The 54,519-nt window shown below is 69.8% G+C and carries 61 protein-coding genes and 9 pseudogenes (2 of these 70 cut by a window edge); 27 read left to right on the top strand and 43 right to left on the bottom strand.

Features of this window, described 5'->3' with window-relative positions:
• Both V9G19_RS02190 and V9G19_RS02185 read right to left on the bottom strand, forming a co-directional pair.
• A protein-coding gene (locus V9G19_RS02190) for an alpha/beta fold hydrolase (protein ID WP_462283845.1) crosses the window boundary here: on the bottom strand, window positions 1-954 show its start. Its footprint begins 1,185 nt before the window's first position; 954 of the gene's 2,139 nt are visible here — the first part of the coding sequence; the start codon lies at window positions 952-954; its stop codon lies beyond the left edge, outside the window.
• Window positions 951-2,021 (bottom strand): class I SAM-dependent methyltransferase, encoded by a 1,071-nt coding sequence (locus V9G19_RS02185; protein WP_462283844.1) that lies wholly within the window; start codon window positions 2,019-2,021, stop codon window positions 951-953. The genes V9G19_RS02190 and V9G19_RS02185 overlap by 4 nt, the downstream gene beginning before the upstream one ends.
• Before the next feature lie 258 nt (window positions 2,022-2,279).
• Between V9G19_RS02185 and V9G19_RS02180 the strand changes: the two genes are divergently transcribed.
• The 3 genes and pseudogenes from V9G19_RS02180 to V9G19_RS02170 form a co-directional block, all read left to right on the top strand.
• Window positions 2,280-5,009 (top strand): helix-turn-helix transcriptional regulator, encoded by a 2,730-nt coding sequence (locus V9G19_RS02180; protein WP_462283843.1) that lies wholly within the window; start codon window positions 2,280-2,282, stop codon window positions 5,007-5,009.
• Between the two features lie 377 nt (window positions 5,010-5,386).
• A complete protein-coding gene (locus V9G19_RS02175; RefSeq protein ID WP_462283842.1) occupies window positions 5,387-5,731 on the top strand; it encodes a hypothetical protein in 345 nt (114 codons plus the stop codon).
• A pseudogene (locus V9G19_RS02170) lies at window positions 5,728-6,306 on the top strand (methyltransferase domain-containing protein); the annotation flags it as partial. The gene V9G19_RS02175 and the pseudogene V9G19_RS02170, both read left to right, overlap by 4 nt.
• A 138-nt stretch (window positions 6,307-6,444) precedes the next feature.
• Here the strand turns inward: V9G19_RS02170 and V9G19_RS02165 are convergent.
• Window positions 6,445-6,702 carry a response regulator transcription factor gene (locus tag V9G19_RS02165; protein ID WP_462283887.1) on the bottom strand — a complete coding sequence of 86 codons (258 nt, stop codon included), beginning with the start codon at window positions 6,700-6,702 and terminating at the stop codon, window positions 6,445-6,447.
• Window positions 6,703-6,839: 137 nt separating this feature from the next.
• Between V9G19_RS02165 and V9G19_RS02160 the strand changes: the two genes are divergently transcribed.
• Complete coding sequence (locus V9G19_RS02160; protein WP_462283841.1) at window positions 6,840-7,022, top strand: hypothetical protein; 183 nt, start codon at window positions 6,840-6,842, stop codon at window positions 7,020-7,022.
• Window positions 7,023-7,027: 5 nt separating this feature from the next.
• Here the strand turns inward: V9G19_RS02160 and V9G19_RS02155 are convergent, their stop codons facing one another.
• From V9G19_RS02155 to V9G19_RS02145, 3 genes are read right to left on the bottom strand one after another with little or no spacing between them, the layout of a single operon-like run.
• A complete protein-coding gene (locus tag V9G19_RS02155) occupies window positions 7,028-7,675 on the bottom strand; it encodes a response regulator (RefSeq protein ID WP_462283840.1) in 648 nt (215 codons plus the stop codon).
• Window positions 7,672-8,808, bottom strand: coding sequence for a sensor histidine kinase (locus tag V9G19_RS02150; RefSeq protein WP_462283839.1), 1,137 nt, complete (start codon window positions 8,806-8,808; stop codon window positions 7,672-7,674). The genes V9G19_RS02155 and V9G19_RS02150 overlap by 4 nt, the downstream gene beginning before the upstream one ends.
• A complete protein-coding gene (locus V9G19_RS02145) occupies window positions 8,805-9,284 on the bottom strand; it encodes a DUF6326 family protein (protein WP_462283838.1) in 480 nt (159 codons plus the stop codon). The genes V9G19_RS02150 and V9G19_RS02145 overlap by 4 nt, the downstream gene beginning before the upstream one ends.
• A 312-nt stretch (window positions 9,285-9,596) precedes the next feature.
• Between V9G19_RS02145 and V9G19_RS02140 the strand changes: the two genes are divergently transcribed.
• The 4 genes from V9G19_RS02140 to V9G19_RS02125 all read left to right on the top strand — a co-directional run bounded on the left by V9G19_RS02140 (window position 9,597) and on the right by V9G19_RS02125 (window position 11,333).
• Window positions 9,597-9,731, top strand: coding sequence for a hypothetical protein (locus V9G19_RS02140; protein ID WP_462283837.1), 135 nt, complete (start codon window positions 9,597-9,599; stop codon window positions 9,729-9,731).
• Window positions 9,732-10,108: 377 nt separating this feature from the next.
• Window positions 10,109-10,318 (top strand): DUF2191 domain-containing protein, encoded by a 210-nt coding sequence (locus V9G19_RS02135; RefSeq protein ID WP_462283836.1) that lies wholly within the window; start codon window positions 10,109-10,111, stop codon window positions 10,316-10,318.
• Window positions 10,319-10,354: 36 nt separating this feature from the next.
• Window positions 10,355-10,732 (top strand): PIN domain-containing protein, encoded by a 378-nt coding sequence (locus V9G19_RS02130; RefSeq protein ID WP_462283835.1) that lies wholly within the window; start codon window positions 10,355-10,357, stop codon window positions 10,730-10,732.
• A 208-nt stretch (window positions 10,733-10,940) separates the two neighbouring features.
• On the top strand, window positions 10,941-11,333 hold the full coding sequence (locus V9G19_RS02125; RefSeq protein WP_462283834.1) for a nitroreductase family deazaflavin-dependent oxidoreductase: 393 nt from the start codon (window positions 10,941-10,943) through the stop codon (window positions 11,331-11,333).
• Between the two features lie 189 nt (window positions 11,334-11,522).
• On the opposite strand, the gene V9G19_RS02120 is transcribed toward V9G19_RS02125, so the two are convergent.
• A complete protein-coding gene (locus V9G19_RS02120) occupies window positions 11,523-12,302 on the bottom strand; it encodes a GNAT family N-acetyltransferase (RefSeq protein WP_462283833.1) in 780 nt (259 codons plus the stop codon).
• A 61-nt stretch (window positions 12,303-12,363) separates the two neighbouring features.
• Between V9G19_RS02120 and V9G19_RS02115 the strand changes: the two genes are divergently transcribed.
• Entirely contained in the window at window positions 12,364-12,594 is a 231-nt protein-coding gene (locus tag V9G19_RS02115) for a hypothetical protein (protein ID WP_462283832.1), read from the top strand.
• 36 nt (window positions 12,595-12,630) lie between these two features.
• Complete coding sequence (locus tag V9G19_RS02110; RefSeq protein ID WP_462283831.1) at window positions 12,631-13,026, top strand: hypothetical protein; 396 nt, start codon at window positions 12,631-12,633, stop codon at window positions 13,024-13,026.
• Here V9G19_RS02110 and V9G19_RS02105 read toward each other — a convergent pair.
• Together V9G19_RS02105 and V9G19_RS02100 are read right to left on the bottom strand one after the other, a co-directional pair.
• On the bottom strand, window positions 12,999-13,514 hold the full coding sequence (locus tag V9G19_RS02105; protein WP_462283830.1) for a GNAT family N-acetyltransferase: 516 nt from the start codon (window positions 13,512-13,514) through the stop codon (window positions 12,999-13,001). The genes V9G19_RS02110 and V9G19_RS02105 overlap by 28 nt on opposite strands.
• Before the next feature lie 292 nt (window positions 13,515-13,806).
• Window positions 13,807-14,130 (bottom strand): annotated as a pseudogene (locus tag V9G19_RS02100) (hemerythrin domain-containing protein); the annotation flags it as partial.
• A 398-nt stretch (window positions 14,131-14,528) separates the two neighbouring features.
• Here V9G19_RS02100 and V9G19_RS02095 point away from each other — a divergent pair.
• From V9G19_RS02095 to V9G19_RS02085, 3 genes are read left to right on the top strand one after another with little or no spacing between them, the layout of a single operon-like run.
• Window positions 14,529-15,569, top strand: a complete 1,041-nt coding sequence (locus V9G19_RS02095) for an AAA family ATPase (RefSeq protein WP_462283829.1) — start codon at window positions 14,529-14,531, stop codon at window positions 15,567-15,569.
• Window position 15,570: 1 nt separating this feature from the next.
• Entirely contained in the window at window positions 15,571-15,984 is a 414-nt protein-coding gene (locus V9G19_RS02090) for a hypothetical protein (RefSeq protein ID WP_462283828.1), read from the top strand.
• Window positions 15,960-17,255: a helix-turn-helix transcriptional regulator gene (locus tag V9G19_RS02085; RefSeq protein WP_462283827.1), complete on the top strand. Its 1,296-nt coding sequence runs from the start codon at window positions 15,960-15,962 to the stop codon at window positions 17,253-17,255. Before V9G19_RS02090 ends, V9G19_RS02085 begins: the two co-directional genes overlap by 25 nt.
• Here the strand turns inward: V9G19_RS02085 and V9G19_RS02080 are convergent.
• Together V9G19_RS02080 and V9G19_RS02075 are read right to left on the bottom strand one after the other, a co-directional pair.
• Window positions 17,243-17,809 (bottom strand): dihydrofolate reductase family protein, encoded by a 567-nt coding sequence (locus V9G19_RS02080; protein WP_462283826.1) that lies wholly within the window; start codon window positions 17,807-17,809, stop codon window positions 17,243-17,245. The genes V9G19_RS02085 and V9G19_RS02080 overlap by 13 nt on opposite strands.
• Window positions 17,810-17,843: 34 nt before the next feature.
• Window positions 17,844-18,308 carry a DUF3574 domain-containing protein gene (locus V9G19_RS02075; protein ID WP_462283825.1) on the bottom strand — a complete coding sequence of 155 codons (465 nt, stop codon included), beginning with the start codon at window positions 18,306-18,308 and terminating at the stop codon, window positions 17,844-17,846.
• A gap of 171 nt (window positions 18,309-18,479) precedes the next feature.
• On the opposite strand from V9G19_RS02075, the gene V9G19_RS02070 reads away from it, so the two are divergent.
• Window positions 18,480-19,166, top strand: a complete 687-nt coding sequence (locus tag V9G19_RS02070; RefSeq protein ID WP_462283824.1) for a helix-turn-helix transcriptional regulator — start codon at window positions 18,480-18,482, stop codon at window positions 19,164-19,166.
• 109 nt (window positions 19,167-19,275) lie between these two features.
• Complete coding sequence (locus tag V9G19_RS02065; RefSeq protein WP_462283823.1) at window positions 19,276-20,541, top strand: alpha/beta fold hydrolase; 1,266 nt, start codon at window positions 19,276-19,278, stop codon at window positions 20,539-20,541.
• A 184-nt stretch (window positions 20,542-20,725) separates the two neighbouring features.
• Here V9G19_RS02065 and V9G19_RS02060 read toward each other — a convergent pair.
• The 6 genes and pseudogenes from V9G19_RS02060 to V9G19_RS02035 all read right to left on the bottom strand — a co-directional run.
• Window positions 20,726-21,568: pseudogene (locus tag V9G19_RS02060) on the bottom strand (outer membrane protein assembly factor BamB family protein); the annotation flags it as partial.
• Window positions 21,569-21,750: 182 nt separating this feature from the next.
• Window positions 21,751-22,092, bottom strand: a pseudogene (locus V9G19_RS02055) (Ig domain-containing protein); the annotation flags it as partial.
• 184 nt (window positions 22,093-22,276) lie between these two features.
• Window positions 22,277-22,855 carry a hypothetical protein gene (locus V9G19_RS02050; RefSeq protein WP_462283822.1) on the bottom strand — a complete coding sequence of 193 codons (579 nt, stop codon included), beginning with the start codon at window positions 22,853-22,855 and terminating at the stop codon, window positions 22,277-22,279.
• 33 nt (window positions 22,856-22,888) lie between these two features.
• Entirely contained in the window at window positions 22,889-23,365 is a 477-nt protein-coding gene (locus tag V9G19_RS02045) for an Ig domain-containing protein (RefSeq protein ID WP_462283886.1), read from the bottom strand.
• Between the two features lie 43 nt (window positions 23,366-23,408).
• Window positions 23,409-23,594, bottom strand: a complete 186-nt coding sequence (locus V9G19_RS02040) for an Ig domain-containing protein (protein WP_462283885.1) — start codon at window positions 23,592-23,594, stop codon at window positions 23,409-23,411.
• A 33-nt stretch (window positions 23,595-23,627) separates the two neighbouring features.
• Window positions 23,628-24,161 carry a putative Ig domain-containing protein gene (locus V9G19_RS02035; protein WP_462283821.1) on the bottom strand — a complete coding sequence of 178 codons (534 nt, stop codon included), beginning with the start codon at window positions 24,159-24,161 and terminating at the stop codon, window positions 23,628-23,630.
• 35 nt (window positions 24,162-24,196) lie between these two features.
• On the opposite strand from V9G19_RS02035, the gene V9G19_RS02030 reads away from it, so the two are divergent.
• Window positions 24,197-24,415 carry a hypothetical protein gene (locus V9G19_RS02030; protein ID WP_462283820.1) on the top strand — a complete coding sequence of 73 codons (219 nt, stop codon included), beginning with the start codon at window positions 24,197-24,199 and terminating at the stop codon, window positions 24,413-24,415.
• Here the strand turns inward: V9G19_RS02030 and V9G19_RS02025 are convergent.
• Window positions 24,400-24,498, bottom strand: a pseudogene (locus V9G19_RS02025) (hypothetical protein); the annotation flags it as partial. The gene V9G19_RS02030 and the pseudogene V9G19_RS02025 sit on opposite strands and share 16 nt — an antisense overlap.
• Window positions 24,499-24,763: 265 nt before the next feature.
• On the opposite strand from V9G19_RS02025, the gene V9G19_RS02020 reads away from it, so the two are divergent.
• Window positions 24,764-25,324 carry a DNA-directed RNA polymerase subunit alpha C-terminal domain-containing protein gene (locus tag V9G19_RS02020; RefSeq protein ID WP_462283819.1) on the top strand — a complete coding sequence of 187 codons (561 nt, stop codon included), beginning with the start codon at window positions 24,764-24,766 and terminating at the stop codon, window positions 25,322-25,324.
• Window positions 25,325-25,334: 10 nt separating this feature from the next.
• Here V9G19_RS02020 and V9G19_RS02015 read toward each other — a convergent pair whose 3' ends face one another.
• The 3 genes from V9G19_RS02015 to V9G19_RS02005 form a co-directional block, all read right to left on the bottom strand.
• Complete coding sequence (locus V9G19_RS02015; RefSeq protein ID WP_462283818.1) at window positions 25,335-25,499, bottom strand: hypothetical protein; 165 nt, start codon at window positions 25,497-25,499, stop codon at window positions 25,335-25,337.
• Between the two features lie 280 nt (window positions 25,500-25,779).
• Window positions 25,780-26,913: an alpha/beta fold hydrolase gene (locus tag V9G19_RS02010; protein ID WP_462283817.1), complete on the bottom strand. Its 1,134-nt coding sequence runs from the start codon at window positions 26,911-26,913 to the stop codon at window positions 25,780-25,782.
• A gap of 71 nt (window positions 26,914-26,984) precedes the next feature.
• On the bottom strand, window positions 26,985-27,203 hold the full coding sequence (locus tag V9G19_RS02005; protein ID WP_462283816.1) for a hypothetical protein: 219 nt from the start codon (window positions 27,201-27,203) through the stop codon (window positions 26,985-26,987).
• A 206-nt stretch (window positions 27,204-27,409) separates the two neighbouring features.
• On the opposite strand from V9G19_RS02005, the gene V9G19_RS02000 reads away from it, so the two are divergent.
• Entirely contained in the window at window positions 27,410-27,610 is a 201-nt protein-coding gene (locus V9G19_RS02000; protein WP_462283815.1) for a hypothetical protein, read from the top strand.
• On the opposite strand, the gene V9G19_RS01995 is transcribed toward V9G19_RS02000, so the two are convergent.
• Complete coding sequence (locus tag V9G19_RS01995; protein WP_462283814.1) at window positions 27,594-28,127, bottom strand: TetR/AcrR family transcriptional regulator; 534 nt, start codon at window positions 28,125-28,127, stop codon at window positions 27,594-27,596. The two genes, V9G19_RS02000 and V9G19_RS01995, sit on opposite strands and share 17 nt — an antisense overlap.
• Window positions 28,128-28,366: 239 nt before the next feature.
• Between V9G19_RS01995 and V9G19_RS01990 the strand changes: the two genes are divergently transcribed.
• Window positions 28,367-28,810 (top strand): ester cyclase, encoded by a 444-nt coding sequence (locus tag V9G19_RS01990; protein WP_462283813.1) that lies wholly within the window; start codon window positions 28,367-28,369, stop codon window positions 28,808-28,810.
• A 27-nt stretch (window positions 28,811-28,837) separates the two neighbouring features.
• Here the strand turns inward: V9G19_RS01990 and V9G19_RS01985 are convergent, their stop codons facing one another.
• From V9G19_RS01985 to V9G19_RS01975, 3 genes are all read right to left on the bottom strand, one after another.
• A complete protein-coding gene (locus tag V9G19_RS01985) occupies window positions 28,838-29,104 on the bottom strand; it encodes a PIN domain-containing protein (RefSeq protein ID WP_462283812.1) in 267 nt (88 codons plus the stop codon).
• Complete coding sequence (locus tag V9G19_RS01980) at window positions 29,101-29,340, bottom strand: ribbon-helix-helix protein, CopG family (RefSeq protein WP_462283811.1); 240 nt, start codon at window positions 29,338-29,340, stop codon at window positions 29,101-29,103. The genes V9G19_RS01985 and V9G19_RS01980 overlap by 4 nt, the downstream gene beginning before the upstream one ends.
• A gap of 502 nt (window positions 29,341-29,842) precedes the next feature.
• Entirely contained in the window at window positions 29,843-30,571 is a 729-nt protein-coding gene (locus V9G19_RS01975) for a winged helix-turn-helix transcriptional regulator (protein ID WP_462283810.1), read from the bottom strand.
• A gap of 86 nt (window positions 30,572-30,657) precedes the next feature.
• Here V9G19_RS01975 and V9G19_RS01970 point away from each other — a divergent pair.
• A pseudogene (locus V9G19_RS01970) lies at window positions 30,658-31,107 on the top strand (class I SAM-dependent methyltransferase); the annotation flags it as partial.
• Between the two features lie 429 nt (window positions 31,108-31,536).
• On the opposite strand, the gene V9G19_RS01965 reads toward V9G19_RS01970, so the two are convergent.
• The 6 genes from V9G19_RS01965 to V9G19_RS01940 form a co-directional block, all read right to left on the bottom strand.
• Window positions 31,537-31,683: a hypothetical protein gene (locus V9G19_RS01965; RefSeq protein ID WP_462283884.1), complete on the bottom strand. Its 147-nt coding sequence runs from the start codon at window positions 31,681-31,683 to the stop codon at window positions 31,537-31,539.
• Window positions 31,680-32,204 carry a hypothetical protein gene (locus tag V9G19_RS01960; protein ID WP_462283809.1) on the bottom strand — a complete coding sequence of 175 codons (525 nt, stop codon included), beginning with the start codon at window positions 32,202-32,204 and terminating at the stop codon, window positions 31,680-31,682. Before V9G19_RS01960 ends, V9G19_RS01965 begins: the two co-directional genes overlap by 4 nt.
• Window positions 32,205-33,310: 1,106 nt before the next feature.
• Entirely contained in the window at window positions 33,311-34,102 is a 792-nt protein-coding gene (locus V9G19_RS01955; protein ID WP_462283808.1) for an ABC-2 family transporter protein, read from the bottom strand.
• On the bottom strand, window positions 34,015-34,920 hold the full coding sequence (locus tag V9G19_RS01950; protein WP_462283807.1) for an ABC transporter permease: 906 nt from the start codon (window positions 34,918-34,920) through the stop codon (window positions 34,015-34,017). Before V9G19_RS01950 ends, V9G19_RS01955 begins: the two co-directional genes overlap by 88 nt.
• The gene (locus tag V9G19_RS01945; RefSeq protein ID WP_462283806.1) at window positions 34,917-35,948 is read right to left on the bottom strand and encodes an ABC transporter ATP-binding protein; all 1,032 of its coding nucleotides are present in this window, start codon (window positions 35,946-35,948) and stop codon (window positions 34,917-34,919) included. The genes V9G19_RS01950 and V9G19_RS01945 overlap by 4 nt, the downstream gene beginning before the upstream one ends.
• 84 nt (window positions 35,949-36,032) lie before the next feature.
• Window positions 36,033-36,284: a hypothetical protein gene (locus V9G19_RS01940; protein ID WP_462283805.1), complete on the bottom strand. Its 252-nt coding sequence runs from the start codon at window positions 36,282-36,284 to the stop codon at window positions 36,033-36,035.
• 19 nt (window positions 36,285-36,303) lie between these two features.
• Here V9G19_RS01940 and V9G19_RS01935 point away from each other — a divergent pair, with 19 nt between their 5' ends.
• Entirely contained in the window at window positions 36,304-36,546 is a 243-nt protein-coding gene (locus tag V9G19_RS01935) for a hypothetical protein (protein WP_462283804.1), read from the top strand.
• Here the strand turns inward: V9G19_RS01935 and V9G19_RS01930 are convergent.
• The 3 genes and pseudogenes from V9G19_RS01930 to V9G19_RS01920 all read right to left on the bottom strand — a co-directional run.
• Window positions 36,454-36,954, bottom strand: a pseudogene (locus V9G19_RS01930) (NmrA family NAD(P)-binding protein); the annotation flags it as partial. The gene V9G19_RS01935 and the pseudogene V9G19_RS01930 overlap by 93 nt on opposite strands.
• A complete protein-coding gene (locus V9G19_RS01925) occupies window positions 36,951-38,393 on the bottom strand; it encodes an FAD-binding oxidoreductase (RefSeq protein ID WP_462283803.1) in 1,443 nt (480 codons plus the stop codon). The pseudogene V9G19_RS01930 and the gene V9G19_RS01925, both read right to left, overlap by 4 nt.
• On the bottom strand, window positions 38,390-38,677 hold the full coding sequence (locus V9G19_RS01920; protein ID WP_462283802.1) for a hypothetical protein: 288 nt from the start codon (window positions 38,675-38,677) through the stop codon (window positions 38,390-38,392). The genes V9G19_RS01925 and V9G19_RS01920 overlap by 4 nt, the downstream gene beginning before the upstream one ends.
• An 87-nt stretch (window positions 38,678-38,764) precedes the next feature.
• On the opposite strand from V9G19_RS01920, the gene V9G19_RS01915 reads away from it, so the two are divergent.
• The 3 genes from V9G19_RS01915 to V9G19_RS01905 all read left to right on the top strand — a co-directional run bounded on the left by V9G19_RS01915 (window position 38,765) and on the right by V9G19_RS01905 (window position 40,951).
• Window positions 38,765-39,415: a TetR/AcrR family transcriptional regulator gene (locus tag V9G19_RS01915; RefSeq protein ID WP_462283801.1), complete on the top strand. Its 651-nt coding sequence runs from the start codon at window positions 38,765-38,767 to the stop codon at window positions 39,413-39,415.
• 754 nt (window positions 39,416-40,169) lie between these two features.
• Window positions 40,170-40,307 (top strand): hypothetical protein, encoded by a 138-nt coding sequence (locus V9G19_RS01910; protein ID WP_462283800.1) that lies wholly within the window; start codon window positions 40,170-40,172, stop codon window positions 40,305-40,307.
• Window positions 40,308-40,438: 131 nt separating this feature from the next.
• Window positions 40,439-40,951: a hypothetical protein gene (locus V9G19_RS01905; RefSeq protein WP_462283799.1), complete on the top strand. Its 513-nt coding sequence runs from the start codon at window positions 40,439-40,441 to the stop codon at window positions 40,949-40,951.
• Window positions 40,952-41,021: 70 nt separating this feature from the next.
• Here the strand turns inward: V9G19_RS01905 and V9G19_RS01900 are convergent, their stop codons facing one another.
• Window positions 41,022-41,309, bottom strand: a complete 288-nt coding sequence (locus V9G19_RS01900; protein WP_462283798.1) for a hypothetical protein — start codon at window positions 41,307-41,309, stop codon at window positions 41,022-41,024.
• 127 nt (window positions 41,310-41,436) lie between these two features.
• Here V9G19_RS01900 and V9G19_RS01895 point away from each other — a divergent pair, with 127 nt between their 5' ends.
• Window positions 41,437-42,933 carry a tetratricopeptide repeat protein gene (locus V9G19_RS01895; RefSeq protein ID WP_462283797.1) on the top strand — a complete coding sequence of 499 codons (1,497 nt, stop codon included), beginning with the start codon at window positions 41,437-41,439 and terminating at the stop codon, window positions 42,931-42,933.
• A 125-nt stretch (window positions 42,934-43,058) separates the two neighbouring features.
• Window positions 43,059-44,762: a formate--tetrahydrofolate ligase gene (locus V9G19_RS01890; protein ID WP_462283796.1), complete on the top strand. Its 1,704-nt coding sequence runs from the start codon at window positions 43,059-43,061 to the stop codon at window positions 44,760-44,762.
• Between the two features lie 229 nt (window positions 44,763-44,991).
• Here the strand turns inward: V9G19_RS01890 and V9G19_RS01885 are convergent, their stop codons facing one another.
• Window positions 44,992-45,213, bottom strand: coding sequence for a hypothetical protein (locus V9G19_RS01885; protein WP_462283795.1), 222 nt, complete (start codon window positions 45,211-45,213; stop codon window positions 44,992-44,994).
• Between the two features lie 33 nt (window positions 45,214-45,246).
• On the bottom strand, window positions 45,247-46,281 hold the full coding sequence (locus tag V9G19_RS01880; RefSeq protein ID WP_462283794.1) for a phosphotransferase family protein: 1,035 nt from the start codon (window positions 46,279-46,281) through the stop codon (window positions 45,247-45,249).
• Between the two features lie 156 nt (window positions 46,282-46,437).
• On the opposite strand from V9G19_RS01880, the gene ppdK reads away from it, so the two are divergent.
• Window positions 46,438-49,146 carry a pyruvate, phosphate dikinase gene (gene ppdK / locus V9G19_RS01875; protein ID WP_462283793.1) on the top strand — a complete coding sequence of 903 codons (2,709 nt, stop codon included), beginning with the start codon at window positions 46,438-46,440 and terminating at the stop codon, window positions 49,144-49,146.
• Window positions 49,147-49,731: 585 nt separating this feature from the next.
• Here ppdK and V9G19_RS01870 read toward each other — a convergent pair.
• The 6 genes and pseudogenes from V9G19_RS01870 to V9G19_RS01845 form a co-directional block, all read right to left on the bottom strand.
• Window positions 49,732-50,286: pseudogene (locus V9G19_RS01870) on the bottom strand (pyridoxal-phosphate dependent enzyme); the annotation flags it as partial.
• Window positions 50,287-50,335: 49 nt separating this feature from the next.
• Window positions 50,336-50,866 (bottom strand): annotated as a pseudogene (locus V9G19_RS01865) (GntR family transcriptional regulator); the annotation flags it as partial.
• A gap of 278 nt (window positions 50,867-51,144) precedes the next feature.
• A complete protein-coding gene (locus V9G19_RS01860; protein WP_462283792.1) occupies window positions 51,145-52,152 on the bottom strand; it encodes an alcohol dehydrogenase catalytic domain-containing protein in 1,008 nt (335 codons plus the stop codon).
• Window positions 52,149-52,964 carry a carbohydrate ABC transporter permease gene (locus V9G19_RS01855; protein ID WP_462283791.1) on the bottom strand — a complete coding sequence of 272 codons (816 nt, stop codon included), beginning with the start codon at window positions 52,962-52,964 and terminating at the stop codon, window positions 52,149-52,151. Before V9G19_RS01855 ends, V9G19_RS01860 begins: the two co-directional genes overlap by 4 nt.
• The gene (locus V9G19_RS01850; protein WP_462283790.1) at window positions 52,961-53,758 is read right to left on the bottom strand and encodes a carbohydrate ABC transporter permease; all 798 of its coding nucleotides are present in this window, start codon (window positions 53,756-53,758) and stop codon (window positions 52,961-52,963) included. The genes V9G19_RS01855 and V9G19_RS01850 overlap by 4 nt, the downstream gene beginning before the upstream one ends.
• 131 nt (window positions 53,759-53,889) lie before the next feature.
• Window positions 53,890-54,519, bottom strand: the end of a protein-coding gene (locus V9G19_RS01845; protein ID WP_462283789.1) for an ABC transporter substrate-binding protein. Its footprint extends 732 nt past the window's final position; 630 of the gene's 1,362 nt are visible here — the last part of the coding sequence; its start codon lies off the right edge, out of view; the stop codon is at window positions 53,890-53,892.

The raw sequence follows: 54,519 nt of genomic DNA, 5'->3' as shown, positions 1-54,519 counted from the left end.
ATAGAGCACTCGCGGGCGCCGCCGCAGCGCGCGCGCCCAGGTCCGGGGCGTGCGCGGCAGCCGGTCGGCGAGAACCCGACCGGCGAACCGGTCGATCTCTCGATTGACGAGCACCGGGTCACGGGTCATCGGCCCGTGCCCACCCCCCTCGACCACGACCAGCTCGGCGGCCAAGTCCTCGGCGATCCGTCGGCCGTTGTCGAGCGGCCGCACCAGGTCCGCGCTGCCGTGGATGACCAGGGCCGGGCACCGGACGGCGTCGATGAGGGTCGACATGTCGACGAACGCCGCACCGTCGACGCCGAGGCGTCCCGCAGTGGCATCGACGAGGGTCTGCGGCGAGATCTCGTGCGCCCAGCGGGCACAGTCCTCGCGCTGCTTGGTCGAGTGCGGTTCCGGGAACATCTGGCCGAAGAAGAACTCGACGAACTCGTCGTAGCCGTCGCCGAGCCACACGTGCCGGTTGTAGAGCGACCACCCCTGCGGTTGACCCTCCGGAGGGTCGGCCCACACGGACACGTCCCGGTGCGCGTTCGGCTGCCACCCGGCATACGGCGCCCCGATGAGCACGAGCCCGGCCGCGCGCTCCGGGTGCTCGGCCGCGACCTGCATCGCCCACATCGCGCCGCTGGAGAGACCGACGAGGACGGCGCGGTCGGCCCCGGCCGCGTCCATGACGGCGAGCGTGTCGGCGGAATACGCGGCGTTCTCGTATGCCGCCGCACCGGCCGGTCGATCCGACCCGCCGCTGCCACGGCCGTCGAAGGTGATCACCCGGAACCGGCGCGCCAGATAGGGCACCTGCGCCTTCCAGAACTGCGAGTGGATGATCGACCACGTCGGCAGCAGAACGAGATTGGCCGGCCCGGACCCGTGGACGGCATACGCCAGGCGCACCCCATCACGCTCGGTGATCCCCTCGGTCACCGGACGGGTCCAGGCCGGCCACGTCACGGACGCACCTCGAAGACGTTGTTGAACGGCGTCGAGGCGGCGACGCGGAAGCCCGAGAAACCCGCCGCCTCCGTGACCGCCTTGATCCGCGCCGGCCCGGCCTGCGTGCCGAGGGCGGCCCCGACCGGCTGCGACAGCGAGGCGGGGGTGCACAGCAGCGTCGAGAACCCGTAGTAGGCGCGGCCGACGGGGTTGAAGTTGTCCTCCGGCCGGTCGCCGGCAATGGGTTCGACGAGCAGCCAGACCCCGTCGTCGGACAGGGTCGCGCGCACGTGCCGAGCCGCCCCAAGCGGGTCGCCCATGTCGTGCAGGGCGTCGAAGGTGGTGACCAGGTCGTAGCCCGAGCCGGAGTATGCCGTCGCCGGCGCGATCTCGAAGCTCACCCGGTCGGTGACGCCCGCCGCCGCCGCCCGCTCCCGGGCCACGTCGATGGAGTCCGCGTGGTAGTCGGAGCCGGCGAACCGAGATTGCGGGAACGCCTGCGCCATCAGGACAGTGGAGGCCCCGTGCCCGCACCCGATGTCGGCGACGCGGGCTCCAGCCGTGAGCTTCGCGACCAGGCCGTCGACGGCGGGCAGCCAGGTCGAAACGAGGTTGGCGTTGTATCCCGGCCGGAAGAACCGCTCGCACCCGTCGTGCACGTCGTGATGGTGTTCGTGCCACCCCAGGCCGCCGCCGTCGCGGGCGGCGAGCAGCACCCGGTCGGCGTCCCGGACCGTCCCGAGGGCGATCTGGAAGAAGCCGGGCAGGTATGCCGGGCTGTTCTCGTCGGTGAGCGCGACCACGTGCTCGGGCGGCAGACGGTAGGTGCCGGCCGGCGCGTCATACTCGACGAAACCGCCCGCGGCCTGTCCGTTGAGCCACTCACGGGCCAGGGGCGCAGCGGTGCCGGTGGCTTCGGCCAACTGGGCGGCCGTGATCCCCTCGCCGTCGGCCATGGCCCGGTAGTAGCCGAGCTGGTCGCCCATGACGACGAGCGCACAGTTCAAGGTCGCGCCGACCTCGTCGACGGCGCGGAAGACGAAGGACATGAGCTTGTCCATGTCGATCTCGGTGGTGATGGACATCGGGTGATCCTCTCGAGTCGGTCCGGGTCCCCACTGGCCCGGCATCGACCCACTCTCGGCGCGGCATCGTCCTCATCGCATCAGGGTGGCACCCTAGGAAAAGCGATGACGCACGCGCGTGCACGCTTCCGTCGGCCGTCGAGAGGAGGATTTCGGTACGCTCGGGGGGCCTCAGGCGTACCGAGTGTCTCCTCTCGATGTCGTGGGACCGTCACCGGCGATCAAACGGGCTCTTCCGTCCTCTTTACACTCGTGACGGTGTTGATCGGCCGCGGGCGGGAGCTGGCAGCGATCGCCGAGGTGACCGCCGCGGCGCGCCGCGGCCGGGCCGGCGCACTGCTGGTCATCGGCGAGCCGGGGGTCGGCAAGACGAGTCTGCTCGCCGAGATCGCCGACCGCGCCGGCGACGTCGCGCTCGCGCGGGTCGCAGCGGTCGAGCCGGAGCACGTCATCCCCTTCGCCGGCCTCTCGATGCTCCTGGCTCAGGCCGGGGTCGCCGCCCACGACCTGCCCGCGCCGCAGGAGGCCGCCCTCGCCGTCGCGCTGGCCCGCCGCGAGGGTGCCGCGCCGAGCCCCCTCGCCCTCGGGGCCGCCGTCCTCGGCGTGCTCGCCGCGTGGGCGAGTGCCGGACCCGCCCTCCTGCTCATCGACGACGCCCAGTGGCTCGACCCGCCGTCGGCGCGTGCGCTGGCCTTCGCCATCCGGCGCCTGGACACCGACCCGATCGCGGTGGTCGCCGCACTGCGGCCCGACACCGACAGCCCGCTCGTCGCCGCCGGCCTCCCCCACGTGCCGCTCGGCGGACTGGACGACACGGGCAGCCGGGATCTGGTGGCCACGCTCGGGATCCAGGCCTCCCCAGAGTGGGTCGCCACCGCCCGCGCCGCGACGGGCGGCAACCCGCTCGCCCTACGGGAGCTGCTCCGCGACCCCTCGGCGTGGGCCGCCGTCCAGCTGGGCGCGCCCGCCCCCATCCCCACCGCCCTCGCCACGGTGTATGCCGCGCGGGCCGCGGCCCTGGGCACCGACGCCCAGGCTTTGGTGTCCTTGGTCGCGATCGCCCCGCTGGACGCTCGCCTCCTGGCGCTGGTCCTGGCCCGGCTCGGCATCGACCCCTCATCAGTTGGGCGCGCCGAGGACGGTGGTTTGGTCCGCCGGGTCGGCGGGCGGCTCGAGCTGACGCACCCCCTGGTCGGCTCGGGTGCCTACGCCAGCCTGACCTCCGAGCGCCGTCGGGAACTGCATACGGCCGTCGCGAAGGCGCTGCCGCACACGGACGACTCCGGGCGGGCGCAGCACTTGGCCCTCTCCGCGCAGGGACCCGACGAGGAAATAGCCGGGGCAATCGAGGCGTGCACTCGATCGGCCGAACGCCGCGGCGCGCACATGTTGGCGGCGATCGGCCTCGACGCGGCGGCCGATCTCAGTCCTGATCCGGCGACCGGGGCCGGCCGGTTGCTGAGCGCGGCGGAAGCCGCGTGGCGCGGCGGTGACGGCGTCGCCGCAAAGACGTTGGCGGCCAAAGCTATTCACCTGGAGCCCCGGCCGTGGGAATCCTGGCGGGCATTGGCGGTGACCGGCCGGGTCGAGGCGCGAACCGGCTCCCCCGCCAGCGCCCGATCGGCCCTGCTGAGAGCGGCCTGCCGGGCCGCCCGGCTGCACGACCCGGCAACGACCATGCTTCTGGCCGAGGTCGTCAATGCCTGCTTCTACCTGGCCGACGACAGGGGTGCCGCGCGTGCCGCCACGCTGGTCCGCGCCCTGACCACCGCCGGAGAGATCGCGGCGGACGACCCGGTTGCCGATCTGACGGTGGCCATGGCGGACATCCTCGCCGGCCACCCGGCCGCCGACCTGCTGCGGAAGGCGGCCCGGTCCTTCCGAACGCGCAGAGCGCCAGGGACGACATCGAGCGATTCGTTTTGGGCGATGCTGGCCGAGATGTGGCTGCGCGAAGCGGATGTCTCCGCGTTCGTCGACGCAATCGTCGAGGAGGAGCGGGCGAGCCTCGCGTCCGGGACGCTGCCCCGGCTGTTGTTCCACCGGGCCAGGTATCGCGTCACCGCCGACCAGTGGTCAGCGGGCTTGGCGGACTACCTGGAGACGATCGACCTCGCGCGCCAGCTTGGCCAGGTCACCGAGGAGGCGACCGCGCTGGCCGGCGCGGCGGTGGTGGAGGCCCGGATGGGCCTGCGCGAGCACTGCCTCGAGCACGCGCGCGCCGCGACCGAACTGGCCGAACCCCGCGGGAACCGGATCGCGCAGGCATGGGCGAAGTCCGCGGTGGCCGAACTGGCCCTCGCCGAGGGCCGCATCGAGGAGGCGATCGAGGGGCTGAGCGAACTCGATAGGTGGCTGAGCCGCAACGGCATCCACGACGTGGATCTGGCCCCGGGCGCCGAACTCGCCGAAGCACTGGTGCTGGCGGGAGAGCCGCAGCGGGCCACGGCGGCCGTCGATGGGTATGACCGCCGGGCCGCGCTCAAGGGGCAGCCGTGGGCGCGGGCCCGGGCCGCCCGGGCCCGTGGCCTCTGCGCGGCGGACGCGGACATCGACGCGATCTTCGAGGCCGCGATCGCCCTGCACGAGCGGACCCCGGACTGCTACGAACTGGCCCGCACCCGACTGGCATACGGGCAGCGGCTGCGCCGGGTGCGGCGCCGCGTCGACGCCCGCGTGCAGCTGCGGGCCGCCCTGGCAGATTTCGAGCTTCTCGGCGCCACGCCGTGGGCGGATGCTGCGGACCGGGAGTTGAGTGCGACCGGTGAGCGGGCGGCCCGGCGCGATCTCTCCGCGAGCGCTACCCTCAGCCCGCGGGAGCGCCAGATCGCGACGATGGTCGCCGCCGGCCGGACCAACCGCGACACCGCGGCCGCGCTGTTCGTGAGCCCCAAAACCGTCGAGTACCACCTGCGCAAGGTCTACCAGCGCCTCGGTATCACGTCGCGAACCGAGCTGTCCGAGTTGCTCTCTCGGCCACCGGGGTGATCTACCAGCACGGGTTGCTGATGGAGCCTGACGCGACTTTTTGGACGCACGCGACGAGATGCGGGACTGTCTGGGGCGCAGCGGGATCTACGGCGCGTATGAGCGGGCGAACGTCGGCCCGCGGAGGTTGACATCGAGCGCAAGCTGGTCCCGGAGGACACCTTCGCCCCGCAGGACGACGGCCAGCGCCGGTTCGGCGGTCGGCTGGGTTGTCGCGCAGGCAGATTGAGGAGCACTCCCTGGTAGTCAAAGCCACCCGTCTGAGGTAGCCGCTGCCGATTTCTGAGTCGGCCTGACGATGTGCGCGTCGGCGCGCGGCGTCCATGGTGCTGGTGTTCCCCCGTCACCGGACCCAGCGGGCGAGAGAGGCCGCCGCCATGGACGACATTGCCGACGCGGCCGGAGCGGTCGCCACCGCGGTGTTCGCGCTTGGCTATCTGCCGATGATTGCGCGGGCGCTGCGCACCAGGGACCTCACGTCAAACAGCCGGGCCAATCTCGTGTTGACCAACACCGGCAACGCCCTGCAGACCTGCTACGTCGTCCTGAACTTGCCGCTCGGCCCGATCTGGCTGCTCAATGGCGTCAACGTCGCCGTCTGGGCGCTCATGCTCGGCTTGCACCTGCGCCACGGGTCGCCGCGTCCCGACGACGAGCTGTGTCGGGCCTCGACCGTCAACAAATCGATTGACGAGAGGCCGAAGGATCCTCGGGTGGTATGAGACCAGTGAGCGAGGATGATCGCGCGCACGGGCAGGCCTTTCAGGGTGTCGTGGCCGGCGGCTTCCAGGAGCGCCGGGCCCCGGAGCTTTCCGCGTCGGAGATTGCCGGATTGGTTGGCCTTCTTGACCTTCAGGAGGCGTTGCCGTCCGTCGCCAGGCTGCGAGAGTGGTCGTTGGATGTTCTGTCGCCGGCTCCCGGCGGGGTTGCCGTGGACGTGGGATGCGGCACCGACACTGAGCTACGTCGTCTCGCGGTGCGCGTTGGGCCGAAGGGTCGGGCCGTGGGGGTCGACATCAACCCCGCCCTGCTGCAGGTCGCAGCGGAGCGGACGCCCGCCGGGTCTGCAGCGGAATGGCTCCCTGGAACGGCGACCGCACTGCCGTTCGATGACCAGGCCGTCGACGTGTTGCGGTGCAAGCGGGTCTTACAGCACCTGACCGATCCGCAGTCCGCCGCCAGCGAGTTCGCCCGGGTGCTTCGTCCCGATGGCCGGGCGGTCGTCCTGGACTCGGACTGGGGCACCGCCATCACAGTGATCGACGAGGCGGATCTCGCTCGGAGAGTGCAGGAATGGGGATGGCAGACCCATCACCGCGGACGAAGGCGCGCGGATTTTCGCGGGCGTGGAATCGGCACGCGCTCGCGACGAGGCCTTCGTCTCGGTGACGATGTTCGCCGTGCTCGCCACCAAACGACCTGCGTGATAGACCGGTCAGCGCATCCCGACGCGATGCGCGATCCGGGCGGCCTCCTGGCGACCGGACACCTCGAGCTTGCGCAGGATGTGGCTGACGTGCACACTCGCCGTCTTGACGCTGATGTAGAGGTCAGCGGCGATCTCGCCGTTGGTGCGGCCGGCGGCGAGTTGTCCGAGCACCTCGAGTTCCCGCTCGGTGAGCTGGTATGCCGCGAGCGCGGCCGCAGAGGTCCCGGGCGGCGTGTCGGAGTCCGCGTGGCCTAGTGGCGCGATGAGGTCGATGCGGTGCCACCCGGCCAGTCGTTCGAGTTGCTAGCGCAACTGCAGACCGGCCCGGAGTCCCTGCTGACGCCACCGATCGTGTGGCGGGCACTCACCTCTCGGCTCGCTCCCAAGGCCGGAGAGCCCCCGTGGACGTGACCACCTGTCCCGAGTGCGGGGCAATCGCCCACGTGCAGTGGCGCGCGGTGCTGGAGAGCACCGACGGCCCGATCGAACACGCGAAGGTCGGCTGCCTGCACCGGCATTGGTTCCTGCTGCCGGTGGCCGCGCTCGGCCGCCCGCCACGCGTGGATTGCCTCCGATCCAGCTGACGCGGTCACGCGCGTCTGCTGTGGTAGGCCCACATCGCGATCTCGACCCGGTTGCGGACCGCGAGCTTGGCCATCAACGACGCGACGTGGGTCTTGACCGTGCTCAGGCTGATAAAGAGGTCAGCGGCGATCTCGGCATTGGTCCGGCCGCGGGCGACCAACAGCAGCACCTCCTCCTCGCGCTCGGTGAGTGGGTCGATCGGTTGGATCGCCACCTGCGGCGCCCGGTCGACGAAGGTTTCCAGCACCCGGCGCGTAACATTCGGAGCGATCAGGGCGTCCCCGGCCGCTGCGGCGTGGATGGCCTGGACGAGGAGATCCGGCCCGGCGTCCTTGAGCAGGAACCCGCGAGCCCCGGCGGACAGGGCGCCGAGGATGTACTCGTCGAGATCGAAGGTCGTGATGACGACGACCGCCATCGGATCCGGCACGTCCGGCCCGGCCAGCCGCCGCGTCACCTCCACGCCGTCGAGCCCGGGCATCCGGATGTCCGCCAGGAGGACATCGGGACGCAGCCGGGTCGCGGCCTCCAGCGCCCCGGGCCCGTCGGCCGCTTCCCCCACGACCTCGAGGCCGGGTTGTGCATTCAGGATCATCACTAGCCCCGTGCGGACCAGGTCCTGGTCGTCTGCCACGACAACGCGGATGGTCACGCGCGGACCTCCGCCGGGAGTTCTGCCTCGACGACCCAGCCACCCTCGGCCCCCGGCCCGGCAGCGAGGGATCCGCCGAGGAGGTGAGCGCGTTCGGTCATACCAGTCAGGCCGAAGCCGGGCTCGGGACCTGGGCCGGGATGGGGCAGTCCGTCATCGGCGATGCGCACCCTGACCACCTCGCCCACGCGGCATACGTCGATCCCGACGCGAGTGGCGCTGCGCGCATGCCGGATGGCGTTGGTCAGGGCCTCCTGCACCAAGCGGTAGATCGCGGCATCCACGGGAGCCGGCAATCGGGTCACGGCGCCGGCGAGCGAGATCTCGATCGCGGGGCTGGAGTCGGTGCGGGCCAGGCCGGCCAGGTCCGCGACGCCCAATCGCGGTGCGTAGGCGTCCCATTCGTCATCACGCAGCACCCGCACCATGGCCCGCATCTCCGCGAGGGTGCGCGACGCCTCCGACTCGATCGCGGCCAGGATCTGGGCCGCCTGCAGGGGCTGGCTGCTGGCCACCACGCCGCCGGCCTGCGCCTGCACGGCGATGGCCGAGATGTGGTGGGCCACGGTGTCGTGCAGTTCGCGGGCCAGGGCCAGTCGCTCCTGGTTGCGGATCTCGCGGTGCTGGCGCTGCCAGAGGGCGGCGCGATAGCGGAACACCGCCGCGAGGGCGGCGATCAGGAGCAGTAGCAGGCTCCCGCCGACGAGTTCTGCCCCGCCCGCCGAGGTGGCGGACATGCCGAGCGCGACGACCGCCGCGACGAACGGCATACCCAGCGCTATCTCTCGCCCGGCGCCCCACCGCACCAAGGAGTAGAGGAGGATCAAGATCGCCATCATCGAGTACAGGCCAAGATCGCCGCTGCGCGTGGACAACTGGATGACGGACAGCACACCGGCGACGCCGAAGCCGGCCACGCACGCCAGCAGCGGACGACTCCGGCGCCACAGCAGGGCCGGCATCAGCGCCATGGCCAGGACGGTCACGAAGGGCTGCCCGGCCAGGTCCGCACGGGCGAGGCCCTCGACCAGCGCGGCGGCGCCGAACCCGCCGACGAGAAGCCAGTCGAGTCGGCTCACGGGTGGGGCGCCCGCGGGCCGCGGCTCGCGCCAGATGGAGCGCCAGAGGATCACCGCCTCAGCGTAGGACCACGGCCGCGGGGTCGGAGGTCGATGCCGACGGCGTGCGACGCCAGGTCCAGGCGGAGTGCAGGATGCAGGCCGAGGCAGATCAACTCGACCGCGAGACCGAGACCGTAATAGGCCAGCCACTCCCCGCCGGCCAGGTTGAACGCCATGTAGGGGATGAGGAGGGTGGCCACGACGAGGTTCGTGGCGCGGTTCGCGCGGGCGGGCAGGGTCGTGGAAAGCAGGATCATCAGGGCCGGGATCGCCATGCCCGTGAGCGCAGCGATCGCAAAGGTCTGCGTGATGTCGAAGGTGAAGACCTTCCCGTTCAGGATGTCCCGCACCACGCCCGGCTTGTAGAGACCGAGCAGGTCGACGTAGACGTAGAGGAACATGAAGCTGGTCCACGCTGCAGCGAGTCTGATCTGGATCGGGATCTGCGGGCTCTCAAGCGCTGCGGGCGTTGCTCTCGGGGTCGTCATGTGGTTGCTCCTTCGATTCAGGTGAGTCGGTTCCAACACGATGACTGGCTACGTAACCGCGGGTCATCGGCCCGAGGACTCGAATCGGCTCGTCCGAAAGGACGCCCGGCGGGCGGTGCTTTCGGCTGATCCGGGTGGCACAGGCCTCGCGTTAACCTTTGTTCCGTTGCCGTGAACCGCGAGGCCTGGGCGTCACCGGGCGCCCGTCGAGTTCAGAGCGAGGATGGCCCGACTTCTCCTCGACACCCAATGTGATCTCGGCGTTGCGCGTCTGGACCCGTGGGTGGCATGACCGCTCGTCGTGGATAGCTATTGGATGATCGACCACACGGCAACCCGATCCTGATCGGACGCACCAAACGCCTCTTCACCCCCACCCAACTCCACGCCCTCATCGTCCGCGACAGCGGCTGCACCTTCCCCGGCTGCACCCGCCCCGCCGGCTAATCGCTTTTCTCGGGGTCCCCGCGAAGTTCCGCAGCGAAGCGAGGACACTTCGTGGGGTGGGGCGCGCACCACCTGATCACTGGATCGACGGAGGCCGCACCGACCCGGACAACGCCGCGCTGCTGTGCCGCCTCCACCACACCGTCGTCCACACCCGACGCCTCTGGGGCCGCGTCAGCACCGGACCACCAGGCAGCCACGACGAACACCGGCTGAGAGTGACCTGGGACCTCACCCCAGGCAGCTACGCACAAGCTCTCACCGAACACACCCACGGCCAGCCGCCTGACTACGGGGCCTTGACCAGGTCTCGTTCACCGACCTGTGGCAGGAGCTGCATACATGCTTCGCGTGGGAAATATATATGAGGGGGTCCGGTGACAAAGAGACTGATCGACATTGACGATGCTCTGCTCGATGCAGCTCGTGACGCGTTGGGCACGTCTGGGGTCACGGAAACGGTCCGCGCCGCCCTGCGCAACGCGGCGGCAAACGCCTCCCGGGCCAAGGAGGTTGAGTGGCTGCTCGGCGGGGGCCTCGCGCCGCTGGCTGATGCCGAGGCGCGCGCTGCCGTATGGCGCTCATAGCCCGATTCCTGATCGACACCAGCGCCGGCCGCGCGGATGACCAACGCGATGGTGTCGGAGCGGTTGGGACCGTTGATCCGGGGCGGATTGGTGGCGACGTGTCCGACACTCGACGCCGAAGCCTTGTATTCAGCGCGCGATGCGGCGGACTACGTCGCGATCCGCGAGAACCGTCGCACCGCCTATGAGTACCTCCCCGTGGACGATGAACATTGGCAGCTGGCGTTCGATTTCCAGCAGCAGCTGGCCGCGAGCGGCCGGCATCGGGCCGTCGGAATCGCCGATCTCCTCACGGCCGTCATAGCGCACCAGCACCAGGTCACCGTGATTCACTATGACGCTGACTTCGAGACAGCGGCCGCGGTCCTGCCCTTCGACCACGCCTGGGTAGTGCCGCGCGGTTCGATGGCCTGACTGCGACGGCGGACCAGTCCCGCGGCATGAGCTGCGGGAAGGCGCGCTGCGGGGGGCCCGCCGGCTCCTCGGGGTGAAAGGGGACAGCCCCTCATGGTTCCACGGGTCGGCCTGGATGCATGGTGGGGGCATGACTGAGCGGGCACCCGGGCAGCCGCCCCGACTCCCACCGGCTCCGGTGATTCGACTTGCTTGGCAAGGCCACCGAATGCTCAACCGGCTCAGTCGCGGTCGCTTCCTCTGGACGCCAGAGGGCAAGCGCGGCTCGGGCGCCTTCCGGCTCACAACGACCGGCCGCCGATCGGGCGAGCCGCGGAGCGTGATCCTGGCTTATCTGACGGACGGCGACGGGTTCTCGGTCATTGCGATGAATGGCTGGATGCCGGGGCACCCGGACTGGCTCGTCAACCTGCGGGCCAATCCGGCCGCGACGGTCACCCTCAAAGGCGGCGCCACGATCCAGGTTGTCGCGCGTGTGGCGAGGGGGGCCGAGCGCGAGCGGATCTGGCAGCGCTGGGTGGCCGTGGATCCCAAACTGCAAGCCTGGGCGACCGCTCGCGCGACGCCGACACCTGTGGTCGTCCTCAAGCCATCGGGATAGTCCTCAACCGCGGGTGGCAAGCTGAATCGTGGTGCGCCGAGCGTGGTCTAGACTAGGCGTTCGTCCGGCGCTGACGGAGGGCGATCGTGGCCGCACGCCTCTCGCTCGTCCCGAGCACGTATGCGTCGGCCACCGCCGCGATGAGCCACTCAACCCGGCGGGGCGGGCAGCCTGCGGCGCAGTCAGCGATCAGGCCGGCTCATAGGTGTGCACCTCACCGACGGTGACGAAACCGGCCCGGGCATAGATGCCCTGCCCGTCCGGAGAGGCCTGCAAGACGCCTGTGACGCTGCCGGACTCGCGGGCCAGGGTGAGCAGGTGGGCGAAGACCGCGCCGCCGATTCCGCGCCGCCGCAATGGCTCTCGCGTGACGATGTCATAAATGCCGGCCGTGCCCTGACCTAGGAAGAGGCAGCCGATGCCGACCGGTTCGTCGGCAACGGACGCCACGACCATACGGAGCCCGGCGTAGCTCTCGGGCGGCAGTCGGGAGAGGCGCTCGAAGACGCCGCGCACTCGCCGGCCCTCCGGGTGATCGCCGAACAGGTCGGCCATGATCGCGCCGTAGGTGAGGACGTCCGCTGCCGTGGCCACGTCACGGATGGACAGGCCCGCCACGCTTGGCTCGTCCCCGGCCGGCTTCGTCAGATCCGCGACCATCGCGACATGGGTCTCGGTATGCCGCAGCCCGCACGCGGCGAGAACCCGCCGCGCCGCGTCGTCCACGTCCCACGACCAGAGCGCGAAAGGGGTTGGGCTGCTGGTGAATCCGCCGACCTTGCGGGCGATGATCTCAGCCGTGCCCGAGTCGGCGCGACGGGGCACGATCACGGTGAAGGTGTCGGTGGGCAGTCCACAGTCCACGGTGACGACCCCGCCCTCGTGATCGATGACACCCCCGAGCAGGCGGGCCAGCGATGAGGACTTGGTGATGAAGTTGTCACGCACCTGACGTCGCGGATCGTTCACGGTCCGATGATGCCGGTGGCGACCTGGTGCCGCGAGCGAGTTCTCGTGCTTGGCTCGGTGGGTGGTCACGGTGGAGGACGTCCTCACTGTCGGGTTGTCGTTGCCTCGGGCCTATCGCGTCATGGTGCGCGACCGAGTGAAGCTGCGGGTCGGATCGCTGGTGTTCGTGGCCTTCAGCCGCGACGAGCGGGTTCTCGGTTTCGCCTTTCCGAAGCTCGAGCGCGACGATCTGGTGCGCACCCGGCCGGAAACCTTCTTCCTGCCGGAAGCCGGTGATCTGCGCTTCAACTGAGTCTGCGCGCACCTGTCGCGGCTCGACGCGGTCGAGATGCGCGAACTCATCACCGACGCGTGGCGGATGTGCGTCCCGCGGATGCTCCATGACCTGCCCGACCTGCCGGCCCCGACGGCCGCCGCGTGGGCCGCGATGGACAGCAGCGACTGGACGCGCCTCCAACCGATGCTCGATCCGGCCATCGACTGGCGCCTCGGCGGCCAGGCGTGCCACGCACCTGCAAGGCCGCGACGCCGTCATGGCCTATCTGCGGAGCCATCCGCGACCCAGGCCCCCGGACGAAGTCGAGGTCTGCGACGGGCGGATCGTCCGCTGGGCGATGAGGTGATCGGTCTCGTGGGGAGGTTGGTGCTCCCAGGGCCGCACCAAACCTCCCCACGAGTGCGCGCTGCCGGGGCCGATCACCGGGTCGGCGTGCTGCTCGCCTGACCTGCTGGCTGGCGGGCCAGCCAGAGCTGGGGTTGCTGCGCGTTGAACTGCTCCTGCTCCGCATCCGACAGGATCGCGAAGTGGCAGGAGACGTATACCGCGAGGGCCCGATCGTTGTGGGGATCGATCCGCAGCACCACCCGGCGGCCGGGTCGCGCAGCGATCTGCGCGAGCGCGAGGACGAGCGCACGGCCATGACCGCGTCCCCGCCGTGCCGGGTCGACGACGAGGTGTGCCAATTCGGCCTCTCCCTCCTTCGGGTCGTCCCAGATCGTGCCATACGCCACGGGCACTCCGTCGTCCTCGACGACCCAACAACTGGTGTCCGGGTCGCGCATCCAGCCGGTGAGCACATCCTGCGGTTGACCGGCCTCCGGAACCCAGCCGCGCGAGAAGGGAGACTGCTGCATCCAGGCCAGGATGGCGTCGGCGTGCTCGCTCCGGGCCAGGCACCACGACCGGCGACGCGCTGGGCACCAGGTCGGCATACCGCCCGAACAACTCGCGTTCGCGCCGCTCGAATCGCCCGTGGGTGAGCCGCCATACGAGCCCGGCCGCCGGTAGCCCATCGACCAGCACAGCGAGCCGGACCCGCTCAGGCAGCGCGTCGAACACCCAGGGCACCAACGCGAGCAGCACCCGCGGCGACATCCCCTTCTGGAAGTGTTCGCGTTCGATCCGCAACCAGTCCTCATGGCGCAGATAGCGTTGCGCGATGGCGAGGGCGGCTTCCTCCTCACGGGCGAGGTGCGCCTCGAGCACGCCGGCCAGCCGGTCGAATTGGGCGTGCGCGTGGACCCGCTCCTCGGTCCAACCGCTCGCGCTCAGAGCCTTGACGGCATCGGTGCACGCGTCCAGGGCATCGTGCAAGCTCTCGTGCTCGGCCGCCATCTGCCTCAGCACCGCCACCTCCTCCGGCGCGGCCACGGCCTCCAGCGTGGGCCATAAGCCGCGGTCCTCCCCCTCGTGATGGTGGGTCACGGCCTCGATGAACAGCCCCCAGCGCCTCGCGGCGTGGCGCAACCCGGCGGGCGGCGTCTCGACGTCGGTGAAGGCGCGGAAGCGTGCGAGATCCCGGCGAAACGCCTGGTGCAGAACGAACATCGACGTGAGGTCGACCGGCCCGGGCGGCGCTGCCCGCTGTCCGGGGAGGAGCCCGTCTCGTTGTCTCGGGGGGACGGGGGTCTGATCGTGGTGCATGGTCGGGCTTTCCTTGTGTTCGGCGGCCGGGGAGCGGGTCTGGTCACGCTCCCCGGCCGGCGGATCGGTGGGTGGTTGTGTCAGAGCGCTTTGAGGCGGCGTCTGCGACCGTGGCGTGCGGTCCGCCTCTGGTGGACGTCGTCGCGTCGTGCTGCCACCACGCGGCCGCGGGCGTTCTGGCCGGCGTTGGCCGGGTGCGCCTTACCTGTGCGGGTGTCCATCATGCGTTCTGGCATGTTCGATGGTGAGCCGACGACCCACCGATGCGCGTGGGCGGGCACTACCTATGTCGACGATCGCGAATGCCCAATTCGCTGCGCGGCACCGGCTTCGTCAGCCACCATGGAGACGAGGCACAAGCCGGCGGCTGCGGGCGCGGCCGGCGCCGAGCGAATTGGGATACGACGATGCGACTGCTCGAACTGGTCGAACGGGAGGCCGAATCCGCGCTCCTGAGCGCGGCTTTCGAGCGTCTGGTCGCGGGGTCCGGGCAGGTCGTCCTCGTGGCCGGGGAGGCCGGCATCGGCAAGACGTCGCTGATCCAGGCAGCTCTGGCACGGGCTCCGGACGGCGTCCGGGTGTTGACGGGCGGGTGCGACGATCTCGTCGCGCCCAATCCGCTCGGAGCGATCCGTGAAGCCTTCGCCGACACCGATGCCGGGCTCGGTGACCTGGCCGCTGCCGGGGCCATCCACGACGTCCTTGAGCGCCTCGTCGCCAACGTGCACGACGGCGGGGCCACTGCTCTCGTCATCGAGGATCTGCACTGGGCCGACGACGCGACGATCGATGTCGTGGCCTATCTCGCGCGCCGCTTAGATCACTTGCCCTTGCTGTTGATCGTCTCCTTCCGCGACGACGAGGTGGACGCCGGGCACCCGGCGCAGCGCTTCCTCGCAGTCGCGCCCGCGGGTGCCACCACCTACGTGCGGCCGACTCCGTTCTCCGTTGCCGGGGTCGCCGCGCTCTGCACGGGCACCCCCTACGACCCCGCGGAGCTGCACGGCATCACCTCGGGCAACCCCTTCTTCGTCACCGAATCGCTCGCCGCCCCCGCGGACCAGGCCCTGCCGGCCAGTGTCGCCGCCGCCGTCACCGCCCGGCTCAGAAGGCTCTCGCCGCCGGGACACGCTGCGCTGGAAAGTGTTTCAGTATGGACGGGCCTGCTCGACTTCGATTTCGCGGAGGCGTTGCTCGGACCGGATCTCGCCCAGCTGTCCGAAGCGGAACAACTCGGGATCCTGGTCGGCGAGAGCGGCGGCCTGCGGTTCCGGCACGAGCTCGCGCGCCGGGGTCACGGAGTCGGGCCTGACCAGTCTGCGGCGTCGGCGGGCCGACCGTGAGGTGATCGAGGCGCTGACCCGACGCGGCGAGGACGACCTGCCGCGCCTGGTCCATCACGCGCTGCAGTGCGGCGACCTCGAAACGGTCGCGCGGTTCGCGCCCGCCGCCGCGGCGCGATCCGCTCGCCTGGGCGCCAATCGGCAGGCGCTGGCCCTGTTTCGCGCAGCTTTGGAGCACGAGCACCTGCTCTCCCGCGCACAGCTCGCCGACGTACTCGACGGGTATGCCTGGGAGCTCTACAACGCCCACCGGTTCACCTCCGCGGTCCAACAGGCCGAGCGTGCGGTGCGCCTCTACGCGAAGCTCGAGGATCGGGCGGGCGAGGCCTGCGCGCGGGTACGGCTGAGCCGGCATCTGTTCATGGCCTCGGATCCCGTTGCCGCACAGGAGTGTGCGCAGGCCGCAGTCCCCTGATCGATGAGACCGACCCCGCCGCCCTGGCCTCGGCCCTCACGTCACTCGGCGCGGTGCTCGCCCACGACGACGCCGCGGCCCAAGCGACCGCGATCCTCACACGCGCCCGAGGGCTGCCGGCAGCCGACCCCGGGGTCGAGGTGTTGTGTCTCAACTACCTCTCCATCACCGATCCCGAACTGACGGACGATGAGCGGATCGGACTCTTGCGCAACAGTCTTGACGTGGCGGAGGCGGCGCACGAATACGAGGGCATCGCGCGGGCCTACACCAACCTCGGCGAGCTGTACTACCGGATGCAGCGCTACGACGCCCTGGACGAGCACCTGGCGCAGGGTTTCGCCTTCGTGCGCGAACACGGATTCTGGTCGCACACCTACAACCTCGAGGTGCATCACGCGCTGCTGCGGATGCGCCGCGGCGATTGGGCGGGCGCCGAATCCGAACTCGGGCAAGCGGTTTCGCGTTACCAGGATCCGGGGATGCTAATCCTCTACTCGCTGGCGCCGCTGGCCCGGTTGCACGCTCGCCGCGGCGAACCCGGCGCCGAGGCCGACCTGCGACGGTGTTGGCAGCTGGCGCAGCGCCAGCGCATGCTCCTCGGCCTGGGGTTCGCCGCGACCGGTCTGCTCGAGTGGGCCTGGCTCGAGGGCCGGCCGGATGTGGCACGAGATGTCATGGGCGAGTGGCACAAGCACGTCGACCGGCCGACCGCCGCGTGGCTGGACGCCGAGGTGCGGCGGTATGCCGTGCGCGCGGGCGTCGACCTCACGGCATACCGCGGCACCCGGGACCCCGTGGCCAGCCCGTGGACGCTGGGCCTGCGCGGCGACTGGCGCGCGGCCGCGGCGGCCTGGCGCGCGCTGGGCGACGACTACGAGGCCGCGGTGGAGCTAGCCGACTCGGGTGTCGTGGACGCCATGGTGCAGGCCCTGCGGGAGCTGACCGAGATGGGCGCCCGGCTGGCCGCCGCGCTGGTGCGTGGCCGGCTCGCAGATCTCGGCGTCACATCGGTGCCCCGCGGCCCGATCCGCCAGACCCGCGCCAACCCCGCGGGACTGACCCCGCGGCAGCTCGATGTCGCCTACCTCCTGGCCGACGGCCTGACGAACGCCGAGATCGCCGAGATCGCCGAACGGCTCTACCTCTCGGTGCGAACGGTCGACCATCATGTGGCGTCCATCCTGCTCAAGCTTGAGGTCCCCAACCGGCGGCGGGCCATGTCGCTCGTGCGCGGCTGGTTCGCGGACGGCGACGATCAGCGCTCGTAGCGCAGCACCGTCACCCCGCTGTCGAAGCAGCGGGTTGTCGTCAGCCGCAACTCGACCGGCGCCGGCGCTCCGGCGAAGAGGCCGATCCCGTCGCCGACGACGACGGGGTGGACCTTGACTATCAGCTCGTCGAGCTGAGCGCTGAGCTGCCCGGCGAGTTCCCCTCCGCCGCATAGCCAAATGTCTTGTCCTGGCCTGGTGCGCAGCTGCTCCAGGACCGCCCGGGGATGGCGGTCCTGGAGGGTCACTGTCGCATCGTGGGCCAACGCGTCGTCGTGGGTGAAGACGTGCTGGTCGAGATGCTGATACCCGCTGGTCAGCCCCGCGTCGAGCGCCACCTCGTGGGTGCGCCGTCCCATCAGGACCGTGTCGAATCGGCGGGGTGGGCCGTCGATCTCCAGCAGCTGCCGCAGGTGGGTGGGCACGGTCTCGGGGAACTCCGCGACCTGCGCCTCCCAGTGTCCGCCGTCGCGTTCCAGGAAGGCCGTGGTGCCGTCGGGGCCGGCGATCTTGCCGTCGACGGACGCGGCGACGAAGTAGACAAGCCGTCGCATGAAAACCTCCTGGCGTGAGACGAACTACGACGGCTCAGAACGAGATCCGGTCGGTGGAGTCGGCTCGCAGCACGGACTCCTGCTGGAACCGCCGCTCGTATTCGGCCCGGATCTTCTCGATCTTGATGTTGGCGGCCGGGCTCGGTGGATAGAAGAGCACCACGACATACGACCGCTCCTTGACGATGGCGCCCTGGGAGTTCTTGAACTGGCCGTCCGCCTTGTGCACCGTCAATCCTTCGGGGAACCGCGGCGTGATGACGCCGTTGACGAAGACCTGGAATGCCGCGTCGGCGACGTCCTTGCCCGGCTTGTCGGTGCCGAAGTAGAGCGCCGTCCGGTCCATGGTCTCACCGATCGCGGGCGCCGCCTGGGCGGTGGCGACGGGGGTGATCGTTTGGGGCGCCGCCGTCGCCGCACGATCGACGAGTTGCCCGGTGCCGAGTGCTGCGGCCACGGCGACGGTCACGAGGGAGAGGCGAAGATTCTGAGACTGCATGGGGCAGTGACCTTTCAGTGGTGTCTTGACTGTCGAATCACCATGCAGGGCACCGCCGCCGGCCCACATCGGCAGCTGTTACCCACTTTTCTTGCCGGCACCCGTCGTCGCAGAATGCGCACGTCGACATCGACATGCGTCCGGCAGGAACTTGCGGTATGCCTGTCTCCTATGGGCTATCGCTTCCGGGAATCGCCGTCTCCCCTGGTCGGGTTGGTCTGGGAAGCCGTCGCCGAGGACGGCGGGAGCTACACAGAAGCAGCCAACGAGTTCTGGGGAATCGGCTTCGACATCGATCCACGCGGACGCTTCACGGCCACGCTCGCCGGTCCCAGCCCGGAGCCGCGGGAGCTGATCACCGAAGCCGGCGGCCGGTCGTGGGGCGTGGAGTTCCCACCGGCGGTCTTCCTGCGCCGCATCCCAAAACTGGATGTCCTCGCAAAGCTACGCGAGTTGCCGAGCGATGGCCGGTTCTTCGAGATCGCCGGCGTCCGCTTCCCGGTCACCGAGTATGACGAGATGGAGGTGCTCGTCGAGGCCATGCACCGCCAAGGCGTGCTGCTGTATGACGCCGCGCTCGGGAGCGCGCTGGCGGGCGAATTCGCCGGCTACTCCGAGCGGCACTTGCGCCGCCGCGCCAGCGCGGCAACCGGGTTGGGCGCCAAGCGGATCGAGCAATTGCAGCGGGCGCGGGCGGCATACCGGCTGCTCGTGGCGGGGGCAACGCTCGCGGACGCGGCCCGCGAAGCGGGCTACAGCGACCAGGCACACATGACCCGCGCCTTCCGCGACATCAGCGGCCTGACGCCGGCACGCATCCTGGCCGAAGAGATCGACCCATTCGCCAGCCGCCCCTGATCGCACTTCGTCTCTGCGGCTTGGGAGCAGGAGGGCCGGAATCTTCAATACCGGTGTCGGCACCCGCGGGCAGAGTTGAGACACACCAACCACCGCAAGAAGGACGATCATGACCACCACGACACCGGACCCCACCGCCCAGCAGGACCTCGATGACCTGGCCGCCCGCCTCAACCGTGTGCGTCGCCAAAAGCCTTCTGCCACACCGTTAGAGGGGATCAGCGCCGAGCGCGTGGCCGCCCTCATCGAGGTGTGGCGGGACCTGGACTACCGGGCCGTCGAGGCCGAGTATGCCGGGCTCGGCTCGAGCCTGACCGCCACCGCCGACGGTCGCCGACTGCACTACCTGCACCTGCGCGCCGAGGGCGATGGCCTGCCGATCGTGCTACTGCACGGATGGCCGGACACGCCCTGGCAGTTCCGCCACCTGATCCCCCTGCTGGTCGCCGCCGGCCACGACGTCGTCGCACCAACCGCCGCCGGCTTCGGGCTCAGTGACGAACCCTCGGGGGAGCTATCCCCCGGTCTGGTGGCCGAGGACGTCCACACCCTCGTAACCGGGCTGGGCTACACCTCGTATGCCGTGCACGGCACCGACTGGGGCGCCATGGTCGGGGCGGCGCTAGCCGCCGCCCACCCCGACGCGGTCGCCGCGCTGCACCTATTGCAGCCGCCGTTCGACCGGGCCTTCTTCGTCGACCGCGGCACGGCGAGCGAGGCTGAGCGCGCCTACTTGACCCACCTCGATCAGTGGGGTCAAAGCGCGGCATACGTCTCGGCGCACACGCACCAGGCGGACACCCTGGCCGCGGCCTTCGCCGACTCGCCCGCCGGCTTGTTGGCGTGGATCGCCGAGAAGTACGACGCCTGGTCGGGCGCGAACGTGCGCGATGAGGACATCGTGCGGTGCGTGGCAACCATGTGGCTGACCGACTCCTTCCGCTCCTCGGTGCGGCTGTACTCCGAGCCCGCCAGCACCTGGGACACGTCGTCCTGGGACGCCGAGTCGGAAGGCTCCGCCGACTGGGGCAACGAGGATGCTGCTACGTCGGGCGAGTGGCAGACCGGCGACTCCCCGGCGAGTGGCTGGGAAGCCGGTGAATGGGAACCCGGCGCAGGGGAATCCGACGCCTGGGGCGCCGGAGGCGACGCGGGCTCTGGCGAGTGGGCGCCGGCGCGGATCGAGGTTCCCACTGCCTTCGCCCTCTTCCCTCAGGACATCGGCACGCCGCCGCGTGAGTTCGCCGAGCGCTTCTTCGACGTCCAGCGCTACACCGTGATGCCTCGCGGTGGCCACTGGGCCGCCCTGGAGGAACCGCAACTCGTCGCCGACGATGTGATCGCGTTCGTATCCCACGTCGGCGGGGTTCGCTGAGGCGACTACTTCCTCGTCTCCCCGCGGTGCCCCGGAGGGGCGGGCACCGCGGGACCATGTTCCTACACCAGTGGCCCGTAGACGCGGATGCCGTCCGCGCGGGTCGCCATGTAGATCCGGCCGCCCGCGATGGTGGGTCCGCCCGTGAGGTCCCGGTCGAGACCTGACCGCCGTTCCAGACCAGTTCACCGGTCGTGCGGTCATACCCCTTCAGCGTCTTCATGCCCGCGTTGGCAATCAGGATCAGATCTCCCGCCGAGGCGCTCCAGTGCGCCCAGTCGGTCTGTGCGCGCCAGAGTTCGGATCCGGTTCGGGCGTCGAGGGCCCGCATTTGCCCGTTGACGTTGTCCGCCGTCCCCATCGTGATCACGGTGCCCGCGCTCACCACCATCCCGACACAGTGGATGATCCTCGCGCTCCAGCGCACCGTGCCGTCGGCCGGGTCGAGGGCTGCCACGCCGTTGAGCGAGCGCACGTAGAGGGTGTCACCGTCGATGATCGGCAACGGGTCATTCGCCATGGTGTCACCACAGGTCGTGGGGCTGTCGTCCGGGAAGACCGTGCGCTCCCACGCCACGGCCCCGGTGGCGAGGTCGAAGGCCCGGGTGCGGCACGTCGAGCGGACATACACCCGGGTTTCATCCGCGGCGACGTCCGGGAACATCGCGGGCTGGGACCAGAGCGTCGCCCCGGTGGCCGCGTCGAGGACGAGCACGGAGTAGTCGGCCGCCACGATGACCCGCGAGCCCATCGGGATCGGCGCCTCCGTGCTCCCGGTCCCGAGATCCGCGGAGCGCCAGAGAATGACACCATCGCTGGCCCGCACCGCGACAATGTGACTGTCGTTGTCCTGGGCATACAGCACGCCGTTGCCGAGCGACACCGCCGTGGTGAAGACATTCGCCGGGTTCGCCGGATCGGCCGCCCGGGTCCACAGCGGCTGGCGGTTGGTGCTCGATCCGCTCGTGTCCCAGGCTCCGATCGTGCCGTCCTGCCGGACGGCATACAGCCGGTTCCCGGAGACCACCGGCGAGGCGTAGGGATACCAGTACGCATGCGGGGCGGGGGCTTCGCGAAGTAGTAGCGCAGGGCCAACTGGGAGGCGGTGCCGAGGCCGATCGAGGTTTCGGCCGGCTCGAACGGGTTGCCGTCCGGCCCGCCGAGCGGTGTCGGCCAGCTCGGCGTGCCGACCCCGACGACCGCCACGGCCAGCGCCCGCGTGCGGCTAGCGCCGCGGGAATCGGCGACCCGGACGGTGACCCACTGCGTCCCCGCGGCGGTCGGCGTGCCCGTGATCGTCCCGCCACTCGACAGGGTCAGGCCGGCGGGCAGGGTGCCCTCCGTCATGCTCCAGGTGTACGGCCCCGTGCCCCCAGATGCGGCGAGCGCGGCGGAATACGCCTGGCCGGGGCGGGCCGTCGCCACGACTTTGGTATCGATCGTCGGAAGCACCGGGCCGAGGCCGAACACCCGGGTGATCCGCGGCGACGGGCCGGCGAAGCTGCCCCCTTGTTCGATGACGACCTTGCCGTTGCCGAAGGCGGGCTGCATGCCATAGATGTTGTCGGTGAACGAGATCCGCTTCAGTAGCGCGCCGGACGCCCGGTTCAACGCGATCAGGTCGCTGCCGCGTCCCTGCGAGTAGATCTCGGTCGAGGTCAGCCAGATGACCCCGCCGCCGGTGCTGGCGAAGCCGCCGCCACCGCTGACGATGCTGCTGAGCCGGCTCGGCACGTCATACGTCCATTTTATCGACCCGTCCCCGGGCCGCAGCGCCTGGAGGATGGACGGCGACGGCGGGCCGAAGTCGACGACCGCGCGCCACACGTACACCGTGTCCGCGTCCACGCCGGCGATGCCTTAGATGTCGGTCGATGGACGCACGGCCCACCCGAGGGCACCCGTTGCCGCGTTGTAGCGCCACTCCCAGGTCCTTGTTCGCATAGACCCAGCCGTCCGCTGAGGCCACGATCGTCCCGGCCACCATCCCCGAGACAACCCACGTCTGGGCACCCGTCGCGAGGTTGAGGCCGCGCAGCCGGTCATCGTAGAGGACGACGGCCGTGCTGCCGCTGACGACGACATCGCGGACGGTGCCGGCACCGCTTGGATTCAGGACCTGCCACAGCCGCTGGCCATCCGTGATCCGGCGCGCGGTGACGCTCTCGGATTGGGACCACTCCAGCAGCGTGTCCCCGCTGACGGAGATTCCGGTGCGATTGGTCCCCGGGTCGACATCGCTGGTCTGCCAGCTCAGCTCGTGCGCCCCCGTGCGCGCCAGCGCGCGAAGGTTGTCGTAGCAGTTGACGATCACGACGGTCGCGGTGACGATGACCGCGCGGGGATCCTAGGAGCACTCGTCTTGTGCGGTGGATCGTTGCGACAGCAGGGAACCGGTGGTCAGATCGTGGACCGCCAGGCCGCGTTCGTCAGGGTTCTGCGGGTTGCGGCCGGCCACGTAGAGCCGGTTGCCGGGGATGGCACTCAGCCCTTCAGCGCTCGACCATTCCTCGCGGACAGTGGCTGCGGTGGCCGGGGTGATCACGTTCTCCTGCGGCGCCCAGCGGGAGTGACCGGCATCGTGCATCGGGTGCGCCCAGTCCTCGGCCGACGCGGAGGCGGTCACGGTGATCGCCAGGGCTTTGGTCGCGCCGGCCCCACCGGCGCCGGTGACCCGGACCGTGAAGTTCGAGGTGCCCTGCACGCTCGGGGTGCCGGAGATGATCCCGGTGGCCGGGGCCAGAGCGAGACCCGCCGGCAGGGAGCCGGCGTCGAGCGCCCAGGTGAACGGGCCGACCCGGTCGCCGTCAGGGTCGTGCTGTATGCCGTGCCCACCGTCCCATTCGGCAGGCTCGTCGTCGTGATGGTCACGCCGCTCCCGCGGGGGCCACGGTCATCGACAATGCCGTGGTGGCGCTGGCGCCACCGGCGCCGGTCGCGCGGACGGTGAAGCTTGCCGTGCCGGCCGCCGTCGGCGTGCCGGTAATCGCCCCGGTGCCGCTATCCAGGTCGAGACCCGCTGGGAGGGAACCACTTTCGAGCGCCCAGGTGATCGGCCCGGGACCGGTCGCTGCCAGGGTCGTGCCCTATGCCCTGCCCACCGTCCCGCTGGGCAGGCTGGTCGTCGTGATGGTCACCGCACCCGCGCCGGGGGCGACGGTGATCGAGAGCGGTTGGGTCGTGGTGGCGCCGCCCCGGACGAGCTTGACGGTGAAGAAGGCGCTGGCCTGGGTCGTCGGGGTGCCGCTGATCACGCCGGTCGTCCTGGCGAGGACGGGGCCGGGCGGTTTGCCGGCGGACAGCGTCCACGTGGTCGCGCCGGTGCCCGTGGCCGCGAGCGTCGCGCTGTACGCCGAACCGACCGTCGCGGCAGCCAGGCTGGTGGTCGTGATCGCGAAGGCTCCGGCCGCGGAGACCTTGACGGAGAACTGCTTCGTGACGCTCTTGCCTCCCGCACCAACGGGTTTTAGCTTGAACGACTTGGTCCCGGCGGCGGTCGGGGTCCCCGACAGGATGCCGCTCGCGCCGTTCAGGCTGAGCCCCGGGGGGGAGGGTGCCGGATCCCGCCACCAGCGACCATGTGAACGGGCCGGTGCATCCGGGCACCAAGGTGACGGCATACGGCTTGCCGACCTGACCGGCGGGGAGTGCCGGGGTGGCGACCCATAGGGTGTCGACGGCCAGCGTGAACGGCTTGCTCGCGCTCGCACCGCCCGCCCCGACCACCTTGACGGTGAAGGTCGCCGACGTGCCCGCCGTGGGCGTTCCGGAGAGCACCCCCTTGGTGGTCAGGACCAGCCCGGCAGGCGGCGCCCCCGAGGTGATGGACCACGAGTACGGGCCAACGCCGGTGGCGACGAGTGCCTTGGTGTAGGGGACGACGACCTTGGCGCGCGGCAACGGACTAGACGTGGTGATCCGGACCACGGGGGCCGCCTGGGTGATCCCGGGGGCCATTCGTGCTGGTGCCAACGCGCTGCTCGACGTGGCCGTCGGGACGGCCAGCAGGAGACTGGAAACGATGATGAGCAGCAGACGCAGCCGACGGAACATGATGGCCCTGCGAGATCCCGACCGGCAGGGGTGATGCCGTTCGCGCGTCAGGCTAAGAGGACTCGCTTACACCTCGCTTACCCCGCCTTTAACCCCGGCTCTACTTTGGCTTAACCCGCGTTATCCGGCCGGGGTGGGTGGGGACCGACTCCCGGATAGCGTGAACGTCATGGCGAAGACCAAGGCGACGCCGGCGGATGTCGATGCGATCGCCGCCGGCTTGCCCGGGACCGAGTTGGGAATCTCGTGGGGCGACCGGCCGACGCGGAAGGTCGGGGGCAAGGGCTTCCTGCTCTACCACGCGCCGCACAAGACGGCGATCGATCCGGAGTCCGGGGAGTTGTACACCGACCTGCTGGTCGTGCACACGCCGGATATGGAGGCCAAGGCCGCCCTGCTGGGCAGCGGCGGATCCTTCTTCGACATCGACCATTTCCGCACGTACGCCGCCGTGCTGGTTCAGCTCTCTCGCCTTGGCGAGTTCGATCGCGACGACCTCGTCGAGGTGATCACCGACGCGTGGGCGGCAAAGGCGCCCAAAAGGCTTGTGGCGCAACACTTCGGTGAGCCGGTAGATCCTTTCGAGGATCTCGCGGCCCGGGCTCGCCGCGCGCTGGCGGGCGCCGGTATCCGGACCCTCGCGCAGTTGCGCGAACGAACCGACGAGGAGTTGCTCGCCCTGCACGGTGTCGGCGCGAAGGCCTTGCAGCAGGCGCACGCACTGGACTGAGCGATCGACCTCAGTAGCTGAAGGTCGTCGCGCCCTCGTCCCCGATCCACTCCCACAACTGGACCGAGCCGGCCTTGGTCGCGTTGTCGACGAGGTTGCCGGCGTCGATTCCCTTGGCGTCCACACAGATCCCGCAAGCGATCATCGTGCCGCCCGCCGCGGCGTACCGCTGCATGAGGTTGTCCAGCGGCGGGCACCCCTCGCAGGCCGACGGCGCGGGCCACGCCCGGCACGGCCAGGCGGACCGCCTCCTTGGTGAGGAACATGATCGTCGGCCGCCCCGACTCAGCCGCCCCCACGGCCACGAGGAACGCGACGGTCACCTTCTCCGGGTCCTCGAGTCCGGTGGAGAGACTGATGGCTGCCTTGCCCATGATCGTTTCCTTTCGCCGCCCGGCCGGCGCCGGGAATGCTCTCGAGGCTAATCGCGCCGCAGGCAGGTGACGAGAGTGCCGTCACTCAACTCCGGTGGCCCGCTGGCCCTCTGGTGTCGGCCGGCGCGTAGTCGCCGGACTGGTCAACAGCCAGGCAACCGAGCCGGCGCGCGCGGCCGGTCCGGACAGGCCGAGTTTCGCGTAGACGGACTGCAGGTTCCGCTCCACGGTGCGGACGCTGAGGTGAAGTGCGTCGGCGATTTCGGGGTTCGACTGACCCTGAGCGGCCCGCCGCAGGACGTCCAGTTCTCGTGGTGTGAGCGCTTCTGCCACAACGGGGTCTGCGCTCCCAAGGCCGTCGAGGCCGAGGAACTCGGTCACCTCGCGCACGAACACCGGCCACGCCGGTTCGTCCTCGAGCAGGATGTGGTTGTTGCTCTCCAGCGCGACCAGCCGCGCGCCTGGTATGCCGGCGGCGAGCGCCCGGCCCTTGTCGAACGCGTTCATCCGCTCGTGCCTCGAGTGGATGACCAGGGTCGGCACGTCGATCTCCGCCAGCAGGTGGCCCGCCTCGGCCTCGTTCCGCTCCCGCCGGGCGGCGTATGCCGTCCGCGCCGACACCGCGCGCCGATGCAGATCGTCGAGCCAGGCCATCTGCTCCTCGGTCGCGTCGGGGATCATCATCGTCGTGAAGACCCGCCGGAAGAGCGGGTCACTGCGGTCCCAGCCGGCCCGGATCATCGCCTCGAAGGCCGCCTCGAGGTCCCGGTCGTCCTGCGTGATCTCTTGTGCCACACCGGCATACGTGCTGGCGCACACCAACCGAGTGACCCGGCCGGGATGGGCGTGGATGTAGTGCAAGGCCACCGGGCCGCCCTGCGCCATCGCGATGAGCGCGAACCGGTCCAGACCGGCGTCGTCGATGACAGCGGCCAGGTCATCGACCCGCCTTTCGAGGGAGAAATCGGTGACCGCTCGGTCGGAGAGTCCGTGCCCGCGTTCGTCGAAGCGGACCACCGTGGCCACTTTGCCCAACTCGAGGAGATAGTGCCGCCATACCGGACTGCGCCAGTCGAACTCCAGGTGACTGAGCCAGCACGCGTCGAGGACTACCGGAGGTCCGGCACCGAGCACGGCATACGCGATCCGCACCCCGTCGCTGGAGGTCGCGAAGCGCACTCGCTGCGAGGCCTCCACCTGCGCCGGCGACGTCATCCAGTCCACGGTAGAGGTGCGCAGGTCACATCAGGCGGTGATGATGCCCGGGCCGCTGCAACAGCCGTAGCTCAACGTGCCGTTCGGCATCTTCGTGTTGGAATACCACGGCCCCATGTCGGGGACGCCAGCTCGGACTCGATCCGCCGGCGGACCTCCTCGGAGACCAATTCCATGCCGATCTCCTGGATCCGGCGCGGCGTCCAGTAGATCCGCATGATGCGCTCGGCGAGCGCCGGGTCAACGTAGAAGGTGGCCGAACGGCCCTGGTTCAGGGTGTCGAGCATCATGGCGACGATGGTGGCGCCATCTCCCAGACGACGGCCTTGCCGTCGTCCACGGCCGATTCGATGGCCGCCAGCGTGGTGGTCTGATCATCATCCATACACCTCACGGTAGGCACGTCCGGTGTGCTCCGTGGCGGAATGGCGAAATCGGTGCTTTCGACCGGATCCAACGACCCGCCGAGCCCAACTCAATGAGGCACTCCGGAACGGTGACGGCCAAGGGCTACAACCGCGTCAGGGCCGCCAGGGCGCTGACGCTGGCCGACCTCGTCATGTCCGACGCCTTCGTGGCGTGCTTCGACGCGAAGTACACCTACTCCCGTGGCGCCCCTTGGCGCGCGCGGCCTGGCAACGTGCGTCTGTTGAGTGCGGCGGAGAACCCTGCCACCAACGTCACGTCGTCGATGTAGCCCGATCACCGATCAGGCTGTCCGCCATCGCATTTCCGAGCCACCCCTCATACCGTTCGAGCGACCAGCCGCGGCGCCGGACGAGGCGATCAGCGACGTCCGGAGACGTCAGGGTCCACAGGATGTCCGCGGCTTCGGCCGCCGAGAGTCCGTCCCGGAGCCCGTACTTCTCGGCCAGGCTGCGCGCCACCGCGTTCGTGCCCGCGGCGTGTTCGGCGTCGACGGCGGCCCAGACCGGACGAACGTCGGGATTGCCGGCGGCAGCGAGCAACACCGGGACCACCGGGGCGACGCGGGCGTAGATCACGCGGCCCATCCGGGCATACCGGCGCAGCGCCTCGCGGCCGTCCGGCGCCTCCCACACCGAGGTGGCGAGGTGGCGATCGAGCATCGGCACCGGCTCGAAGTCACCCGCCAGCGTGATGTCCCACACCCCCTTGAGCAACGCCGGTTTCCGTCCGACGGCGTTGTAGACCGTCTGAACACTGACCCGCGCGTGCCGCGCGATCGACGCCACGCTGACGCCGTCTTACCCCCGCTGGAGGAAGAGTCCCCGGGCTGCGGTGAGCACCCGGCGGCGCGTCTCGGCCAACCGCGGGTCGGGCGTCGGGACGGCCATACGACCACACTACGGCTCGGCCGTGACCTGGCCCGAGTGGAACGAAAGGGCGAAGCGTTCCAACAACCTTGCCGCGGGCACCAGGCTCGCGCGACCGTGGTTGTCTTAGCCAACACTCATCCAGGAGAACCAGATTCATGACTACTGCACAAGAACTCGCCATGGCGGTCCTCGATGTCCTCCAATCGGGTGACACCGACCGACTCGACCACCTCGTCAGCGAGGACTTCGTCGACCACGGCGTACCGCCGTGGATGCCGACCGGCCGGACGGCCTACGCCCAGACCTTCACCTTCCTCCACCACGTGCTGCAGCTGCGCTACGAGGTCCACCGGGTCGTCGCCGAGGGTGACTACGTCGCCATCCACGCGACCGCGCACGGAGTCGACAACAGCGGCCACCTCGGCTTCCCGGCGACCGGCAAGCCGTATGCGATGCCCACCATGCACCTCTACCGCGAACAGGACGGGATGCTCGTCGAGCATTGGGGGGTGCGCGACGAATTGCAGGCCCTGTGGCAGGTGGGCGCGCTGCCCACGCCGGCCCCTCCGGCCGCCTTCGCCGAGTTGGCGGGTCGCTAATCGGATCACCAGGTCGGCATGACGCGGTCACGCGTCCGACGATCGTCCCGTCAGGGGGTTGAGGCGCCGGAGACCGGGAAACCGGGCGAAGTCGCTGTCGGCGCTGACCATGGCCAGGCCGTGTTCGAGGCAGATGGCCGCGAGCGCGGCATCACTGACCAGTCCGGCACGCAGGTCAAGGTCGATGAGGAGGCCTCCGAGCAGAGTTCGATGGCCTGGTCCCGGCGCTGGCACCCAGCTCGCGGGGGCGCCCAGCCAATCCTCGACATGGCTCCACGCCTCGCGGGGACTCAACGGGTTGCGGAGCGCGCGGGTCCCTCGAGGTAGTCGAGGGCGTCGGCGACGTTCGACACGCCGATGCTGATCCCCAGGGACCGGGTCCGCTGGACGAAGGGCGGGCGGTCATTCTCGGTGAGCATGCCGCGACGCATGAGTTCGTTGACGGCCTCACTGACCCCCTTGCCCTCCTCGCGGCGCATCCGTTCCACGGCCTTCGCGGTATCGGGGTCCAGCTCGACCGTCGTACGCATGCAGAAAAAACAGCATCCTCATGCAGGCAGTCTGATGCGAATGAGCCCACTTTACTGCCCCCGATCGCCTCGACGAGTTGGCTTCGGGCGGCCAATACGCCCGCAGCGGCGGCCGCCGGCGGCCCGGACGAGTTCGGGGTCGATGCTGCCGCCGCGCCCCGGATGGGTTGCCGGGCGGACGGTTCTCGTGGTGACGTCCCTGGGGGCCATGCTGGCCCTCCTCCAGGCCACCGCCGTCTACGTCGCGGGCGTCGCCGTCTTCACCGTGGTCTCGGCCTGGTGCGCGGCGGGCTCCCTCGGTTCCTCGCCGCCAGCTGGTCCACGCACTGCTGACGCCCGACGAGGTCGCGCGCTACCTCTTCCGCAAGGTCGTCTTCTGGGGGCGCTCGTTGTCGGCGATGGGCAGGAGCACGCTCGGAGACGCTCGATCGCCATGGCGGACTCCTTCGGCCACGTCCGCTCCACCTGGCAGAGGGCAACGGCTGACGGTTAGGGCACGGTTTTAGGGCTCGTTGGCGGCCATGACCGGCGGTGCCGCGGGACTGAGCTGCAGGATCTCGTGCGCCGACCTGGTCCAGGCCCGCTCCCCCGTCAGGCTCACCAGACCTTGACGGACGGCGGCCATCATCCCGAGGCGCCCGAGCCAGACGCGGTAGAGGTCGCTGACTGAGGCGCGGATGGTGAGGTTCACGGCATACCCCGGATCGCTCGGGCACACCGACGCGCTGCCGCGTTCGATGACGATCCAATAAACGCGCCGGTCGTCGGTGAACTCGACCCGTAACACATGCCGCAGGCCGGGGAAGCGGGTGGTATCGACGCGGCCGTGCATCCACCACACGAGCAGCTCCGGATCGAGTTCATCCGGGCGGGGATCCTCGAAGGCCCACCGGGCTCCCCAGGCACCCAGAGCGAACACGAGCGGCTCCAGGTCGCGGCCGGCGGTCGTGAGGACGTATTCCGCCCTGACGTGGTCGATGATCCCGGCGCGTTCTAGCTGACGCAGCCGCTGCGCGAGCAGCGTCCGCGAAAGCCCCGGGAGCCCGCGGGCTAGGTCGTTGAATCGCGTTGTCCCACAGATCATGTCGCGCACGATGAGGAGCGACCACCGGGTGCCGAGGACCTCTAGCGCGCGGGAGATCGGGCAGTACTGACCGAAGGCACCCGCCGCGCTGCTGCCGGTGTCGTCGCGGGCGGCCGGCGCGTGATCCGTTGGCTCGGTTGTGGTCATCTGCCCATGATGGGTCGCGGAACTGTACCGGCCTAGTCCAGGGTCTGTACTGGTCCTCGGGGCGGCCCGCCGGGAACCGTTGCGGGATGGATAGCAGATTCGCGCTCGAGCTTGACGACCTAAAGACCCGGCACCGCGCGATGTGGGGCTTGGGCGACTACGCCACCGTGGCCGACACGGTCATACCGCTCCTCGGAGAGCACCTCGTCGACGCCGCCCGAATCAACCCCGGCGACCGGGTCCTCGACATCGCCTGCGGCACGGGGAATGCCACCCTCCCGGCGGCGCGCCGAGGCGCGAGCGTGACCGGCATGGACCTGAGCGATGCGCTCCTTGCCGAGTGCGCCCGCCGGGCCGCGGACGCGGCGCTGGCCGTCGAGTGCGTTGCTGGCGACGCCGAGGCGTTGCCCTTCCCGGACGGGCAGTTCGACGCCGTCATCTCTTGTGTCGGAGCGATGTTCGCGCCCCATCACCAGGTAGTGGCCGACGAGCTGCTCCGCGTATGCCGCCCGGGCGGCACGATCACCATGGCCAACTGGACGCCCAAGGGCTTCATCGGCCAGATGTTCGAGGCCCTGAAGCCCTACGCGCCGCCCACCCCGGCGGGCAGCCAGCCGCCGCCGCTGTGGGGCGCTGAGGAGCACGTCAGCACGCTGTTCGGGGCGCGCGTGTCGGACCTGACGATGATGCGGCGCGACTACCCGGTGACCGCCTTCTCGACCGGCGCGATGTTCCGGGACTTCTTCAAGGCCAACTACGGGCCGACCATCGTTGTCTATCGCGCCCTGGCCGACCAACCCGAGAGCGCCGCGGAGCTTGATGACACCCTGGCAAGCCTCGGCGACCGCCATCTCGACGAGGCGGCGATGGGCTGGGGCTACCTGATGGTCACGGGCCGGGTGAACGGGCTTGGCTACGGTCCTCGGGTTGGCACCACATACGGTGCCAACCGACAGACCTACCGGTCAGTAGTCGGCGTACAACCGCTGGTCCTGGCCGTCGACGGTCATCGTTCCTCCGAAGGGAAGGATCCACTGCGGGCTGGTGTGGCCGAACGGCGGTCCGACAACGACCACGGCGTCGGGGTTGGAGGCCGCGACGATCTCGATCACGCTGTCGCGCTGGGCATCTCGCTTCGCCCGGCGTTCATCCGGTGACGGGCGCGTGTCGTGATCCGAGGTCGGGGGACCGGCGAGACCACGGCATCGACGGCCGCGAGGAAGGCGCGCTCGCCGAGGGACCGGACGATGAAGCCGAACTCACGTGCCGGGATCATCTCCTCCGAGCTCTCCAGCAGCAGCACGCCGCCGTCCAGGACAGCGGCGTCGAACGGGAAGCGCCCAGCGGTGAGTAGCCATTGCAGGACCTCGACGCAACCGCCCCAGGTGCGGCCGGTGACCGAACGAGCCGGACCGGCCCAGGTCCACGCCTCGGTGGCCTCCCGGTCACCGGTGTCGGTCAGCGCCCGCGGGTCCTGCCAGTCGATCCCGATGTCCTGCGACTCCCCGGGATCGACGACCTCGAGGCGGCCACCGGTGAGCAATGCGGCGCGCGTGCCGTGTGTGTGATCGGCCCAGTCCCAGAAGGCCGGCGCTGCCGGGGCGATGCTCGGTCCGGTCGGCCAGTCCTGCAACTGACACCGGATGAGCCCATTGCCGCCGTCCGCGACGCCGGACGGGAAGGAGCCGGGTTCGGGGCTCCACGTTGCTCCGTCGGACCAGAGGCGCGTCCTGGGAACTCGGTCTCGAGCGTGGGTTCGACCGTCCAGGTCCCCCCGTGTCGTGTGCTGTCCGCTGCCGCCAGCAGCTTCACCTCGAGCTGCGCCGCCGTCCGTGAGATCGCGAGTCCGGCAACGATGAGATCGAGCAGCTCGAAGAGTGCGAAGTTGTCGATTCCGCGCGCCATCGTCATCAGACCACCACCGGCTCGTGGATTGAGCTCGGTGGGGCGGAACCCATCTCGTGTCGCGACACCGTCGACGGTGAACACACCACGGAATCCGACCTCCGATGCCAACTCACCCCGACTCGGCGGGCGGCATTCCGCATCTCCTCGCGGAGTTCGGGCGCCGGATCCCAGAAGGTTCCCGCCCCGCAGTAGACGAACGTGCGGCCTCGTCTGAGGACTACCATCTCGACCGGCCGCAGGGCAGCAACCCCGTCCGCGCACACGATGCCGTGGATCGAACACGGGATGCCTTCGAGGAATGGCATGACGCGAACCGATCGGCAGTGGCCGTCGAGGGCAGCCTGCGCCACGGTCGCCTCCTCCGGAGTGCGGACCCACTCGGTCAGCGACGCTCCCCCGTGCCAGCCCTGTGTCGTGCACCACCACACAGCGCCCGATCTTGCGCACCGAGCCCTTCGCTCGCCAGGACGGCGACGTCGGTCGCTCCGAGCCGTCGCATCCGGTCGACGGTTGCCGTCCAACTCGTCGCCATGCCACCGACGAGCAGTACCTTGCGGCCGTCGATGATCAGACGAACGTCCGCGTCGTATCACGCCTGTGAGGGCTCAGGTGGCCCATCCATGACCATCAGAGTGCCCGAGGATCCGGTGACGCGGTCGGCTTTCGGACATCTCGGCCGGATGCGACCACTTCCGGCCTTACCTCAGGCGGAGTCGCGATCCCCCGACCGGGACAGGGCTCCGGGTCTCGCCATTATTCGGCAGGTGGCGAACGAAGTGGTCAGCGCCGAGTTGGAGAATTCACATCCGGGACGGGGCTGTGGCGCCAAGGTCAGCTCATGGCTCCGGTGTAGCGGCGCAGTTCGCGGCGCCACAGCCCCGCCGTCAGGCTGACCACGGCGGTGGCGAGTGCGAGCGAGAGTCCCGCCCACCACAGCGGGATGTCGCCAAAGAACACTTGCGCCGGAACGGTGGTCAGGAAGCTCACCGGGAGCACGACGGTCAACAGGAGGTGCAGCGTGGTCCCGTAGAGCGGGGTGGGGATGCGGGCGAGGTCGTGCACCCCGGTCATGACCCGCCAGCCGTCGAAGCGGACAGCCGACAGCGACTTGTAGCTGGAGAGGACTCCCGCGGCCCACATCAGGACGCAGGCACACGCGATGGTGACCAGCGCGGCCATACCCGAGACGATCGTGGCCGGTCCACCGCCGCTGGCCACGGCATACCCGCCGAGCAGGATCGCCAGGGCGACCTTGGGCACGTCCTGGACATAAAGGTGCCGGAGCGAACACATCAGCAGCGAGTTGACCGGTTGCAGCAGAACGGCATCAAGGGATCCGTCGCGGACCCGCTCGTCGAGGCGGGCGCTGTTGTTGCCGATGATCATCCACACGACGGCGTCCAGCAGATACCAGACCGCCGACAGCAGCAGCAGCCGCGGCCGGGTCCAACCGGCGGCACTCGTGTGCGTGGAGACGACGAGCAGTGGGGCCACCGACACGGCCAGCCAGATGGCCGAGACGAAGGTGCCGCTGATCAGGTCCGCCCGGTACTCGGACGCGGCGCTGAACTCCGCGCGCCAGCAGTGGGCGAGAGCGCGGATCGTGCGCAGCAGTTCGCCCACGTGCCCACCGCCTCATACCGGCGCAGACCGGCGCGCCAGATCAGCCGGTATGCCGCGTGGAGAGAGACGAGCCACACGAGCGCCTCCCCCGCGAGCCACCAGCCGCGGTCTCCGATCCCGCTGAGGATCTCGGGGGCTGCGCCGTTGGCGAACCAGAGTGGTTGGTGCACAGCGATATCCGGGAGCAGACCGGGAAGGAGTGCGACGGGCGCGACCAGGCCGCCGATGACCCATTCGACGCCGAGGAGCAGGCCTTGGACACCTTGGGCCTTGGTCATCCAGAAGGCGATCGCCGCCGACATCGCCGCGAGGTGGACGAGAGCCGCCGTCCCGAGCAGGCTGACGATCGCCGCCAGGAGCCAGTCGTCGGGCCCGGTCTGCACGCGAGCCCCGGTCAGCCACAAGGCGATCGGCACGACGAGCAACATCGGGGGCAGTCCGTAGAGTTTGGCGGCGGCTGCGCGCGCGACGATCTGGTGCATCGGGTGCACCGGCCGCAGCAGTTGCGCCGACAGTTGACCGGAGTAGACCTGCCACCCGAATTCGAAGATGACGGGCATGGTCACCTGCAGGCTCGTGGTGAACAACAGCAGGCAGTAGTAGGTCGCGAACTGGGTGCGCGTGATACCGCCGGCCGGGCCGTCCGCGGCCGCCGAACTCCACAAGGCCAGGAACGCCAGCGGCACGATCCACGCGAACGCCGACAGCACCAACTCCCAGCGGTATGCCGAGGCCGCCTGCGCCTCGACGCGCAGCAGCGCGGCATACGTGCGGGCCAGCCGACTGGTTCGGCGACCGAGCAGCGGGAGGGTGGTCACCGGCTCGCCGCTCCGGAAGCGCCACCGATGTCGGCCGCGGCCGGCGCGAGGGATCCCGCCGGGGCATCGGCGTAGAGGACGGTCAGGGTGTCCTCCAGCGGAGGGTCAGCCAGGGAGACGTCCGCCACGTCGTCGCGTGACTCCAGGGCTGCCAGCGCCGCGCCGGCCCGAGCCCGGGGCACCTCGATTGTCACGGTGGCCGTGGTGTGCGCGACCACCCGGCCAATCGCTTCCAGGACGGCACGATCCAGGGGACGGTCCAGCTGGGCCGTGAGGTGTTTGCGATCCCCCGCCAGCGCCTGCAGCTCGCGCAGCGAGCCGGTGAACGTCAGCCGGCCGCGGCTGATGGTCGCCACCTGATCGGCGAGGGCCTCGATGTCGGCGAGGTAGTGCGAGGTGAGGATGGCTGCGGCACCGGTCTCGTGGACGTAGCGTCGCACGAACTCGCGGATGACGCGTTGGGCGTCGAAGTCCAGGCCCAACGTGGGTTCGTCCAGCAGCAGGACGGGTGGCCGGTGGAGCAGCGCGGCGACGAACTCGCAGCGCATCCGCTGGCCGAGACTGAGTTGCCGGGCCGGCTGGCTGCCGAGCTCGGCGACCCCGAGCAGTTCGACGAGTTCGGCTCTCGTGCGGTCGAATTCGCGCCGGTCGAGGTCATAGATCACCCGGTGGAGTACGAAGGATTCGGCCACGGGAAGGTCCGGATGCAGCTGCCACCGCTGACCCATGACGAAGCCGAGCCGGCGCAAGAACGCAGTCTCGCGCCGGCTCGGGGTGAATCCGAGGACATCGACGGTGCCACTCGTCGGAGTCAGCAGCCCCGCATCGCATTTGAGGGTCGTCGTCTTGCCGGACCCGTTCGGGCCGAGCAGACCGAGGACGGTGCCGGGCCCGACCTGCAGGCTCACCTCGTCCACGGCCGTGATCGTGCGGTGCCGACGACGAAGCACCGAACGCAGAGCGCCGGACAGACCGCCGTCGCATTCGGTCACCTCGAAGGAGCGGACTAGGCCGCGGACAGTGATCACAGCCATTCACTGTGACCGAGAAGTGCCGCGGAGACCAACGAATTTCCTGGCCGCGACCGGCCAACTCCGCGCATCTGCGTTTGGTCAGCGCGCCGACTCCAGCGTGGGCTCCGGCACCGTGGGCTCCGGCACCGTGGTGAACGCCTTCGCATGGGCATTCAGGAACTCGCGCAGCGTCCTCGCCGGCCGACCCAGGAGGTTCGTCACCGCGGGCGTGATGCTGGCCTGACCCCCCGCCCGGAGGTGGGCGAAGACCGCGAGGATCTGCTCGATCACGAACGGTGGGACGCCGCGGCCGCCGAGGTAGTCCCTGGTCTGCGCGTCGGTGACGGACACGTAGGCGATCGGCCGCCCGGTGAGGCTGGTCAGCTCTGCGGCGATGTCGGCGAAGGGTCACCGTCTCGGGTCCGGTCAACTCGAGGATCCCGCGCTCGTCGACGAGGGTGTCCCGGGTCAGGAGGTCTGCGGCGACATGTGCGACGTCGTCGGGGTCGATCATCGCGATGGGAGCGTTCGCCTCGGGCGCGACGACGATGCCCTGGGTGCGGGCGTCGTCGGCGTGGCCGAGGACGTTGGCCATCGAGAAGCCAGGCCGTAGCGCGACCGATGGAATACCACTGGCCCACAAGTGATTCTCGATCGCCGCGTGCCATTGCCAGAAGGCGACCGGCGATGCCGGGTCGGCTCCCCGTGCAGAGACCTTCACGATGCGCTCGACGCCGGCGCGGACCGCCGCGTCGATCAGGCCCAGCTCATGGGCGACCTGGTCGGGGCCGTTGGGGCAGACCAGAAACAGCCGCTGCACACCGCGCAACGCCGCATCGAGACTCGCCGGATCGCCGTAGTCCGCGACGACCCCGCGCACTCCCTCCGGCAGGGGTGGTGGTTCGGCTGCCGTGCGGTGCACCATGGCTCGCGTCTCGTGGCCGCGCGCGGCGAGGGCGCGGACGAGTCGGCTGCCGATGGTCCCGGTGGCGCCGGTGACGCCGGTGACGAGGATGGTCATGGTGTTTCTCCTTCAGAGATATCGGTCGTGCTTTGTGGTGGGATGGGTCGTCCGCTACAGATCACGTTGGTCGGGTCGTAGCGGCGTTTGATCGCCCGCAGGCGGGCATAGTCGTCGGCGGTGTATGCGGCCCGCACCCGCTCGGGGCTGATATGCGGGTCCCCGTCGAGGAAGTTGAGGTAGGTGCTTCCGGTCAGGCTTGGCCCCAGGTGCGCGACGAGGTGGTCCTGGCGCTCGCGCATGTCCCGTGCCTCAGTTGCGTTGGCCGCCAACCCGATCGCGTTCATGGTGTAGGCCGCGGAGGTGGCCGCCATCGGATGCGGACCCCGGGGCGCCTGGTCGAGAGCCCCGCCGAGCTGACGCAGCTCCAGCATGACGAACGGCGACCCGCTGTGCGGTCCCGCAGCCGCGAGGAGCGCGTCGATGGAGTTGTCGTCCAAGGACGTTAGCGCTTCGCCGCGTTGCACCGCACCGACCGGGACGGTCGGGTCGAGACTGATCGAGTCGAGGTCGGTCGCGGGCAATTCGCCGAAGGTGTCGAGCACCGGATCCGGCAGCATCCTCCGCAGGGAGTCGACGACTTCCGCGCCAACGGGAAGGTCGAGCCCGCTGTAGCACGCCCGGACAGCCACCAGCGCCAGCCCGCGCAGCGGCTCCGGGACGGTGGGCGCGGGCGGGAACCGGCGCAACGCCAGCGCGGACATGAATTCCCTTGGGAGAGTGGAGGACCAGTCGCGGTAGCACTCGAGCACCTCACGGGCCCGGGTCAACGGGAAGTAGAGGTTGCCGCCATACACCCTCGTCAGCGGATGCAGGTCGAAGGTCAGGCTGGCGATCACGCCAAGATTCCCGACCCGGCCCGCAAGCGCCCACAACAGGTCGGAATGGTCCTGCGCAGTGGCGCAGACGAGGCGGCCGTCGGCGGTGACGACCTCGGCCTTCCGAACCCAGCTGGCGGCGAACCCGAGCCGGCGGCTGAGCCACCCGAATCCCCCGCCGACGGTGAACCCGACGACGCCCACCTGGGAGCTGGATCCGCTGACGCCGACCAGGCGGTATGCCGCGGACCGGGCGTGGACGTCCCGCCAGCGTGCCCCCGCGCCGACGGTCGCGGTGCCGCGCTCGGAGTCGATGCGCACGCCGGTCATCGCGGAGGTGTTCACGAGGACCGTGTCCGCACCGACCGACGGTGTGCCGTGGCCGGTGGCCAGGACGGCGACCCCAAGGCCGGCGCCGGCGGCATACCGCACAGCTGCGACGACATCTGCCGCGCACTCGGCCCGAAACACCGCCGCCGGGCGATGGACGGACAACAGGTTCCACGAACGCGCCGCGTCGGCGTAGTCCGGATCGCCCGGACTGATGAGCCTACTGCCTTGTCGCGCATCGAGATCCGTGCTCTGGCCGGCGTTGTGGCTGTCGTATTGCAGGGCGGTCATGGCGAACTCCTGTCCTCGCGTGCCTCGATCCGGGTCGGCGCCAGCCGGAGGCTGAGCATGACGGCGGTGGAGGCGAGATAGAAGGCATGGAGGAACCACAGCGGCCCGAGCGGCAGGCTGTAGACGTAGCCCGCATAGAGCACGTTCCCGGCATTGGCCAGGACCAGGCTCGGCACGCTGTAGGAGCGCAGATCCCGGGTGCGCAGGGCCCGATGCAGCATCGGGAGATGACTGCCGGCGAAGAGTGTCGCCGCCACGGCTCCGAGGATGACGGGCAGGTTCATGGGTTCCTCCTTCCACATTGAGTAGATCACTGACTCACCCAAAGTAGCTTTTGGTAAGATGTCTGTCAACCCAAATGAGGAGGAGCAGTGCCGAAACCCGCGACGCAGGCCCGCCGCGCATACAACAGCCCCACGCGCCGGGCCCGGGCCGAGCAGACCGAACGCCGCATCGTCGACGCAGCCGCAAGCTTGCTTCGGGACAAGGGCTGGGCCGGCACGACCCTGAGCGATGTCGCCGACGAGGCCGGCGTCTCATCGGCGATGCTGTACAAGGCTTTTCGGACCAAGGCCGATCTCGTCAAGCGGGTGTACGACGTCACGCTCGTCGGCGACCAGGCGGACGTGCCGTTTCGCGAACGGCCGGAGTTCCAGGCCGTCCTGCACGACGCCGACCCAGCGTCGAAGGTCGCGGGATACGCCCACCTGATGCGGATCGTCGCCGAACGCATCCTGCCGGTCTACGAACAGATCCGGGCGGCGGCGACTGCCGGCGATGAGGACCTGGCCCCTATCGCCGACACCGCCGACGCCGAACGGCTCTTCGGCGCTCGGGGCATCGTCGCCGACCTGACGGCGATGGGCGCGCTGCGGCCCGGGATCGACGAGGCCCGAGCCGTCGATCTGGTGTGGATGGCGATGTCTCCCGAGTTCTGGTCACTCCTGCTGCGGCGCGGGTGGTCCTGGGACGACACCGAAACGTGGGTGGCCGACCACCTGCGCGCCACCCTCTTGCGATGACCTCCCAGGCCAGCCCCCGGCTCGGCGGTCAGAGGCGGCGCCTCGCTAGAGCGAGATACCTGCCCATCGGACGAGGCCTGAAACACCGCCGTCGACGGGCTCGCGCGCCAGGGTGGGCAGACGGGCGAAGGCGGACCCACGATTCCGAGCTGCCGCAACGGCTCCCGCGTGACGATGTCATAGACCCGGCCGAGTCGTGGCCATGCTGGGGCTCGTCGCCGGCCACAACCCCAAGGTCGGCGACCATTCCGACCTGGGTCTCACTGTGCCGCAGCAAGAACCTCCCGCAACTCATCGTCCACCTACCAGGCTGTGAAGACGAGGCGGGTTGCGCTGCAGGTAAGTTCGGTGACGTTGCGGCTGATGAGTTCGGCGGCGCTAGCGTCGGCTTGGCGACCAAGTTCTCGCGGACCTGGGCACACGGATTTCTCACCCCCTGATGATGCCGGTGGCACCCGGGCGGAGACCTTCTTCCTGCCGTAAGCCGGTGATCTGCGCATCAGCCGGGTCTGCGCGCACCTGACGATCTGCGGCTGAGATGGGGTGTGGACCCCGCACATCACGCAACCTCAACTCCGCCCTCAAGAACGAGAACGCCTCCCACCTCGGGATACCTCTCGATGGCCTGGGGTCTGGCCAAACCCGGGCGAACGACCCGCAACCTGCAGGACGTGGGCCGGTTCATCGACAAAGGCCAGCTCAAGCGGGGCGACGCGCTGCTCGCCTACGACAGCCACGTGACGATGTTCGACAGGTGGCGAATTCGTCGCACACGCCCTACTGGGGATATGAGGAGAGCCCGTCGGTGGGGGCTACCCACCGGATCATCCCCTACCCCTACTGGTCCGGATATGGCACCTTCAAACCGTTCCGCTACAGCGGCATGAGCTGATCTCGCGATCCTCGCGCAAGACCGATGGGCACGAAGGCTTCCCAGCCCTCGTGTCCATCGGCTAGCGTGCACGGCACCTCCTTGGCGCCCCCACCCCCGAGCGGGCCGCCAATCCCCCGAGAGGATCCCCCATGCCAGTTCTGTCCGTATGCCGCTCGCGCCGCGCCGCCGCGCTGCTCACCCTCGCCGGCCTCGCCACCGGCGTCCCGGCCAGCGCCGCCCACGCCGACTCCTCCGCCGGCCGGGCACCGATCAGCGGCTCGACCGCGGTCGCCCGCGCCAAGGTCTGGGTCGACCGCGGCGTCGGCTACAGCCAGTCCAGCACCTACCAGGGCTACCGGATGGACTGCTCCGGCTATGTCTCGATGGCCTGGGGCCTGACCAAGCCGGGCTACACGACCTACACGATGCCCTCGATCGGCCGCTACATCTCCAAGTCCGACCTGCGCCGCGGCGATGCGATGCTCAACAGCTCCTTCCACGTCCTGCTGTTCGACAAGTGGGCCAACTCCGCCAAGACCTACTACTGGGCCTACGAGGAGTCCTCCTCCCGCGGCGGCGCCGTCTATCGGCAAATCCCCTACCCCTACTGGTCCGGCTACGGCACCTTCAAGCCGTTCCGCTACAAGAACATGACCTCCTGAGCAGCCGGCGAGCCAAAGCGAGCGCGTCGGCGACCGGCCGCGCAGCGCGACCGGCCAGGTGGCTGGCGGCTCACCCGCCCCAGAAGTAGGAGTCGCCGCAGCCGCCGCCGGCGAGCGCGGTGCCAGACGGCGCCGGGCCGGCGCTCGCCGCGCTCACCGGGAGAGCGCTCACGACGACTGCGAGCGCGCCGAGAGTTGCGGCCGCCCCGAACCGGACGAGCGTCGGGGCCTTCCACGTCAATGAAACCCTCGCCGATGCCCCGGGCGTCGGTGCGGCGTTCGGTGCGTCAGCCGGTGACGCGGTGGGCAGTGGCGTGGTGTCGATCATCGTGGTCTTCCCCTCCGTTGGTGGTGCCATCACTGCATCGGAGGTCGGTAACGCCGCGGTAATACCAGTCCGGCCACAATGTCCGTGCATTGTCCGCTTTTGCGTCCCGCCTCGCGTGCGAGTTCGTCTGCGGGAGCCCGCGGCATACCATCGCGTGGTGACGGACGTGACCAGGCAGCACGAGGACGCGGCGCTGGCGGCGCTGGCCCAGGGCCGCTTCGGCGAAGCCCGCGCCCACCTGGACGCGGCCCTCGACGTCGGGCGCGCACGAGGGGACAGGCCGGCGCAGGGCCATGCGCTGCTCGGCCTGGCCGAGATCGCCGTCGCCGAGGACCGGTATGCCGATGCCGAGGCCCTGTTGGAGGAGGCCCTCGCGGCGCACCGGGCGAGTGACGACCCGCGCGGCGTCGCCGACGCGGTGGCCGCCCTCGGGGACGTGGCCCGGCTGCGCGGTGACTACGGCGCCGCGCTCATCCTGCTGGAGCAGGCCAAGGAGAGCTACCGCGTGAGCGGAGACGGCGATCGCGAGGCGGGCGTGCTGACCGGGCTCGCCGAGGTCGCCCGGCTGCAGGGACGTCTCGGGGAGGCGGTGGCCCTGCTGGAGGAGGCGCTGCCGCGCCAGCGAGCCAGCGGTGACCGGGTCGCCGCGGCGGCAACCATCCGGGCGCTCGGCGATGTCGCGATCCGTCAGGGTCGCCACGACGACGCCGCCGCGGCGCTCGCCGAGGCCCTGACGGCATACCGCTCGCTCGGCAACCGGCTCGGGGAGGCGGCCGTCCTCGCCCGGCTGGCCGACCTGTCCCGGCTGCAGGCCCGGTATGCCGAGGCCGTCGACCTCCTCGAGGACGCCCTGCCCATCCAGCGCGACCTCGGCGACCGCCGCGGCGAAGCGGGCAGCCTGCACCGGCTCGCCATGGTCGCCATCCGGCAAGGGCGGCACGCCGACGCGACCTATCTGCTGGAGCAGGCCCTGCCGATCCAGCGCGACATCGGCGACCGGCGCGGGGAGGCAACGACCCTGACCAGCCTCGCGGACGTCGCCCGCCTCCAGGGCCGGTATGCCGATGCACACGCCCTGCTCGACCAGGCGCTGCCGATCCACCAGGCGATCGGCAACCGGCACGGGGAGGCGACGACGCTGACCGCCCTGGCCGACGTCGCCGGGCTGCAGGGACGGCCGGACGAGGCGGCCGCCCTACTCGACCGGGCCCTTCCCGTCCACCGGGCGATCGGCAACCGGCTCGGCGAGGCCAACACCCTGCAGCGGCTGGCCGATGTCGCCCGCCACGGTCGGCAGTATGCCGAGGCCGGCCGGCTGCTCGACCAGGCCCTGCCGATCCACCGGGCCATCGCCAACCGGCTCGGGGAGGCCAACACCCTGCACGGGCTGGCCGAGATCGCCCGCGTGGAGGGTCGTCTTGAGGAGACCCGTGCCCGCTTGGACGAGGCGCTACCGATCTATCGCGGACTCGGCAACCGCTTCGGCGAGGCGTCGGCGCTGCTCTGCTCGGCCCGGACCCGCGGGGCGGTCGGCGACGTCCCCGGGGCGCGGGCGGACTACCTGTCGGCCGAGCGGTTGTTCCGCACCGTCGCGCCTGCGTGGGCCGAAAGCGCCGCCGCGGAGGCCGCCACCTTGCCCACCGCGCCCGACTGACCTGGTCTCCCCCAGCAGCGCCGCCGACCGGCGGCCCACCACCACCGGTCGCCGGATTCGGCGCGCCGCAGAGACAGCGGGGCGGAGTGCGTGCGCAGTGGGGCCGTCCGCGCCAAGATGTCCCTATGGGTATCCCGTCAGACCTGGAGATTGCAACCGCCGCCAGCTTGCGCCCGATGCCGGAGATCGCCGGGAGACTCGGTCTGCCGGAGGAGTTCCTCGAACCGCACGGCAAGGGCGTCGCCAAGATCGACCTGGGCTGCCTCACCGCACCAGGACAGCCGACCGAGCAGCGCGCCAAGTACGTCGTCGTGACGGCGGTGACACCCACCCCCCTCGGCGAGGGCAAGACGACGACCTCGGTCGGATTGGCCGACGGGCTGGCTCGGCTCGGCAAGAACGTGGCGGTGACCTTGCGCCAGCCCTCGATGGGCCCGACCTTCGGGATCAAGGGTGGCGCGGCCGGCGGCGGCTATAGCCAGATCATCCCGATGGACAAGCTCAACCTCCACCTGACCGGCGACTTCCACGCGATCACCGCCGCGCATAACCTGCTCGCCGCGATGCTGGACAACCACCTGCACCACGGCAATGCGCTCGACATCGACCCGCGCAATATCACCTGGCGGCGCGTGCTCGACGTCAACGACCGATCGCTGCGCAATATCGTCCTGGGCCTCGGCGCCCGCGTCGACGGGGTCCCCCGCCAGACCGGTTTCGACATCACCGCCGCCTCCGAGATCATGGTGTTGCTGTCGCTGTCCTCGAGCCTGGCCGACCTCAAACAGCGCCTGCGGCGCATTGTCGTCGGCTACACCTTCGCCGGGCGGCCGGTCACCGCCGACGACCTCGGCGCCGCGGGCGCGATGGCGGTCATCCTCAAGGACGCGATCAACCCCAACCTGTTGCAGACCCTCGAGGGCACGCCGGCGTTGATTCACTGCGGGCCGTTCGGCAATATCGCCACCGGCAACTCCTCGGTCGTCGCGGACCTGGTCGCCACCCGTCGGGCCGACATCGTCCTCACCGAGGCCGGCTTCGGCGCCGACATGGGCGCCGAACGATTCATGAACGTCAAGTGCCGGGTCTCCGGGCTGCGTCCGGATGCCGCGGTGATCGTCGTGACCGTCCGCGCCCTGAAGATGCACTCCGGCCGGTTCAAGATCGTGCCCGGCAAGCCGCTGCCCGAGGAGTTGCTCGCCGAGAACCCGGGGCACGTCAAGGCTGGAATCGCCAACTTGCGCAAGCACATCCAGATCATCGAACGCTTCGGCGTCTGGCCGGTGGTCGCGATCAACGCCTTCCCCCAGGACCACGCGTCCGAGCACCAGGTCATCCGCGACCTGTGCGCCGAGATGGGCGTCAAGTGCGCGGTGTCGTATCACGTCGTCGACGGCGGCGCGGGCGCCGAGGAACTCGCCAAGGCGCTGATCGACGCCCTCGAGCACCAAACCCACTTCCGCTACACGTACGAGTCGGACACCCCGCTGCTGGCAAAGATCGAAGCGGTCGCCCGGGACATCTATGGCGCGGACGGCGTCGACATCGCGCCGGCCGCGGCGCGGGAGCTGGCGGCATACGAAAAGCTCGGCTTTGGTGGTTTCCCGGTCGTCATCGCCAAAACCCACCTGTCGATCTCGCACGACCCGGCGCTGCACGGTGCGCCGACCGGCTGGCGGCTGCCCGTGCGCGAGGTGCGGGCCGCGGCCGGCGCCGGATACGTCTATGCCATCTGCGGCGATATGCGCACGATGCCGGGCTTCGCCAAATCACCCAACGCCGAACGGATCGACCTGAGCCCCGAGGGCGAGATCATCGGCCTGAGCTAGCGATCCTCAGCTCAGCGGCGGGATGGCGCCAAGATCCTCGCGCAGCCGCGCGCCGAACGCCGGCGAGCGTTCACCGACGCGCGCCTGACCGCAGCGCGGCGCCGTCGGCTCATCCCGCGCCCGGTGGTGTCCGGCGCCGGCGGGGTGATGCGTCGCCCGACGTCTCCGTCAAGCATCCGCAACGCCACGTCCGCCAGCTCCACGCTGACATCCAGCCCCCAGTCACGGCTCAGCGCCCGCCGGAAGTCGCGCACGAGACCAACGCGGCCACCTGATCGCCGCATCGGTAACGGCTGCGGGCCACGGCGATTGCCACGGCTTCGCTCGTCGGGCATTCCGTCAGCCAGGTGTGCAGGCACGCGACATCCGGCTCGGGGACCACGGCCGCCTCGAGGGTGGCCGCCTCAACCACGGCCTGCTGCCGCAGCGTCTCTAGATCACGGTTGCCCACGACTTGTCAACACGTCTCAACTCTGCGAGTCGCTCAGGCCCACGGCTGGAGGAAGGCCGTCAAGGTACGTGCCAGCTCCACGGCCCCGCGCCGATGGCGCGGCAGTGCGCTCTGCTCCGGGTCGGCAGCCAGCCAGAGCAAGTAGCCGAGCACGCCGAACGCTTCCGCGGCCAGCCAGGCATCGCGGCGTCGGCGCAGGCCATCGACGTCTCCTCGGCCCCCGGCGTCGAGGTAGGCACCCAGGAAGCCGTCAATGTCGGTGTCGGCGAGCGGGGCGTACCAGGGGTCGGCGTGGATCGCGCCGCCGAGGAAGCCGAGGTCACGCGCCGGGTCGCCGACCTGGGTCCACTCCCAGTCGACGAGCGTGACCCGCTCGGCGGCCACGAGGATGTTGGTGAGCACCGGATCGCCGTGGAGCAGGGCGAACCGCGAAACGGCCGCGATCTGCGGCGTCACCTGCGCCGCGTATGCCGCCATGGCGTTGGCAAGTGCGCCGAACCCCGTCTCGCCATGCGGGAGCAGCCGCCCCCAGTGGGCCGTCACGCCGGCGATGTGCTCATCGAAGCGGATCGGCCTCGGCGGGTTGTCTGCCCGGGTCGTCACGGCGCCCGGGCCGGGCCAGGTCGGCTCGTGCAGCCGGGCCAACACCTGCGCCAGCCACTCCCGATGCCGCGGCGTCCACTGCGCCGCGGGCAGGACCCGCCCCGGCGCCAGCGCTTCGACGATGATCGGGTATGCCGCTCCGCCCGCCTCCCGCTGCTCGCCCCCCTCTGGATGCTGGATCAGCGCGATCGGCTCGGGCGCCAATCCGGTTGGCGCCAGCGACAATCCGGTGAATTCCTCCTCCGGGTCGGCGGGCAACTCGCCGCGGGCGCGACGGGCGGCGCGGATGACGACCACGGGCCGGGGCGCGCCGGCGACCCGGGCCGTCCACGCGGCATACGACTCCCCGTCGGCGAGGTGGGCGACGACCGGCGGGAGCGGGCCGTGGTGACGCGGCAGACCGAACCAGTCGGGGTGTCGCGACGCGAGCGTCGTGACCTGCGTGGCGTTCCACGTTCTCGGCATTCGGTCATCGTGGCATCGCGGCTCTGGACCAGGCACGCATTCCGTCTCATAGGCTGGCCCCCACGCCCCGCTCGGGGGCACATCCTGGACCACGGTGCGTTCACCACGCGGACGTGGTAAGCAGTGTCAGGCACCTTGAGGAAGGTAGTTGAGCGCATGTACGTGTTCCAGTTCAGCGAAGGCAACAAGGACCAGAAGGATCTGCTAGGTGGCAAGGGCGCCAACCTCGCGGAGATGGTCAACATGGGCCTTCCCGTCCCCCCCGGCTTCACGATCTCGACCGAGGCCTGCAAGGCCTATCTGGCGTCGGGACAGAATCCGCCCGAGCTGCAGGACGAAGTCACCGTCGCCCTGCAAAAGACCGAAGAGGCACTCGGCCGCGTCTTCGGCGCCGACGAGGAACCATTGCTGCTTTCGGTCCGCTCCGGTGCGAAGTTCTCGATGCCCGGCATGATGGAGACCGTCTTGAACGTCGGTCTCAACGACACGACCGTCGAGGCCCTGGCCCGCTTCGCCGGCGACGACCGGTTCGCGTGGGACAGCTACCGGCGGCTGATCCAGATGTTCGGCAAGACCGTCCTCGGCATCGAGGGCGACCTGTTCGCCGACGCCCTGGATGCCCAAAAGGCCAAGGCCGGCGTCCATACCGACCCGGAGCTGTCTGCCGATGATCTCAAGGAGGTCGTGGCGGCATACAAGAAGATCGTCAAGGACGAGACCGGCCAGGACTTCCCGCAAGACCCGCGCACCCAGTTGGACATGGCGATCATCGCCGTCTTCAACTCGTGGAACACCGAGCGGGCCACCATTTATCGCCGCCGCGAGCGCATCCCCGAGGACCTCGGCACCGCCGTCAACGTGCAGACGATGGTCTTCGGCAACCTCGGTGAGACCTCCGGCACCGGCGTCTGCTTCACCCGCGACCCCTCCACCGGGCACAGCGGGGTCTATGGCGACTACCTGATGAACGCCCAGGGCGAGGATGTCGTCGCCGGTATCCGCAACACCGCTCCCCTGGCCAAGCTGGAGGAGGAGGACGAGCAGTCCTACCGCAACCTCCGCAACGCGATGAGCCAGCTGGAAACCCACTACCGGGACCTGTGCGACATCGAGTTCACGGTCGAGCGCGGCAAGCTGTGGATGCTGCAGACCCGCATCGGCAAGCGGACCGCGGCGGCGGCCTTCCGCGTCGCGACCCAGCTGGTCGACGAGGGCATGATCGACATGAACGAGGCCCTCGACCGGGTCACCGGCGACCAGCTGACCCAGCTGCTGTTCCCGCGCTTCGACGCCGACGCCGGGGTCAGCCCGGTCGCCAAGGGCATGGGCGCCTCCCCCGGCGCGGCTGTCGGTGAAATCGCCTTCGACAACGCCGGCGCCGAGTCTCGCAAGGCGAGCGGCGCCAAGGTCATCCTCGTGCGGCGCGAGACCTCGCCCGAGGACCTGCCCGGCATGGTCGCCTCGGTCGGCGTGCTCACCGCCCGCGGCGGCAAGACCTCGCACGCCGCGGTTGTTGCCCGCGGCATGGGCATGTGCGCGGTCGTCGGTGCCGAGGCGCTGCGCGTCGACACCGAGGCCCGGACGCTGACCGTCGGCGGCCAGGAGCTGCACGAGGGCGACATCATCGCCATCGACGGCACCACCGGCGAGATCTACATCGGCGATGTCCCGGTCATGGACAGCCCGGTGATGACCTATATCGCCGACGGGCTCGAGGCCGGCCGGCAGGCCGCCGGAGACGACCCGCAGACGCTCGAACTCGTCGAGGCCGTCCACCGATTGCTCACCCACGCCGACGAGGTGCGCCGAATGCGCGTGCGCGCCAACGCCGACACCGCCGAGGACGCTGTCCGGGCCCGCGCGCGCGGCGCCCAGGGCATCGGGCTGTGCCGCACCGAGCACCAGTTCCTCGGTGAGCGCCGCAAGTATGTCGAGGCGGTCATCCTCGCCGAGACCGAGGAGCAGATCGACGCCGCTCTCGAAACCCTGGTGCCGGTTCAGCGGCAGGACTTCGTCGAGCTGCTGGGCGCGATGGACGGCCTCCCCACGACCATCCGGCTCATCGACCCGCCGCTGCACGAGTTCTTGCCCAACCTGACCGAGCTGTCGGTCAAGGTGGCGCTCGCCGACGCCAAGGGCGAGTCCGACCCGCACGACAAGACGATCCTCGCCGCCGTCCAGCGCACCCATGAGGCCAACCCGATGCTCGGTCTGCGCGGTGTGCGGCTGGGTCTGGTCATCCCCGGCCTGTTCGACCTGCAGGTGCGGGCGATTGCCGAAGCGACGGTCCAGCTGAAGAAGGAAGGCAAGGACCCGCAGCCGGAGATCATGGTCCCGCTCATCGGGTCGGTCCGCGAGCTGCAGATCGTGCGTGACCGGGCCGAGAAGATCCTCGCCGAGGTCGCGCAGGACGGCGGCATCGCGCTGGACATCCCGATCGGCTGCATGATCGAGTTGCCGCGCGCCGCGCTGACCGCCGGCGACATCGCCGAGGAGGCCGAGTTCTTCTCCTTCGGCACCAACGACCTGACCCAGACGACGTGGGGCTTCTCCCGCGACGACGTCGAGAGCGCGTTCTTGTCCAACTACCTGGACAATGGCGTCGTCTCGATCTCGCCGTTCGAAAGCCTCGACCGTGACGGCGTCGGCCAGCTGGTCAAGATGGGCGTGACCGCCGGCAAGGCGACCCGGCCCGACCTGCACGCCGGCGTCTGCGGCGAGCACGGCGGTGACCCGGAGTCGATCCACTTCTTCAACGAGGTCGGTCTCGACTACGTCTCCTGCAGCCCGTTCCGGGTCCCCGTGGCCCGGCTCGAGGCCGGCCGCGCCAGCGTCTCCGACGGTGGGATCGCCGCGTCCGCCTGAGGCCGCAGCGACGTCACCGGCCCCGCCGGTCAGCTTGGCGACGAGCTGACCCGCGGGGCCTTGGGGTTCGCGCGAGGGCGAGCCGTGCCCGCGGAGCGCCCGCCGAGGCCTTGACGCCAGCCGAGGGGGGTGTCAGCGCCGGTGATCGTGGTCGACGACGCCGTCGTCCGGGAAGGAATCAAGGATCTCCTGGCCGGGTCGAGGGCGGGGAGGAGCCGCCACGGGGGTCGGCGCGCACCACGGGATCGCGGTCAGCCCAGGGCGAAGGCGGCGATCGAACCCGGCACAGAAGGCGTTGTCGCCGTGCGGATTCCCCCGGTCGCAGGGAGCGCTGCCAAGCGGCACACAACCGGTCCAGCGAGGTGATGTCGGCGACGTGCGCCGCGATGCCCTCCTCGGCCAGTTCGTCGGCCGCGGCGAGGGCACCGGCAGTGGCCTTTGCCGCCGCGCTTGGTGCGGCTCGGGTAGGACTGGAGCCCGCCCATCTCGCGCAGCCGGGTCAAAGCACGCGCTGAGCGATCGACTCCAGTGCCTTGACGTCCGGGCCATTCGGGTCCGAGGTCATGCCGGGTCCCAGCCGGTGGTCGCCATCGCCGCCATCGTGGATTCGACTGGGATGCCGTAGAGTTCGCCGGCCCAGCCCTCGAGGACCTGGATCTCGTCCGGGCGCAGGTCGCGGCCGAGTTCGATCAGCTCGGCCGTATGCCGGGCAATGTTCGCCACCTGCGTGCCCGTCTTCTCCAGGGTAGCCGACGCGTCGATGCCGATGACCCGGCGCCCGCCAGTGCGGTCTTCGAGAGCGGCGAAGCCGGCGATCATGCCGGCGTGGGTGGAACCGGTGACGGTGCAGACGACGATGGTGTCGAAGAAGACACCGAACTGCTTCTCCTGTTCGGCGACCTAAAGGGCCCAGTTCGCGAACCCGAGTCCGCCGAGCGGGTGCTTGGAGGCGCCCGCGGGGATCGGGGATGGGCTCCCGCCGCCGTCCTCGACCTCGCGCAGCGCCTCCTTCCAGGAGTCGCGGATGCCGATGTCGAAGGCGTGCGGGTCGAGCCGCGCGTCGGCACCCATCATCCGCGTCAGCAGGATGTTGCCGACCTTGTCGTTCACCGGGTCGTCCCAGGGCACCCAGGTCTCCTGCCGCGCACAGCTCCAGGAGCCGGCCGTGCAGGGCGAGCGAGCCGCGCCCGGAGAGCGAGGCGAACTTCAGCCGTTCGAGGCGGCGCAGCACCGGACCGAACTGGTCGAGCACAGTGAGCAGCGCCTGATTGCCGGTGGCGCGTACGGGAATCGCGTGGAACTCGTCGTCCGCGGCAAGCGCGGCTTCGGCGTCCCCGGATTTCAGGGAGGCGGCGAAGTCCCGGTTCGCCCGGCGCATGGCCGCCAGGTCCCCGGTCGTGAGTAGAGGCACGGCGTCCTGGACGGCCAGGCGGTGCATGCCGGCGACGACCGCCTGGGCGTCACGGATGGCGCGGACGTCGAGCGGGCTGACGACCGTCGACCGACCCGGTGCGGCCTGGACGAGCCCGGCTTGACCGAGCCGGAGCAGGGCCTCTCGCACCGGGGTTCGGCTGACACCGAGCCACCGCGCCAGGTCGAGATCGCGCAGCTGCTCACCCGGAGCGAGGGTGCCGTCGACGATCGCTTCCCGAAGACGCGAGTAGACGTCGTCACGCAGCAGCCCGCGACTGAGCGCGACCGTGGTTGTCGGAATCGGCATGCAATATATTGCATACTGAGTTCTCGTCGTGTCACCTCGCCCCGGTGACGATCCGGCACGCCCTCGGATCAACCAAAATGGCTGGAGATCTGCTCAATCCAACCCGCGCGAGTGCCCGGCGCGATGATCCCCACGTTCTGTACCGGACCCGTGTTCTGCCGGAGGATGTGTGGTGGGGTGCAGCACATCGGCAGCCGTCGCCGGTCAAAGTGCCGCCGCCCGCCACGCCAGCTCCCCGGCGCACAGCAATCCCGGAGCACGAACTTCGAGGACGTGCCTCAGTGGGCGGCCGGCCGGACCTGGACCTTCACGCTGTGCGGCGAACGCGCCGCCTCGACGGCCTGCGCATAGTCCTCCAGTGAAAAGATGTCCGTCACGATCGGGCGGACCCGATCGGCGAGGGCAGGCATCATCTCGACGGCCGCGGGATAGGCGCCGGCGAGCGAGTTCGACCCGATGATGCTCAACTCCTTGGCGAAGACGGCATACGGGTTGAGGCCGACCTCGACGTCCGGGTTCGCTACCCCCATCTGCACCAGCCGGCCATGAATCCCCAGGTCCCGCGAGGCATTCGCGATTGCTGCTGGATGCCCGCTGGCTTCCACCGCGATGTCGACCTCCCGGATGGGACCCGACCCGTCTGAGGCCGCATCCGCCCCGATCGTGAGCGCCAGTTGCCGACGCACCTCATGCGGTTCGACGACAGTGATTGTGCCGGCCCCCAACAGACGCGCCACGGCGACCGCCAACAACCCGATGGATCCGGCGCCGTAGACGGCGACCGACGCCCCCTCCCAGGCGCCCGGAGTTCGTTCCACGGCGTGGACCACGCAGGACAGCGGCTCCACGAGTGGTCCCACTGTGGCATCGATGCCGCCCGGCAGCCGATAGATCACCGACTCGGGCACGACGACGAACTCGGCACACGACCCGTCGATCGAGACCCCGACCGGGTCCAAGGCGGTGCACATATTCTTTGCGCCCTCCCGGCACCACCGGCATGCGCCGCAGTTGACATTGGGGTCAACGCCGACGTGGTCGCCGTCGCCGGCCCGGGTCGCACCCGAGCCGACTGCGACAACGATGCCCGAGAACTCGTGCCCCGGGGTGACCGGATAGCGCCCATGCGGGTAGCTGCCCTCGATCAGGTGCAGGTCCGTGCCGCATACCCCCGTCGCTTCCACCTGGATGAGCACTTGCTCGGGCCCGGGCTCGGGAATCGGCTTGTCCACCAATGCGATTCCGCTGCGCCCGTCGACCACGACCGCGCGCATGGTATCGGTCACTTGACGGCACCGAAGAGGAGGCCGCGCACGAGCGACTTCTGCGAGAGCCAGCCGGCGATGACGACCGGGAGGCTGAGAAGGGTGGCCACCGCGGCGACCTGCGCGGTATAGAGCTCACCGAAGGAGAGGAACTTCTGCAGGAACAGCGGCAATGTCGAGTTGGACGAGGTGAGGTTCACAGCATAGAAATACTCGTTCCACGAGAAGACCGCACACAGCAACGCCGTCGAGGCGATCCCCGGCCGGATCAGCGGCAGGATGATCGAGCGCATCGCTTTCCATCGTCCGGCCCCGTCGACCTCGGCCGCCTCGAGGACCTCCTTGGGGATGTCCTGCATGAACGAGCGCAGCATCCAGATGCCCAGCGGCAGGTTCATCCCGAGGTGCAGGATGATCAGCAGCGGGATCGTGTCGAGGACGCCGAGCTTGTTGGCGATGACATAGATCGGGATGATCCCCGCGGCGATCGGCATCATCTTAGTCGAGATGAAGAAGAAGAGCGCATCCTGCGCCTTGGGCACCGGCACCAGCGAGAGCGCGAAAGCCGCTGGGACAGCGAGGATCAGCACCAACAACGTGGAGACCACGACCACGATGAGGGAGTTCATGGCATACGGCACGATGCCCGCATCGAACGCCGCTGTGTAGTGCGCCATCGTCGGGCTAAAGGCCAGCTTCGGCGCGGGCGAGGCCGCGTCGGTCTCGGTCTGGAAGCTCTTGAGGAGCATGTACGCGACCGGCAGGAAGAGGATGAGGCACCCGCCCCAGCCGAGCACGCTGTAGAGCAGCGTCTTTAGGGGTTTCGATGTCATCGTCGGCCCTCCGTCTGGAAGATGCCCGACAGCAGGCGCAGCGCCGGCATGATGAGGGCGATCGTGAGGAGCAGGGCGATGACGCCGAAGGCGGACGCCTGACCCAAGTCGAAGGAGTTGAAGCCCTTGACGAAGATGTAATAGGTGATATTCGTCGTCGCGTATGCCGGTCCGCCCGCGGTCAAGAGGGCGATCTCACCGAAGGTCTGGATCAGGTTCATCGCCAGCAGTAGCGCGGAGAGTTCGATGAACGGGCGCAGGTGGGGGACGGTGATGTAGCGGAAGGTCCGCAGCGGCCCAGCGCCGTCGATCTTCGCAGCCTCGACCTGATCCCCCGGCAACCCTTGCAGCCCGGCGAGCAGGATGAGCATGGCGAAGGGCACGAACCGCCACGTGAGCAGGACACAGACGGCCAAGAGCGGATGGTCGCTGAGCCACGCCACGGACGGCAGATGCAGCGAGCGCGAGATCCACCCGAAGAGCCCGAAGCTCGGGTCGAACATCGCCGAGCGCCAGAACAGCGTGACCGCCACCGGCATGACGAAGAAGGGCGTGATGGCCAGCGTGCGCGCCAGGCCCCGGCCGGGGAAGGCCTGGTTGAGGACCAGCGCGAGCAACAGCCCGAAGACGATGCAGGCGAAGGTCGTGCCAATGGTCGTGATGACGGTGACCTTCAACGACTTCCAGAAGATCTCGTCCTTGAAAGCGTTGGTGTAGTTGTCGATTCCGTTGAACCCCTTGTCGCCGCCGCTGAGCAGATTCCACTTGCGGAAGCTGAAGATGATCGTCAGCACGAAGGGGATCTGCGTCAGGGCGAGCGTGAAGATGAGGGCGGGGAGGAGTGGCCCCCGAAGGCGCCATCCCTCCGCCCGCGACGGTCTCCGAGGCGGCGTCACCGCGCTCGAAGTTGTGGCCGTTGTCGCGGTCACTTGACGTATCCCGCGTCCTTGACTGCTTTGGCGGCGTAGTCCTGGCTGGCCGTGAGCGCGTCGGTCGTGCTCATGCTGCCGCTGATGGCGCCGGCGATCTGCTGCGAGACGTAGTCGCCGATGTCGACGAACTCGGGGATCTGGACGTACTGCACGCCCGTGTAGGGCACCTTCTCAACGGTCGCCTGCTGCGGCGTGGCGGCGTTGATCGAGGCCATCGTCAGGTCGGCGTAGCTCTTGGCGGCCGTCTGGTACTCGGGGATGGCGTAGGTCGAGGTGCGCGAGCCGGGCGGGATGGAGTCCCAGCCGGCCTTTTGCCCGGCGAGCTTGATGTAATCCTTGCTCGTCACCCAGGAGATGAACTTCCACGCCTCGTCGGGGTGCTTGCTGCTCGAGGTGATGCCAAGGCCCCACGACCAGAGCCAGCCGGACGGTTTGTTGGACGGCCCGACGGGCGCCATCGCGAAGGCGAGGTTGTCCTTAACCTCCGGGGTCGCTGAGCCGAGGACGGAGCCGGCGAAGACCGTGTCGTCGTACCACATGGCCGTCTTGCCCTGGCTCATCGCCTGCAGGCAGCCCTCCCAGCCGTCCTTCGCGGCATCGGGCTGGCCGTGCGCCTTGAGCAG

Origin of the sequence: Nostocoides sp. (assembly GCF_037045025.1) — a bacterium.
Lineage (GTDB): Bacteria > Actinomycetota > Actinomycetes > Actinomycetales > Dermatophilaceae > Nostocoides_A.
Note: the sequence above shows the minus strand (reverse complement) of the source record. Positions and strands in the feature narration are given on the sequence as shown.

Coding starts and splice junctions, on each gene's coding strand:
- V9G19_RS02185 (WP_462283844.1), bottom strand. CDS start 2,021: ATGTCCATCACCACCGAGATCGACATGGACAAGCTCATGTCCTTCGTC.
- V9G19_RS02175 (WP_462283842.1), top strand. CDS start 5,387: ATGGACGACATTGCCGACGCGGCCGGAGCGGTCGCCACCGCGGTGTTC.
- V9G19_RS02145 (WP_462283838.1), bottom strand. CDS start 9,284: ATGACGACCCCGAGAGCAACGCCCGCAGCGCTTGAGAGCCCGCAGATC.
- V9G19_RS02130 (WP_462283835.1), top strand. CDS start 10,355: ATGACCAACGCGATGGTGTCGGAGCGGTTGGGACCGTTGATCCGGGGC.
- V9G19_RS02125 (WP_462283834.1), top strand. CDS start 10,941: ATGCTCAACCGGCTCAGTCGCGGTCGCTTCCTCTGGACGCCAGAGGGC.
- V9G19_RS02110 (WP_462283831.1), top strand. CDS start 12,631: ATGCGCGAACTCATCACCGACGCGTGGCGGATGTGCGTCCCGCGGATG.
- V9G19_RS02105 (WP_462283830.1), bottom strand. CDS start 13,514: ATGCCGACCTGGTGCCCAGCGCGTCGCCGGTCGTGGTGCCTGGCCCGG.
- V9G19_RS02095 (WP_462283829.1), top strand. CDS start 14,529: ATGCCCAATTCGCTGCGCGGCACCGGCTTCGTCAGCCACCATGGAGAC.
- V9G19_RS02080 (WP_462283826.1), bottom strand. CDS start 17,809: ATGCGACGGCTTGTCTACTTCGTCGCCGCGTCCGTCGACGGCAAGATC.
- V9G19_RS02075 (WP_462283825.1), bottom strand. CDS start 18,308: ATGCAGTCTCAGAATCTTCGCCTCTCCCTCGTGACCGTCGCCGTGGCC.
- V9G19_RS02070 (WP_462283824.1), top strand. CDS start 18,480: ATGGGCTATCGCTTCCGGGAATCGCCGTCTCCCCTGGTCGGGTTGGTC.
- V9G19_RS02065 (WP_462283823.1), top strand. CDS start 19,276: ATGACCACCACGACACCGGACCCCACCGCCCAGCAGGACCTCGATGAC.
- V9G19_RS02035 (WP_462283821.1), bottom strand. CDS start 24,161: ATGCCGTCACCTTGGTGCCCGGATGCACCGGCCCGTTCACATGGTCGC.
- V9G19_RS02020 (WP_462283819.1), top strand. CDS start 24,764: ATGGCGAAGACCAAGGCGACGCCGGCGGATGTCGATGCGATCGCCGCC.
- V9G19_RS02015 (WP_462283818.1), bottom strand. CDS start 25,499: ATGCAGCGGTACGCCGCGGCGGGCGGCACGATGATCGCTTGCGGGATC.
- V9G19_RS02010 (WP_462283817.1), bottom strand. CDS start 26,913: ATGACGTCGCCGGCGCAGGTGGAGGCCTCGCAGCGAGTGCGCTTCGCG.
- V9G19_RS02005 (WP_462283816.1), bottom strand. CDS start 27,203: ATGATGCTCGACACCCTGAACCAGGGCCGTTCGGCCACCTTCTACGTT.
- V9G19_RS01990 (WP_462283813.1), top strand. CDS start 28,367: ATGACTACTGCACAAGAACTCGCCATGGCGGTCCTCGATGTCCTCCAA.
- V9G19_RS01980 (WP_462283811.1), bottom strand. CDS start 29,340: ATGCGTACGACGGTCGAGCTGGACCCCGATACCGCGAAGGCCGTGGAA.
- V9G19_RS01975 (WP_462283810.1), bottom strand. CDS start 30,571: ATGACCACAACCGAGCCAACGGATCACGCGCCGGCCGCCCGCGACGAC.
- V9G19_RS01925 (WP_462283803.1), bottom strand. CDS start 38,393: ATGACCGCCCTGCAATACGACAGCCACAACGCCGGCCAGAGCACGGAT.
- V9G19_RS01920 (WP_462283802.1), bottom strand. CDS start 38,677: ATGAACCTGCCCGTCATCCTCGGAGCCGTGGCGGCGACACTCTTCGCC.
- V9G19_RS01905 (WP_462283799.1), top strand. CDS start 40,439: ATGCCAGTTCTGTCCGTATGCCGCTCGCGCCGCGCCGCCGCGCTGCTC.
- V9G19_RS01900 (WP_462283798.1), bottom strand. CDS start 41,309: ATGGCACCACCAACGGAGGGGAAGACCACGATGATCGACACCACGCCA.
- V9G19_RS01890 (WP_462283796.1), top strand. CDS start 43,059: ATGGGTATCCCGTCAGACCTGGAGATTGCAACCGCCGCCAGCTTGCGC.
- V9G19_RS01880 (WP_462283794.1), bottom strand. CDS start 46,281: ATGCCGAGAACGTGGAACGCCACGCAGGTCACGACGCTCGCGTCGCGA.
- ppdK (WP_462283793.1), top strand. CDS start 46,438: ATGTACGTGTTCCAGTTCAGCGAAGGCAACAAGGACCAGAAGGATCTG.
- V9G19_RS01855 (WP_462283791.1), bottom strand. CDS start 52,964: ATGACATCGAAACCCCTAAAGACGCTGCTCTACAGCGTGCTCGGCTGG.